Source organism: Massilia sp. CFBP9026, from assembly GCF_034045165.1.
GTDB classification, from domain to species: domain Bacteria; phylum Pseudomonadota; class Gammaproteobacteria; order Burkholderiales; family Burkholderiaceae_D; genus Telluria; species Telluria arenae.
Window position 1 is genome coordinate 112821 of the sequence record NZ_JAXCWH010000011.1, and the last position, 57058, is coordinate 169878.

At 65.0% G+C, this 57058-nt stretch carries 49 protein-coding genes, 1 tRNA gene and 2 rRNA genes (2 of these 52 only partly in view); 33 read left to right on the plus strand and 19 right to left on the minus strand.

Translation table 11 applies throughout. The features are described from left to right. Positions 1-350, plus strand: the 3' portion of a protein-coding gene (locus tag SOM28_RS23040; protein WP_123071425.1) for a thiol:disulfide interchange protein DsbA/DsbL. 313 nt of this gene lie to the left of the window's left edge; 350 of the gene's 663 nt are visible here — the last part of the coding sequence; the start codon falls outside the window, past its left edge; it ends in the stop codon at positions 348-350. Then, the gene (locus SOM28_RS23045; RefSeq protein WP_123071424.1) at positions 347-691 is read left to right on the plus strand and encodes a hypothetical protein; all 345 of its coding nucleotides are present in this window, start codon (positions 347-349) and stop codon (positions 689-691) included. The genes SOM28_RS23040 and SOM28_RS23045 overlap by 4 nt, the downstream gene beginning before the upstream one ends. Before the next feature lie 48 nt (positions 692-739). On the opposite strand, the gene SOM28_RS23050 is transcribed toward SOM28_RS23045, so the two are convergent. Together SOM28_RS23050 and SOM28_RS23055 are read right to left on the minus strand one after the other, a co-directional pair. After that, positions 740-1951, minus strand: coding sequence for an MFS transporter (locus SOM28_RS23050; protein WP_123071423.1), 1212 nt, complete (start codon positions 1949-1951; stop codon positions 740-742). Then, a complete protein-coding gene (locus SOM28_RS23055; protein WP_123071422.1) occupies positions 1948-3249 on the minus strand; it encodes an ATP-binding protein in 1302 nt (433 codons plus the stop codon). The genes SOM28_RS23050 and SOM28_RS23055 overlap by 4 nt, the downstream gene beginning before the upstream one ends. A 516-nt stretch (positions 3250-3765) precedes the next feature. Here SOM28_RS23055 and SOM28_RS23060 point away from each other — a divergent pair. Next, positions 3766-4599, plus strand: coding sequence for a MipA/OmpV family protein (locus SOM28_RS23060; protein WP_123071421.1), 834 nt, complete (start codon positions 3766-3768; stop codon positions 4597-4599). Next, on the plus strand, positions 4599-5294 hold the full coding sequence (locus SOM28_RS23065) for a hypothetical protein (protein WP_320469571.1): 696 nt from the start codon (positions 4599-4601) through the stop codon (positions 5292-5294). The genes SOM28_RS23060 and SOM28_RS23065 overlap by 1 nt, the downstream gene beginning before the upstream one ends. 61 nt (positions 5295-5355) lie before the next feature. Here the strand turns inward: SOM28_RS23065 and SOM28_RS23070 are convergent, their stop codons facing one another. Further along, entirely contained in the window at positions 5356-6042 is a 687-nt protein-coding gene (locus SOM28_RS23070; RefSeq protein ID WP_123071419.1) for a response regulator, read from the minus strand. A 290-nt stretch (positions 6043-6332) separates the two neighbouring features. On the opposite strand from SOM28_RS23070, the gene SOM28_RS23075 reads away from it, so the two are divergent. From SOM28_RS23075 to frc (SOM28_RS23085), 3 genes are all read left to right on the plus strand, one after another. Continuing rightward, positions 6333-7541: a phophatidylserine decarboxylase associated domain-containing protein gene (locus SOM28_RS23075; RefSeq protein ID WP_320469572.1), complete on the plus strand. Its 1209-nt coding sequence runs from the start codon at positions 6333-6335 to the stop codon at positions 7539-7541. Between the two features lie 915 nt (positions 7542-8456). Next, positions 8457-9779, plus strand: a complete 1323-nt coding sequence (gene oxlT, locus SOM28_RS23080) for an oxalate/formate MFS antiporter (protein WP_123071418.1) — start codon at positions 8457-8459, stop codon at positions 9777-9779. 252 nt (positions 9780-10031) lie between these two features. Continuing rightward, entirely contained in the window at positions 10032-11279 is a 1248-nt protein-coding gene (gene frc, locus SOM28_RS23085; protein ID WP_123071417.1) for a formyl-CoA transferase, read from the plus strand. Here frc (SOM28_RS23085) and SOM28_RS23090 read toward each other — a convergent pair. Continuing rightward, complete coding sequence (locus tag SOM28_RS23090) at positions 11276-12199, minus strand: LysR family transcriptional regulator (protein WP_123071416.1); 924 nt, start codon at positions 12197-12199, stop codon at positions 11276-11278. The two genes, frc (SOM28_RS23085) and SOM28_RS23090, sit on opposite strands and share 4 nt — an antisense overlap. A gap of 121 nt (positions 12200-12320) precedes the next feature. On the opposite strand from SOM28_RS23090, the gene gcl reads away from it, so the two are divergent. From gcl to SOM28_RS23110, 4 genes are read left to right on the plus strand one after another with little or no spacing between them, the layout of a single operon-like run. Beyond that, positions 12321-14063 (plus strand): glyoxylate carboligase, encoded by a 1743-nt coding sequence (gene gcl, locus SOM28_RS23095; RefSeq protein WP_320469573.1) that lies wholly within the window; start codon positions 12321-12323, stop codon positions 14061-14063. A gap of 20 nt (positions 14064-14083) precedes the next feature. Beyond that, positions 14084-14863 carry a hydroxypyruvate isomerase gene (gene hyi, locus SOM28_RS23100; RefSeq protein ID WP_320469574.1) on the plus strand — a complete coding sequence of 260 codons (780 nt, stop codon included), beginning with the start codon at positions 14084-14086 and terminating at the stop codon, positions 14861-14863. Between the two features lie 46 nt (positions 14864-14909). After that, complete coding sequence (locus tag SOM28_RS23105) at positions 14910-15797, plus strand: 2-hydroxy-3-oxopropionate reductase (protein WP_320469575.1); 888 nt, start codon at positions 14910-14912, stop codon at positions 15795-15797. A gap of 1 nt (position 15798) precedes the next feature. Then, the gene (locus SOM28_RS23110; RefSeq protein WP_123071412.1) at positions 15799-16731 is read left to right on the plus strand and encodes a histone deacetylase family protein; all 933 of its coding nucleotides are present in this window, start codon (positions 15799-15801) and stop codon (positions 16729-16731) included. 98 nt (positions 16732-16829) lie between these two features. Here SOM28_RS23110 and SOM28_RS23115 read toward each other — a convergent pair whose 3' ends face one another. Further along, entirely contained in the window at positions 16830-16985 is a 156-nt protein-coding gene (locus tag SOM28_RS23115; protein ID WP_183407529.1) for a hypothetical protein, read from the minus strand. 184 nt (positions 16986-17169) lie between these two features. Next, positions 17170-18102 (minus strand): LysR family transcriptional regulator, encoded by a 933-nt coding sequence (locus SOM28_RS23120; protein ID WP_320469576.1) that lies wholly within the window; start codon positions 18100-18102, stop codon positions 17170-17172. Between the two features lie 128 nt (positions 18103-18230). On the opposite strand from SOM28_RS23120, the gene SOM28_RS23125 reads away from it, so the two are divergent. The 3 genes from SOM28_RS23125 (at position 18231) to SOM28_RS23135 (ending at position 20473) form a co-directional block, all read left to right on the plus strand. After that, positions 18231-18548 carry an HAD family hydrolase gene (locus tag SOM28_RS23125; protein WP_229415066.1) on the plus strand — a complete coding sequence of 106 codons (318 nt, stop codon included), beginning with the start codon at positions 18231-18233 and terminating at the stop codon, positions 18546-18548. 108 nt (positions 18549-18656) lie between these two features. Beyond that, a complete protein-coding gene (locus tag SOM28_RS23130; protein ID WP_123071409.1) occupies positions 18657-19424 on the plus strand; it encodes a fumarylacetoacetate hydrolase family protein in 768 nt (255 codons plus the stop codon). Positions 19425-19444: 20 nt separating this feature from the next. Further along, positions 19445-20473, plus strand: coding sequence for a 2-dehydropantoate 2-reductase (locus SOM28_RS23135; RefSeq protein WP_123071408.1), 1029 nt, complete (start codon positions 19445-19447; stop codon positions 20471-20473). 134 nt (positions 20474-20607) lie between these two features. Here SOM28_RS23135 and SOM28_RS23140 read toward each other — a convergent pair whose 3' ends face one another. Then, positions 20608-21216, minus strand: a complete 609-nt coding sequence (locus tag SOM28_RS23140; RefSeq protein ID WP_123071882.1) for a Crp/Fnr family transcriptional regulator — start codon at positions 21214-21216, stop codon at positions 20608-20610. A 143-nt stretch (positions 21217-21359) separates the two neighbouring features. Here SOM28_RS23140 and oxc point away from each other — a divergent pair, with 143 nt between their 5' ends. From oxc to SOM28_RS23155, 3 genes are all read left to right on the plus strand, one after another. Beyond that, positions 21360-23066 (plus strand): oxalyl-CoA decarboxylase, encoded by a 1707-nt coding sequence (gene oxc / locus SOM28_RS23145; RefSeq protein ID WP_123071883.1) that lies wholly within the window; start codon positions 21360-21362, stop codon positions 23064-23066. 98 nt (positions 23067-23164) lie between these two features. Further along, positions 23165-24415, plus strand: a complete 1251-nt coding sequence (gene frc / locus SOM28_RS23150; protein WP_147933861.1) for a formyl-CoA transferase — start codon at positions 23165-23167, stop codon at positions 24413-24415. 85 nt (positions 24416-24500) lie between these two features. Beyond that, on the plus strand, positions 24501-24929 hold the full coding sequence (locus tag SOM28_RS23155; protein WP_320469594.1) for a PAS domain-containing protein: 429 nt from the start codon (positions 24501-24503) through the stop codon (positions 24927-24929). Positions 24930-25108: 179 nt separating this feature from the next. Here the strand turns inward: SOM28_RS23155 and SOM28_RS23160 are convergent, their stop codons facing one another. The 5 genes from SOM28_RS23160 to SOM28_RS23180 are packed head-to-tail and all read right to left on the minus strand — an operon-like array spanning position 25109 to position 31144. After that, positions 25109-25363: a formate dehydrogenase subunit delta gene (locus tag SOM28_RS23160; protein ID WP_147933859.1), complete on the minus strand. Its 255-nt coding sequence runs from the start codon at positions 25361-25363 to the stop codon at positions 25109-25111. Next, positions 25360-26217: a formate dehydrogenase accessory sulfurtransferase FdhD gene (fdhD, locus tag SOM28_RS23165; RefSeq protein ID WP_320469577.1), complete on the minus strand. Its 858-nt coding sequence runs from the start codon at positions 26215-26217 to the stop codon at positions 25360-25362. The genes SOM28_RS23160 and fdhD overlap by 4 nt, the downstream gene beginning before the upstream one ends. Then, positions 26214-29063: a formate dehydrogenase subunit alpha gene (fdhF, locus tag SOM28_RS23170; protein WP_320469578.1), complete on the minus strand. Its 2850-nt coding sequence runs from the start codon at positions 29061-29063 to the stop codon at positions 26214-26216. The genes fdhD and fdhF overlap by 4 nt, the downstream gene beginning before the upstream one ends. A gap of 21 nt (positions 29064-29084) precedes the next feature. Beyond that, positions 29085-30644 (minus strand): formate dehydrogenase beta subunit, encoded by a 1560-nt coding sequence (locus SOM28_RS23175; protein WP_320469579.1) that lies wholly within the window; start codon positions 30642-30644, stop codon positions 29085-29087. Then, positions 30641-31144, minus strand: coding sequence for a formate dehydrogenase subunit gamma (locus tag SOM28_RS23180; RefSeq protein WP_414675203.1), 504 nt, complete (start codon positions 31142-31144; stop codon positions 30641-30643). The genes SOM28_RS23175 and SOM28_RS23180 overlap by 4 nt, the downstream gene beginning before the upstream one ends. A gap of 117 nt (positions 31145-31261) precedes the next feature. On the opposite strand from SOM28_RS23180, the gene SOM28_RS23185 reads away from it, so the two are divergent. Both SOM28_RS23185 and SOM28_RS23190 read left to right on the plus strand, forming a co-directional pair. After that, positions 31262-32332, plus strand: a complete 1071-nt coding sequence (locus SOM28_RS23185) for a substrate-binding domain-containing protein (protein ID WP_320469580.1) — start codon at positions 31262-31264, stop codon at positions 32330-32332. 49 nt (positions 32333-32381) lie between these two features. Continuing rightward, the gene (locus SOM28_RS23190; protein ID WP_320469581.1) at positions 32382-33122 is read left to right on the plus strand and encodes a UCP032817 domain-containing protein; all 741 of its coding nucleotides are present in this window, start codon (positions 32382-32384) and stop codon (positions 33120-33122) included. Positions 33123-33209: 87 nt separating this feature from the next. Here the strand turns inward: SOM28_RS23190 and SOM28_RS23195 are convergent, their stop codons facing one another. After that, complete coding sequence (locus SOM28_RS23195; protein WP_123070843.1) at positions 33210-33788, minus strand: superoxide dismutase; 579 nt, start codon at positions 33786-33788, stop codon at positions 33210-33212. Positions 33789-33904: 116 nt separating this feature from the next. After that, positions 33905-35266, minus strand: coding sequence for an exodeoxyribonuclease VII large subunit (gene xseA, locus SOM28_RS23200; protein ID WP_320469582.1), 1362 nt, complete (start codon positions 35264-35266; stop codon positions 33905-33907). Positions 35267-36319: 1053 nt separating this feature from the next. Between xseA and SOM28_RS23205 the strand changes: the two genes are divergently transcribed. The 6 genes from SOM28_RS23205 to adk all read left to right on the plus strand — a co-directional run bounded on the left by SOM28_RS23205 (position 36320) and on the right by adk (position 40194). Beyond that, on the plus strand, positions 36320-36928 hold the full coding sequence (locus SOM28_RS23205; RefSeq protein WP_123070845.1) for a MotA/TolQ/ExbB proton channel family protein: 609 nt from the start codon (positions 36320-36322) through the stop codon (positions 36926-36928). Next, positions 36928-37365: an ExbD/TolR family protein gene (locus SOM28_RS23210; protein ID WP_183407500.1), complete on the plus strand. Its 438-nt coding sequence runs from the start codon at positions 36928-36930 to the stop codon at positions 37363-37365. Before SOM28_RS23205 ends, SOM28_RS23210 begins: the two co-directional genes overlap by 1 nt. 40 nt (positions 37366-37405) lie before the next feature. Next, entirely contained in the window at positions 37406-38431 is a 1026-nt protein-coding gene (gene lpxK / locus SOM28_RS23215; RefSeq protein ID WP_320469583.1) for a tetraacyldisaccharide 4'-kinase, read from the plus strand. After that, complete coding sequence (locus SOM28_RS23220; RefSeq protein WP_005669111.1) at positions 38412-38582, plus strand: Trm112 family protein; 171 nt, start codon at positions 38412-38414, stop codon at positions 38580-38582. The genes lpxK and SOM28_RS23220 overlap by 20 nt, the downstream gene beginning before the upstream one ends. Positions 38583-38601: 19 nt before the next feature. Next, on the plus strand, positions 38602-39354 hold the full coding sequence (gene kdsB / locus SOM28_RS23225) for a 3-deoxy-manno-octulosonate cytidylyltransferase (RefSeq protein ID WP_123070848.1): 753 nt from the start codon (positions 38602-38604) through the stop codon (positions 39352-39354). A 183-nt stretch (positions 39355-39537) separates the two neighbouring features. Next, positions 39538-40194, plus strand: a complete 657-nt coding sequence (adk, locus tag SOM28_RS23230; RefSeq protein ID WP_147933848.1) for an adenylate kinase — start codon at positions 39538-39540, stop codon at positions 40192-40194. A gap of 139 nt (positions 40195-40333) precedes the next feature. Here adk and SOM28_RS23235 read toward each other — a convergent pair whose 3' ends face one another. Then, on the minus strand, positions 40334-43354 hold the full coding sequence (locus SOM28_RS23235; protein WP_320469584.1) for a hypothetical protein: 3021 nt from the start codon (positions 43352-43354) through the stop codon (positions 40334-40336). A gap of 230 nt (positions 43355-43584) precedes the next feature. Between SOM28_RS23235 and SOM28_RS23240 the strand changes: the two genes are divergently transcribed. From SOM28_RS23240 to SOM28_RS23275, 8 genes are all read left to right on the plus strand, one after another. After that, the gene (locus tag SOM28_RS23240) at positions 43585-44100 is read left to right on the plus strand and encodes a hypothetical protein (RefSeq protein WP_320469585.1); all 516 of its coding nucleotides are present in this window, start codon (positions 43585-43587) and stop codon (positions 44098-44100) included. A gap of 110 nt (positions 44101-44210) precedes the next feature. Then, positions 44211-44969 carry a 3-hydroxyacyl-CoA dehydrogenase gene (locus SOM28_RS23245; RefSeq protein ID WP_320469586.1) on the plus strand — a complete coding sequence of 253 codons (759 nt, stop codon included), beginning with the start codon at positions 44211-44213 and terminating at the stop codon, positions 44967-44969. A 49-nt stretch (positions 44970-45018) separates the two neighbouring features. Next, positions 45019-46854 (plus strand): gamma-glutamyltransferase, encoded by a 1836-nt coding sequence (ggt, locus tag SOM28_RS23250; RefSeq protein WP_320469587.1) that lies wholly within the window; start codon positions 45019-45021, stop codon positions 46852-46854. Positions 46855-47029: 175 nt separating this feature from the next. After that, complete coding sequence (locus SOM28_RS23255; protein WP_320469588.1) at positions 47030-51319, plus strand: hybrid sensor histidine kinase/response regulator; 4290 nt, start codon at positions 47030-47032, stop codon at positions 51317-51319. A 40-nt stretch (positions 51320-51359) separates the two neighbouring features. Beyond that, positions 51360-52052 (plus strand): response regulator, encoded by a 693-nt coding sequence (locus SOM28_RS23260; protein ID WP_320469589.1) that lies wholly within the window; start codon positions 51360-51362, stop codon positions 52050-52052. Between the two features lie 144 nt (positions 52053-52196). Continuing rightward, entirely contained in the window at positions 52197-53825 is a 1629-nt protein-coding gene (locus SOM28_RS23265; RefSeq protein WP_320469590.1) for an AMP-binding protein, read from the plus strand. Between the two features lie 8 nt (positions 53826-53833). Next, the gene (locus SOM28_RS23270; RefSeq protein ID WP_123070856.1) at positions 53834-54352 is read left to right on the plus strand and encodes a MarR family winged helix-turn-helix transcriptional regulator; all 519 of its coding nucleotides are present in this window, start codon (positions 53834-53836) and stop codon (positions 54350-54352) included. Between the two features lie 61 nt (positions 54353-54413). Next, positions 54414-54488: transfer RNA gene (locus SOM28_RS23275), tRNA-Arg, on the plus strand. Between the two features lie 88 nt (positions 54489-54576). Here the strand turns inward: SOM28_RS23275 and SOM28_RS23280 are convergent. The 4 genes from SOM28_RS23280 to SOM28_RS23295 form a co-directional block, all read right to left on the minus strand. After that, the gene (locus tag SOM28_RS23280) at positions 54577-55716 is read right to left on the minus strand and encodes an RNA-guided endonuclease InsQ/TnpB family protein (protein WP_320469591.1); all 1140 of its coding nucleotides are present in this window, start codon (positions 55714-55716) and stop codon (positions 54577-54579) included. Next, positions 55707-56117 (minus strand): recombinase family protein, encoded by a 411-nt coding sequence (locus tag SOM28_RS23285; protein WP_414675204.1) that lies wholly within the window; start codon positions 56115-56117, stop codon positions 55707-55709. Before SOM28_RS23285 ends, SOM28_RS23280 begins: the two co-directional genes overlap by 10 nt. A gap of 362 nt (positions 56118-56479) precedes the next feature. Beyond that, positions 56480-56592 (minus strand): 5S ribosomal RNA (gene rrf / locus SOM28_RS23290). Positions 56593-56744: 152 nt separating this feature from the next. After that, a 23S ribosomal RNA gene (locus SOM28_RS23295) occupies positions 56745-57058 on the minus strand (it continues 2560 nt past the right edge of the window).

A 57058-nucleotide genomic window follows, 5' to 3' on the forward strand; every position in this document is an offset into this window, starting at 1 on the left:
GCAAGCTGGAGGAGTACCATCATCGCGTGTTCCGCGCCGTGCACGTCGAGCGCAAGCGCCTGATGAAGGACGACGACATCATCGCCTGGGCCACTTCGAACGGCCTGGACAAAGCCAAGTTCCTCGAAGCGTGGAACTCGTTCGGCGTGCAGACCAAGCTCAAGCGCCTGCCGCAGATCGCCGAAGCGTATAAGGCCAGTAGCACCCCGACCGTCGTCATCGACGGTAAATACGTCGTGTCGCCGGCAACGGTGGCGCAATCGAACAAGATCCAGGACATGGGCCAGCTGATGACGGCGACCGGCCAGGTCCTCGATGCACTGGTGGCGAAGGCAGCCAAGGAAAAATGAGCGATAAAGTCGAAGGCGAGATCCTCAAGATTTACGAAGGGTCCCGGCCCAAAGAGGAAAACTTGTTCGAGACGAGTAACGTGAATCACGTCGCGTGGGCGCTCGCGCTCATCTTCGTCCTGACGACCGTCTGGTTCGGCATTGCGCTCGTCAATGCCGAAAACCAGCGCCATGCGATGGCGTCGAACCTCTGCCCCGATCAAGTGTTCAAACAGGGGTTCGACAAGAAATGCATGTTGACCGTGCGTTCGCGCGATCATTGGTGGGAGCATCTGTGGTATGGCGTGACCCATGTGCGTTCGCATCCCGACCACGACGGGCGCATCGATACCCGGAAGTAAGACAGAACGGCGTCCCCAGCGGACGCCGTTTTCATGTCCGGATACGCATCAGGTACTTTCCAGATGTGGGCGGGGACTGCGGGCGCTCCAGCGCCGCAGGGCCACCGAGGCCCAGGCCGTCAGCAGCCCGCCAACCACCAGCACCAGCCGGGTATCGATCAGCGTGAGCACGGCGCCGGCCAGCGCCATCAGGATATTCGCCAAGCAAAAGATCGTGGACAGCAGGGCCATGACCGAACCCTGGCCGTGCTGCGCGAATTCGTCGGCCGACCAGGTTTGCAGGGCGGTGTTGTAGAAGGCGTGGGGCGCGCCGAACAGGACGATGCCGGCGATGCCGACCCACAGATTACCGAAGCCCACGCACAGCACCGCGGCGGCGGCAATGGCCGCGTACCAGCCGGCGCGCAGGCGGCCTTCGACCCGGCTGGCATGGCCGGCGAACAGGGCGGCCGTGGTCATCAGCGCGCACATGCCCATATTGACGAGGGCGATCTGGCGCGCATCATAGCCGCCCACATCCACCAGCCACAGCGGGAAGAATTCATACAGCGCGGCGACGCCGCAGCAATACGCCAGGTGCACCGTGAACAGGGTGCGCAGCGGCGCATGGCGCAGCAGGGTGAGCGCATGGCGGTCGCGCGCCACCGCCCACCAGCAGTGCGCGTGCGGTGGCGCCGGCGTGGGCGGGATCGACACCAGCACGCCCACCGTCCCCAGCAGCAGGGCGCCGGCAGCGATATAGAAAGGCAACTCGGGGCCGAAGGCCATGGTGAAGCCGGCCAGCAGCGGGCCGACCAGCCAGCCGAGGTTGAACGAGCCGTTCAGCCACGACAGCGCATGGTTGCGCAGCGTGCCCTTGATGCGCTCGATGACCAGGGCCCGCATCACCGCGCCATTGCCCTCCAGCAGACCGGTGAAGAACCGCGCGGCCAGGAACAGCAGATACGATTCCATCACCATCGCCACGGCCGTGAGCAGGTGGCCTACTGCCGCCCCGACGGTGGTCAGGAGCAGGGCGCGGCGCCGGCCGAAGCCGTCCGACAGCGGTCCCAGCACGGCGCTGCCGATCAGCAGGCCGATCGGATTGATCATCAGTGCGATCCCCAGCAGCAGCTTGGGCGGCAGGCCGAGGAAGCTGTTCAGGCCGTTGACGCCGCCGTCGGCGAACAGCGGCGCCAGCATCGGATAGGGCAGGGAGGCGCCGACGGTGGACAGCAGTCCCAGGCCGCACAGCGTCGCGATCAGCAGGCGTTCGTTCATGCCGGAAGCCTGATGACAAAGCGGGCGCCGCCCAATGGCGAGCTTTCCACGTGCAAGCTCCCGCCGTGCAGCACCACGGCCTTCTGCGCGATCGACAGGCCGAGCCCGAAGCCGCCGGTGGAGCGGTCGCGGCTGCGGTCGAGGCGGTAGAACGGGTCGAAGATCCGGTCGCGTTCTTCGGCCGGGATGCCGGGGCCGTCGTCGTCGACCGAGATATCGACGCCATCCGGCGTGCGCCGCGCCGACAGCACGATCCGTCCCTGCGCATACTTCTGGGCGTTACGCAGCAGATTGCCGACCGCACGCGCGATCAGGCGGGCATCGAGCTCCATCGTGCCGAGCCCGGCCGCCAGCTCGCAGGCTACTTCTTGCAGCGACGGCGGCAGGGTGGCGCAGCAGTCGCGCAGCAGGGCGTCGAGCTCGACCGGGGCGCCTTGCAGGGTGCGCGCGCTGTCGAGCTTGCTCATATCGAGCAGTTCCTTGACCAGGTTGTTCAGCTCGGACAGGTCGCCTTCCATGGCGGCGATGCGGCGGCTCAGCTCGGGATCCCTGGCCTTGGCGTCGAGCAGTTCGAGCGCGAATTCCAGGCGTGCGATCGGCGTGCGCAGTTCGTGCGACACCGAGTGCAGCAGGCTGCGCTGCGACTCCATCAAGTCCTCGATGCGGCCGGCCATGTGGTTGATCCGTTCCGCCAGCGGATAGACGGCGTCGGACGGCTTCAACTGCGCGCGCACCGACAGCTTGCCGGCCCCGAACTCATCCGCCATGCGCGACAGCGACTGCAAGCCCTGCCAGTGCGAGCGCGACCATAGCGCGATCGGCAGCAGCAGGGCGATGGCGACGATCACATAGCGCAGCAACTCCATCTTGAGCGCCTGCCCGATATCGATCGGCAAGTCCTGGGCGTGCAAGACCTCGTCCTGGCTGCCGATATAGCGGTCGCCGTCCAGGTCGACCCGCCGGTAAAAGGATTTGCCGGCCACGTCGATCACGATGTCTCCCCGTTCGAGCTCGGCGCGCTGGCCGGCGCCGAGGGCGTCCAGCGCCTGGGACAGCGGCATCAGGTCGTAGCGCACGTCAGACACTTCGCGCACATTGTTCAGGCGGGTCAGCCATTCGTCGCCGGGCGCCTGGTCGACATAGCCTTCGAGCAGGAAGATCTGGGCCGCAGCCTGGCGCCGCGCAATGTCGTCCAGCGGGTCGCCGAACAGGCGCGCGAACGCGAAATAGATGACGAAGGTGGCAGCGGTGATCGACAGCATGACGAGCACGAAGAAGCGGAAGAATATCCGGTTCACGGGTGCGTCCTGGGTAACTGTCGGTCTGGCGGTGGTGCCGGCTGCATGGTTTCTCCTCGGGCACGAATTGTACAGGCGCAATGGTGGTGCAGGTAATCCAAAGGAGGGAGCGAAGGCGCGACTTACAAATTGACGACAATTGGCCGACATCTGGAGGGTGCACGACGGGAGGCCGAACGATTACCATCTTTCCCATCATCAGGTTTTCCGTTTGCCCACCTGATGCGCCAGCAATGGAATATCGGTGGGTTTTTTTATTCAAGTAGGAAGCGACCCGGTTCGGGCCGCGCCTCGACCATAAGGATGTGCTTATGAGCATGGTGCGCGCGAGCAACACCGTCGAGCCCGGCGCCGCGCCGGTCGGTTCCGAAGCGCCAGCGCGGCGCACAGCACGGTTCCATGAGCTGACCACGGACGCGATCCCACCGGGAATGCGGCGCTTGTCATAATGGGATGGGAGAGCGAAGCTTGCTCGACGTAAAATATCGACAAACGAACTCTCCGAGTAATTTCACGATGAAACCATTCTTCGCCCTGGCCCTGGCGGCTGCGAGCACCGCAGCAAGTGCACAGACGCCGGCCACCAACCCGATGCCCGACGGCAGCCGCGACATGTACGCAGGGCTGGGCGCCGTCTCGCGGCCGCGTTATGAAGGGGCGGACAGCCAAAAGGTTTCAGCCTTGCCGGTGCTCCAGGTTCAATGGAGCAACGGCCTTTTTATTTCCGGCATGAGTGCAGGGATGCATCTGTCCAACCGTCCGACGGTCGAGTACGGTCCGCTGGTGTCGGTCCACCCCAACCGTGACGAATCCGGCTCGGGCCGCATCGTCGACGGGGTCGGCGTATCGACTTCGCCGCTGCACTACGCACGGACCGGGAACCGCCTGGACGGCATGCAGGACGTCAGCACCCGGATCGAAGGCGGGTTCTTCTTCAACTATTACCTGGCGCCGGAATGGCGGCTGACCAGCAGCGTGCTCTACGGCGCGGGCAATGACCGCGACGGTGCACGCATGGAACTGGGCGTACAGCGCCTGGCCGTGCAGCTGGCGCCGCAGCATACGATTTCGTTCAATGCCGGCGCCACGATCGTCAACGCCGACTACAGCCGCGCCTATTTCGGCGTCACCGGCCAGGAATCCTGGCAAAGCGGCAATCCGCCCTATCGTCCGGGCGGCGGCCTCAAGGATGTCCGCGCCGGCGTGCGCTGGAACTGGGCGCTGACGCCGTCCTGGATGCTGGTCACCAATGTCCAGGCCACGCGCCTGGTTGGCAGCGTCCGCAATAGCCCGCTCGTCGAGCGGCCCACCAACGTGACGGTTTCGGCCGCCTTCGCCTACCGGTTTTGATGATGCGACGCGCACACCTCACCGCCTGCGTGACCTTGCTGCTGACGGCCGGAATGGCCGTGGCGCAGCCGCGCGCCGGGGAATGGGTGAACTATCGTGACGCCTACCGCGCGATGGTGCTGTTTGACAAGTACGGTGGCCCCAAGAATCTGCTGAACAACCAATTGCAGGTACTGCCGCGCGACAAGGGCGTGCTGGAGCCGGGCGTGCAACTGCTCATGAAGGGCAAGACCGTCCAGACCAGCCTGGCGCTGGATCCGCTCGGCCGCGCCGTGCTGCCGCTGCTCAAGGCGGCCTATGAAGAGAACGCGGTGTTGACGCCAAACCGGCCGCTGGGCGGCTTCACGGTCAAGCCGCGGGTGTCGCTGGCGCTGCGCGCCGACGGTTCGTACGAGGTGGCCGACCTGCGCGCGGCCTGCGAGCAGGCCCTCGGCTTCGCCCGCTATGCCGACAATTCGGCGCGCGGCCGCCAGTGCGTCGGCGTGCGCCTGGTATTCCCCAAGAACGGCGAGGCGGCGGGCGTGCGTGTCCGCACGGGCGGCGCCGAACAGGCGCTGGCGCCTTCGCGCGGGGCCGCCTTCGCGGGCGACGCAGCCGACGACTTCCCGATCGTGACCTACCGTTTCGGCGCACAGCCGGCGGGCCAGGTCGTCACTTACAACGTCCCGCTGGCGATCGTGCCGCTGTTCGAATAAGCGCCTGGGCAGGCGCCAGGCGTAAAAAAACCTGCGCAGGGCAGGTTTCATGGGCAGGTCTTCAATTCCAGGCCGACGGCGAGAACAGATAGCCTTCGCCCCACACCGTCTTGATCTTTTCGGATTCCGCATCGTCGAATTTGCGGCGCAGCTTCGAGATGCAGTTGTCGATGCTGCGGTCCAGGCCGTCAAACTCGATCCCGCGCATCTTCTTGAGCAGGGCGTCGCGCGACAGCACGCGGCCGGCCGCCTCGGCCAGCACCAGCAACAGCTTGTACTCGGTATTCGACAGCACGCAGGGCTGGCCGCGCCAGACCACGCTGCGGTCGGAGGTGACGATGCGCAGGGCGCCAAACTGCAGCACGCGCGCATCGACGCCCGACTTGGCCTGGGTGCGGCGCATCAGTGCGCGCAGGCGCGCCAGCAGGACGCGCGGTTGGACCGGCTTGTTGACGAAGTCGTCGGCCCCTTGCTCGAGACCGGATACTTCGTCATAGGAGTCTTCGCGCGCGGTGAGGATGAGGATCGGCACGTCGGACTGGTCGCGAATCTGGCGGCAGACGACCATGCCGTCCAGGCCCGGCAGCATCAGGTCGAGGATCACGACGTCGGGCGTCAGTTCCTTGAAACGCTCGAGCGCAACATCGCCGCGCGTGACCAGTTCGACCGCGAATTCATAGCCGGACAGGTATTCGGTGACGAGCTCGGCCAGGCGCGCATCGTCTTCCACCAACATCACTCGGTACATACAATTTCTCCTTGGTCTCGCATTGTATAAGACCAAGTGTCCAATTAACACATCCTCCAGACATAGAAGACAGTTAATTACAGTTTGACGACAATTGGAAGGGCTTGCAGCTTGTCGGGACAATCACGAGCGTGGCCATCGTGCCAACTTGCGGCGGGAGGTGACATTGTAGATGTCTGGCTCTATCCATCCGGGATGTCCTAAAAACGGACTGATCGATGTCAAACGGGCGCGATCGAACGGCGGTTAAAAAGGTGATCTTTCTATTTTGATCACCCGAAGGATTCGCCGTGACGACCGCACCGCTTGACGCGCAATTCGACCTCCATCCCGGTCCGGGCGATCCGCACGGCGGCTGGCTGCCCCGCTACGGCAGCGCCGGTATGCGGACGTACGTCGGGCGCGTACTGGGCGCCGAAAGAACGGCGCTGGCGCCGTCGGTTCAGGCGCTGGCCACCTATATCGAGGATAACGAGGTCGTCCGCCGCCTGGCCAACAATGCCTGTGCCGAATGCCTGGCCATCGTCGATATGCATTCGCCGCGCATCGGCGACGTTGACGCCTTGCTGCACGGTTTCAACACGATCCTCACCCATGCGCCGGGCTTCATCGATGGCGAATTGATCGGCCTGCCGTTTCCCGCCTTGATGGCGGATATCGGCCGGACCGCGAGTGGCGCGGCCCTGTTCAGGCAGCCGACCGTCAATCTGCTCATGTCGAACATCCTGAACGACTGGCATGCCTTCCTGGACAGCCCGGCCTCGAACGTGGGTTTCCGTGTCGATGGCGAACAGTGGCTGTCAGCGACGGCGAAGGAGCGATACCGCTTTCCCCTGTGGAGCAAGGATGCCGGCACGCCGCCTTACTGGAAAAGCTGGAATGCCTTCCTGACCCGTACCTTCCAACATCCCGCGCAAGCACGTCCCGTCGCCGATCCGGAATCGAACCGGACCGTCGTTTGCCCGACCGATGGCGCACCGGTGCGCGACGACGTATTCCGCTTAGGGAGCAGACATTGCACGCTGGCCGATCTCCTCGCAACGAGCGTGCCGCAGCAGCAGGCGCTGGTCGACTATTACCGGCTGGTCGACCTGTTCGAGGGCGGCCGGGTCTTCCAGACGACGCTGGGGCCCTATGACTACCAGCACTGGTGGGCGCCAGTCCATGGCGAAGTGCTGTTCGACCCGTTCACCATTCCCGGCCGCTTCGCCAGCGGGGTGATCGTGATCAGGACCGCCGACCACGGCCATGTGTGCTGCATCCCGCTGGGCATGGGTGCGGCGTCCAGCATCGTGTTCGATCCGGCCATGCGGCGTGGCGCGCGGGTGCACAAGGGCCAGGAGATGGGAATGTTCAACGGCGGTGGCGCGTCGTTCGCGCTCTTTTTCGAAAAGCTGCCCGGCAAGGAGCTGCTTTTCCTGAATGCCGACGGCGTGCGGTGTTCGCGGCATTCGCTCTCGATCGGTGCGCAGATCGGCGCCTGGTACGTCAGGAAATAGAACTGGGAGCGTCACTAATATTGCCATAAAACAATGAAAGCCCCTGCAATATATCGCGATCGGATGTTGCTAAAAAATAATTGTCTATACAAAAAAATATCTGTAATAATCGAATCACTTTCTGCCGATAACTGAAGGTTTCGAACAGAAAAATGGATGCCGAACCGGCGCAGCTGCCGGTAGCGCATCTCTTGCTCCTGCCTACAACACACTGCTTGGCGGCCAAATGATCATCCGACACCTTCCAACTACCCGGAACGGATCAGCGGCAGGCTGCCAGTCATCCATCTTTTCTCCGTCAACGACCTCGTGCACCTTGCACGGCCCATGCGACGCCACGCTGCGCGGCTTGTCCTGCGTCAGTCCCGCGGGTGCACAGCATGCCAAGCCTTCGACTGCCGGTTCTCAAAAATCTCAAAACATAACCGCGGTCAATGATTCTCGAAATCGGCTCCAGCAACATCATCTCACTTTCACTGTTTTGATTAACCCCGATGCAACGGCGCCTCCCAGGCGCTGAAGTGAAAGCAGGGAACGCAATACCTTTGCGGTCGTCCAGGGCAGCAATCTTGCAGAAAGAGGAGAGCGGCTATAGCGCACATTCAAAGTCTGGTGAGCACTGTTGGAGAACTGTATCAAGCGGCTGTCTCGCCTGGTGGGCAGTTCGGCCGCCAGGAGCATGCCGACGTCCTTTTTGATAGCAGGGTGCTGTAGCTATTCAATGAGCTTAATTTAATTAGAAAAGGCGTAGGGGTTGGCGCGCGAGTCCCGGACTCGACGTGGAGCATGCACATCACACCAAAAAAAGTGGAGACATGAAAATGCTGGAAACCATAACCAGGCAGGTGCCCCCGGCGCCCGCACATTCGTCTGCAGGTCTGAAAGAAGAACCCCTCACCGGTCAAGGAGCGCCAAATGCATAATTCATCGGCAGCCGCGCTTCAGCCCGGTCAACCAGTCTCCAACAACGCGCGCTGGTTCCAGCTCGCCGTTGGCGTCGTCTGCATGATCGCCACCGCGAACATCCAGTATGCGTGGACGCTGTTCGTTCCCGAGATCCAGGAAACCTATGGCTGGTCGCGCGCCAGCATCCAGGTCGCCTTCACGCTGTTCGTCATCGTCCAGACCTGGCTCGCGCCGCTCGAAGGCTACTTCATCGACAAATTCGGTCCCCGCATGATGGTCGCCTTCGGCGCCATCTTCATCGGACTGGCCTGGATCATCAATTCGCAAGCCACGACCCTGGCCGGGTTCTACGTCGGTGCGGCCGTCGGTGGTATCGGCGTGGGCTCGATCTATGCCACTTGCATCAATAACGCGATCAAGTGGTTCCCGGATCGCCGCGGCCTGGCCGTCGGCCTCACCGCGGGTGGCTACGGCGCCGGTTCGGCCGCCACGATCCTGCCGATCGCGGCCATGATCGAGTCCTCGGGCTTCCAGCAGACCTTCCTGTTCTTCGGCATCCTGCAAGGCACGCTGGCCTTCATCGCCGCCTGGTTCCTGCGCTCGCCGACAACGGCCGAGGTCAGGAAGTCGAGCAAGCTGGTGCAGTCGACGCACGACTACACGCTCAAGGAAGCGCTGAACACCAAGCTGTTCTGGCTGATGCTGGTGATGTTCGTGCTGGTGGTCACCGGCGGCATGATGGCGGTGGCGCAGCTCGGCGTGATCGCGCAGGATCTGGGCGTGAAGGAATTCCAGGTCGACCTGCACTTCTTCGTGATGGCGGCCTTGCCGCTGGCCCTGATGCTCGACCGCATCATGAACGGCATCTCGCGACCGCTGTTCGGCTGGATCTCGGACCATATCGGCCGCGAGAAGACCATGGTCATCGCGTTCACGCTCGAAGGCTGCGGCATCATCGCGCTGGGCTACTTCGGCCACAATCCGTATGCCTTCCTGATCCTGTCCGGCATCGTGTTCCTGGCCTGGGGCGAAGTGTACTCGCTGTTCTCGGCCCTGGCCGGCGATGCCTTCGGCACCAAGCACATCGGCAAGATCTACGGGGTGCTGTACACCGCGAAGGGTATCGGCGCGCTGTTCGTCCCGGTCGGTAACCTGATGATGGAGGCGACCGGCACCTGGTCGACCGTCCTCTACACCGTCGCCACCATGGACCTGATCGCGGCGCTGCTGGCGATCACGGTGCTGCGACCGGTGCTGCGTAACCACGTCAGCTACTCCAGGAGTCGCTACGCGGAAGAAAACGCGGTCGGGAAGGGGCCCTTGCCTGCCTGACGCCCTCGTCACGGGTGCGTCCTGATGCAAAAACGGGCTTCTTCGGAAGCCCGTTTTTCTTGCCCGGGCTGGCCGCGTTTCGATGTCAAACTTTCATTTCACGGATCTTGACGGCGGTCATTGAGCTCGGCCGGTGCGCGCCACTAAGATCGGCCGACACGCTGGTAATAATGTTTGCACTAAGGCTTGCACGGAAGCATTGCTAAGCGCAAAATTCAAATAAGCTAGGTTAAATCTTCGGAGGAAACTGGTATGGGCAAGGCACTGGAAGGCGTTCGCATTCTCGATTTCACCCATGTCCAGTCCGGACCGACCTGCACGCAGCTGCTGGCCTGGTTCGGGGCCGACGTCATCAAGGTCGAGCGCGCCGGCGAGGGCGATGCGACACGCAACCAGTTGCGCGATATCGCGGGCGTGGACAGCCTGTATTTCACCATGCTCAACCATAACAAGCGCTCCATGACGCTCGACGCCAAGCGGCCGGCCGGCAAGGAAGTGCTGGAAACGCTCATCAAGCACTGCGACGTGCTGGTCGAGAACTTCGCGCCCGGCGCGCTGGACCGGATGGGTTTTACCTGGGAGCGTATCCAGGAACTCAATCCGCGCATGATCGTGGCCTCGGTCAAGGGCTTCGGCCCTGGCCCCTACGAGCACTGCAAGGTCTATGAAAACGTGGCCCAGTGCACCGGCGGCGCAGCGGCCACCACGGGTTTCGACGATGGCCCGCCAATGGTCAGCGGCGCCCAGATCGGCGACAGCGGCAGCGGCCTGCACCTGGCGCTGGGCATCGTGACCGCGCTCTACCAGCGCAACAGCACGGGCCGCGGCCAGAAGGTGCTCACTTCGATGCAGGACGCGGTGCTGAACCTGTGCCGGGTCAAGCTGCGCGACCAGCAGCGCCTCGAGCGCAACGGCGTGATGGAAGAATATCCGCAGTTCGCCGACGGCCAGTTCGGCGAGTCGGTCCCGCGCGCGGGCAATGCCTCGGGCGGCGGGCAACCCGGCTGGATCCTCAAGTGCAAGGGCTGGGAGAGCGATCCGAACGCGTATATCTACTTCATTGCGCAGGCCCAGGTCTGGCCCGCGGTCTGCAAGCTGATTGGACGCGAGGAGTGGATCACCGACCCCGAATACGCGACGCCGAAGGCGCGCCTGCCGCGCCTGATGTCGATCTTCGCCACGGTCGAGGAGTGGAGCACCACGCTCACCAAGTTCGAGGCGATGGATATCCTGAACAAATACGATATTCCCTGCGGACCGATCCTGTCGATGAAGGAGATCGCCCAGGAACCGTCGCTGCGCGCCACCGGCACGATCGTCGAGGTCGATCATCCCGAGCGCGGCCCCTACCTCAGCGTGGGCAATCCGATCAAGCTGTCCGACAGCCCCACCGAGGTGCGGCGTTCGCCGCTGCTGGGCGAACATACCGATGAAGTGCTGGCCGACCTGGGGTATTCGCGCGAGCAGATCGCGCTGCTGCGCGACGAGCGGGTGATCTAGGGCCGTGCCGCTGGCGGTCGCGTCCAGTATCCCGGCTGGGCGTAGACCGCCTTGAGAGTATCGATGAAGCTGCGCACCCGCGCCGGCAGGTGGCGCTGCTGCATATAGACCGCCATGATGTCGTAGTCGGGCAGGGCGTACTCGTCGAGCACCGTCACCAGTTCGCCGCTGGCCAGCTGCGCCTGGATCTCCCAGGTGGAGCGCCAGGCCAGGCCGAGTCCTTCGCTGGCCCAGCGGTGCAGCAATTCGCCGTCGTTGCAATCGAGGTTGCCGTTCACCTTGATGGTCACCGGCTTGCCATCCTTCTGGAAGTACCAGCCGCGCTGCTGCCCGCCCTGCAGGTTGAAGGCCAGGCAGTTATGCTGCGCCAGCTCCTCCAGCGTGCGCGGCACGCCGCAGCGCGCAAGATAGTCTGGCGTCCCGCACACCACGCGCCGGTTGGTTGCCAGCCGCACCGCGACGAAACTCGGATCGAGCACGCCGCCGATCCTGATCCCCAGCTCATAGCCTTCGCGCACCAGGTCGACCACGTGGTCGGTGAGGTTGAACGAGATCTGCACGTTCGGATTGGCCGCCAGGTAGGCCGGGGCGTGCGGCGCCACGTGCAGCCGCCCGAACGCCGCCGGCGCCGAGACGATCAGGTGTCCGCTGGCCTGGTCGCGGCCTTCGGACACGATGGTCTCGGCCAGGTCGATGTCCGCCAGCAGCCTGCGGCAATGCTCGAGGAAGACCGATCCCGATTCGGTGAGTGTGAGGTGGCGCGTGGTCCGGTGCAGCAGCTTGACGCCCAGGCGGCGTTCGAGCGCGTCGATGCGGCGCCCCAGCATGACCGGCGTGATGTCCTGCCCCAGCGCGGCGCGCGCCAGGCTGCCCTTGTCGACCGCGTCGACGAAGGCCCACATCTGTTTGACCTTGTCCATGCCTCCAGTATTCCATACTCCAGAGATCGAATACACCTACTTTTTGTGTTCTTATCAGCAGCGCTACTACGCTCTAGCATACGTTCATCGCAATCGTGCGTTCATGAGCCTGGAGGTCGGAATGGCAAGGATGACAGCAGCAGAGGCAGCGGTGCTGGTGATGGAAAAAGAAGGCATCGAGGTCGCCTTCGGCGTCCCCGGCGCCGCGATCAATCCCTTCTACGCAGCGCTGCGCAAGCGCGACAGCATCCGCCACTACCTGGCGCGCCACGTCGAAGGCGCCTCGCACATGGCCGAGGGCTATACCCGCGCCAAGGCCGGCAACCTGGGCGTGTGCATCGGCACGTCCGGGCCGGCCGGCACCGACATGATCACCGGCCTGTATTCGGCGCAGGCCGATTCGATACCTATTCTTTGCATTACCGGCCAGGCGCCGCGCGCCCGCCTGTACAAGGAAGACTTCCAGGCGGTCGACATCGAATCGATCGCCAAGCCGGTGACCAAGTGGGCCGTCACGGTGCGCGAGCCGGCCCTGGTGCCGCGCGTATTCCAGCAGGCCTTCCACCTGATGCGTTCCGGCCGGCCCGGCCCGGTGCTGATCGACCTGCCGATCGACGTGCAGATGGCGCAGATCGAGTTCGACGGCGACACCTATGCGCCGCTGGCGCTGCACAAGCCGCGCGCGAACCGCGCCCAGGTCGAGAAGGCTCTCGACATGCTGAACGCGGCAAAGCGTCCCCTGATCACCGCCGGCGGCGGCATCATCAATGCCGACGCGTCGGCGCTGCTGGTGGAGTTCGCGGAAATCACGGGCGTGCCCGTCATCCCGACCCTGATGGGGTGGGGCGCGATTCCCGACGACCACCCACAGATGGCGGGCATGGCCGGCCTGCAGACCAGCCACCGCTACGGCAATGCCACCGTGCTGGCCTCCGACTTCGTGATGGGCATCGGCAACCGCTGGGCCAACCGCCATACCGGCGGCATCGAGGTCTTCACCAAGGATCGCACTTTCGTGCACATCGATATCGAGCCGACCCAGATCGGGCGCGTGTTCGGTCCGGATCTGGGCATCGTGTCCGATGCGAAGGCCGCGCTCGAACTGCTGGTCGAGGTGGCGCGCGAGTGGCGCGCGAGCGGCCGCCTGCAAGACCGCAGCACATGGCTGGAAGAATGCCAGGAGCGCAAGCGCACCATGCTGCGCAAGAGCGATTTCGATACCGTGCCGGTCAATCCGCTGCGCGTCTACCACGAGATGAACGCGTATTTCGGCCGCGACGTGCGCTACGTGGCCAGCATCGGCCTGTCGCAGATCGCCGCCGCCCAGTTCCTGCACGTGAACCACCCGCGCCACTGGATCAACTGCGGCCAGGCCGGCCCGCTGGGCTGGACCATCCCGGCGGCCCTCGGCGTGCGCGTGGCCGACCCCGATGCCGACATCGTCGCCATCTCGGGCGACTACGATTTCCAGTTCCTGATCGAGGAGCTGGCGGTCGCGGCGCAGTTCAAGCTGCCGTACATCCACGTCCTGGTCAACAACGCCTACCTGGGCCTGATCCGCCAGGCCCAACGCGGCTTCGAAATGGACTACTGCGTCCAGCTGGCGTTCGAGAACGTCAACGCGCCCGAGCTGGAAGGGTATGGCGTCGATCACGTCGCCGTGGTCGAGGGCCTGGGCTGCAAGGCGCTCAGGGTGTTCCGGCCGGACGACATCATTCCCGCCTTCGAGCGTGCGCGTGCGCTGATGCAGCAGTACAGCGTGCCGGTGGTGGTCGAGATCATCCTCGAACGCGTCACCAATATCGCGATGGGCACGGAGATCGACGCGCTCAACGAGTTCAATGAAGTCCTCGATATTGAATAACGCCAGCACAGGAGACCGAGATGACCAGACTTGCCGCCAACCTGACCATGCTGTTCAACGAAGTCGACTTCCTCGACCGCTTCGAGCACGCCGCCAAGGCGGGCTTTCGCGGCGTCGAATTCCTCTTCCCCTACGCCTACCGGCTCGATGACATCGCCGCCCGGCTCGATGCAAACCGCCTCGAACTCGTGCTGCACAACCTGCCGGCCGGGGATTGGGCGGCGGGCGAGCGCGGCATCGCCTGCCATCCGGGGCGCAAGGCGGAGTTCGAGGACGGCGTCGGCGCGGCGATCGACTATGCCAGGGGGCTGGGCGTCAAGCAGCTCAACTGCCTGGCGGGCATCGTGCCGCCCGGCGTCGCGCTGGAAGACGCCTACCTCACGCTGGCATCGAACCTCGAGTTCGCTGCCGGCAAGCTCAAAGGCGAAGGGATTCGCCTGCTGATCGAACCGATCAACACCTTCGACATTCCGGGATTCTTCCTGCACGGGACGCGCCAGGCGCTGGACCTGATCCGCGCGACTGGCTCCGACAATCTGTTCCTGCAGTACGACATCTATCACATGCAGCGCATGGAGGGCGAAATCGCGGCGACGATCAAGGCCAACCTCGGCCTGATCCGCCACATCCAGCTGGCCGACAATCCAGGCCGCTTCGAGCCGGGCACGGGCGAGATCAATTACCGCTACCTGCTCGGCATGCTCGACGAGATCGGCTATGACGGCTGGGTGGGCTGCGAATACAAGCCCAAGGCCGGCACCGCGCAGGGCCTGCACTGGATCGGCGACCACGGCCTGTAGCACGGCGAGTGGCGCGCTTCGCACGACAACACACCTGGAGACCATCATGACGAAAGTAGGATTCATCGGCCTTGGCATCATGGGCGGACCCATGGCCACCAAGCTGCAGGAGGGCGGCTGCAAGCTGTTCCTGCATGACCTCAAAAACCCGCCGCTGGCCCTGATCGAGGGCGGCGCCACCGTCTGCACCAACGCCACCGAAGTGGCCAAGCGCGCCGACATCATCATCGTGATGGTGCCCGATACCCCGCACGTCGAGGAAGTGCTGTTCGGCGCCGAGGGTGTGGCCCTGGGGCTCACGCCGGGCAAGATCGTGATCGACATGAGTTCGATCTCGCCGATGGCGACCAAGGAGTTTGCGAAAAAGATCAACAAGCGCCAGTGCGACTACCTCGACGCGCCGGTGTCGGGCGGCGAAGTGGGGGCGCGCGCCGCCACGCTCACCATCATGGTCGGCGGTGGGCAGGAGGCGTTCGACCGGGCCAGGCCGCTGTTCGAGCTGATGGGAAAGAACATCACGCTGGTAGGGGGCAACGGCGATGGCCAGACCACCAAGGTGGCGAACCAGATCATCGTCGCGCTGAACATCCAGGCCGTGGCCGAGGCGCTGCTGTTCGCCTCGAAGGCGGGCGCCGACCCGGCCAGGGTGAGGCAGGCGCTGATGGGGGGCTTCGCCGCCTCGCGCATCCTGGAAGTGCACGGCGAGCGCATGGTCAAGCGCACTTTCGCGCCGGGCTTCCGTATCGAGCTGCACCAGAAGGACCTCAACCTGGCGCTGCAGGGGGCCAAGAGCCTCGGTCTCGCGCTGCCGAATACCGCCAGCGCCCAGGAACTGATGAATTCCTGCGCCGCCCACGGCATGGCCCAACTCGACCATTCGGCGCTGTGCCAGGCGATCGAGCGGATGTCGAACCACGCCATCGCCGCGGCCTGACATGCATACCCTGGTATTCCATCACCAGGCCTGCTTCGGGCACGAGCCGGGGCCTGGCCATCCGGAATCGCCATGGCGCCTGCATGCGGTGCTGACGGCGCTGCGCCAGCCCGAATTCGCGCAGCTGGCCTGGCGCGAGGCGCCGCCCGGCACGCGCGAACAGCTATTGCTGGTGCACGACGCCGACTACATCGACGCGATCGTCGACGCAGCCCCGCTGGGCGGCCTGGTGGCGCTCGACGGCGGCGACACCCTGATGTCGCCCGGCTCGCTGGAAGCGGTGATGCGCTGCGTCGGCGCCGCCTGCGCCGGCGTGGATGCCGTGATGACGGGCGAGGCCGCCAATGTGTTTTGCGCGACCCGGCCTTGCGGACACCATGCCGAGCCTGGCCGGGCGATGGGCTTTTGCCTGTTCAACCAGGCCGCCATCGCCGCCGTCCACGCCCTCGAGGCGCACGGCCTGCAGCGCGTCGCGGTGATCGACTTCGACGTCCACCATGGAAATGGCACGCAGGCCGCGTTCTTCGACCGGCGCGAACTGTTCTATGGGTCGAGCCACCAGTCGCCGCTGTATCCGGGGACCGGGGCGGCAAGCGAGACTGGCGTGAGCGGCAATATCGTCAATGTGCCATTGCCGTCGGGATGCAGTCCGGATCTGTTCTGTGCGCGGACGGCCGGCGTCCTGCTGCCGGCGCTGCGCGAGTTTGCGCCGCAATTAATCGTCATCTCGGCCGGCTTCGACGCCCATCGGCTCGATCCTTTGGCCAATATGAACCTGGAAAACGAGGATTTCGCGTGGATTACGCGCGAAGTCATGGAAATTGCGAGGGATGTGTGCCAGGGACGGATCGTGTCGATCCTGGAGGGCGGCTACAGCGCCCAGGGGCTTGCCGGGGGCTGCGCGGCGCACGTGCGTGCGCTGATGCAGGGGTAATTATGTGAAGCGCGGTGCCGCGCACGGGATATCGCATCCGGTGCGGGCGCCTCGGTATGACGTCGTATCGGATATTCCGATGACGACAGGACCGGAAATTACAGGCCGCAACCGTAGTAGGCTGGGTCCGAATCCTTGCCGGTGTAGCCTGGTTCGAGCTTCTCGCGCAGATTCAGCGTGAGGAAGGCGACGATGAGCGACAGCAGCGAGTGCGACGGGGCTGCGAAAGTGGTTTCGGCTGGTGCGTTGATCATGACTGGCTCCTGAAAGTTGGTTTGTGCGATGCAGTAAATATAGGGACTACTGACCTGCGCTTCCAATTTCGAGTGCTGATACCAGTTATGCTGTATGTGAATGTTGCGCTATAAAAACCGGCACTTTTGCGAGATCTCTGCCGTGGCCCGCGTATTTACCAGGTGTGGCTGGGTCGCCACAGGATCAGGGGCCCGGTGAGGGAATCAGCGCCGCGATCCGCGCCTTGCCTTCGTCCAGCAGGAACTGGCGGAACGCCCGCGCCACCGGAGGGAGACGTTTCTCTCTCCGGTGCACGACATACCAATTGAGCATCAAGGGAAATCCGTCGACCTCCAGCACCACCAGGCTGCCCACGGCGACTTCGCGGCCGATCGTGTGAAACGACAGGAAGCCCAGTCCCATGCCGGCGATCACCGCCTGCTTGATCGTCTCGGTGCTTTTGATCTCCATCGCGACGGTCAGTTCGGCCAGGTGGGAGCCGAACGCATCCTGCATCGAGAACCAGGTATCGGAGCCCGGTTCGCGGATCACGAACGGGTGACGGATCAGTTCGCTCATCGGAATGCGCCCATGCCTGGCCGCAGCCAGCGGATGGTCGGGCGCAGCCACGATCACATAGGGATGGGGAGCAAAGGCATCGTTTTGCGTGTCGAGTTCGGCAGGTGGCCGCACCATCACGGCCAGGTCAGTGCGATTGGCCGCCAGCTTGTCCAGCAGCTCCTCGCGATTGTGCACCGTCAGGTTCAGCTGCACGCCCGGATGCTGGCGCGCGAAGGCGACCATCAGCTGCGGAAAGAAATAGTCGCCGGCACTGATCACCGCCACGTTCAGCTTGCCGCCAGCGATTCCCTTCAGTTGCGCCATCGCATCTTCCGCTTCATCGAACTGCTGGATGATGGCGCGGCAGAAGTGCAGCAACTCGTCGCCCGCCTGGGTGAGATAGATCTTCTTTCCCAGCTGTTCGAACAAGGGCATGCCGACGTGGCCTTCGAGCGTGCGGACCTGGGTCGATACGGCCGGCTGGGTCAGGTGCAGTTCCTCGGCGGCGCGCGAAAAGCTGAGGCGGCGCGCGACCGTCTCGAAGACTTTCAGTTGACGCAATGTCGCGTTCTTCATCGGTTCTCCCACCCATGTATACGCAGTCGTTAATGATTATCCCTAAAAACTTTCACTATTGCTCATCATTTTGTTGGACTACGATGGTTTTGAGACAGCTCGACCGCAACCACCACCTGGAGAGTGCCATGACGACGACTTGCTGCAACAACGTTGATGCCGAGTGCAACGCCTATAACGCGGCGTTCCATGAATTGGGATTGAGCTGGGTCTGGGATACCGGCCTCTATGCGAACGCGGTCGCCGGCGCCGACGACCGTACCGGCTTGCGCAACTACCTGGCGCGGCACCAGTCTCACCTGTTGAGCGCGCATGACGCCGATTTCCTGGTCGAGGCGATCCTGGCCGCCAAGGAACGCTGCCAGGCTCAGCTGAGCGCCGCCGGCTGCAATCCAGCGGCCTTCATCGACTGGTCCGCGCTCCAGCAGCGGCAAATCGGGGCGTAAATCCCACGGCTGGGCTGAGATTTTCGAATCTTAACCGTGGTCAAGGATATGCAGAATTGCTTCTTCCACAATCTGACTATCCCTGACCCGACGTACGAGAGAGCTCCCATGATCCGACACTGGATTCGTTTTCAACACCTCGACACCATACGTTTTGGCACGCTCGAGGGCGACAAGATCCGGATCTTCAAGGGCGATATGTTCGACAGCCCGCGACGGACCGACATGGCGGTGAACCTGAACGAGGTCGAGGTGCTCACGCCGAGCGTTCCGGGCAAGGTCCTGGCGATGTGGAACAACTTTCACGCGCTCGGCCAGAAGCTGGGCCTGGCGCCGCCAGCCGAGCCGCTCTATCTGATGAAGCCATCGACCTCCTACCTGGCGCCGGGCGGCACGATCCGCAAGCCGCTGTGCGAGGGCAAGGTGGCGTTCGAGGGCGAGCTGGCGATCGTGATCGGCCGCCGCTGCACTGCCGTCCCGGTCGAGGAGGCGCAAGACTACGTGTTCGGCTACACCTGTGCCAACGACGTCACCGTAGGCGAGATTATCGGGCGCGATCCGACCTTTCCCCAGTGGGTGCGCGCCAAGGGCTTCGATACCTTCTGCCCGTTCGGCCCCGTGATTGCCACCGGGCTCAACCCGGCAATGCTGGTCGTGCGCACGACCCTGAACGGCGAGGTGCGCCAGGATTATCCGATCAACGACATGGTGTTTTCGGTGGCCGAGCTGGTCAGCCGAATCTCCCAGGACATGACACTGGAGCCGGGCGACCTCCTGCTGTGCGGGACGTCGGTCGGCGTCGGCTCGATGCGTCCGGGCAGCACGATCGAGGTAGAGATCGACGGCATCGGAAAGCTCATCAATCGGTTCGAGTAAACGACGACAAGGGGTGGGTCATGAAGATCGCAGTAATTGGAGCGGGGGCAATTGGCGGCCTCGTTGGCGCCAGGTTGGCGCTGGCGGGCGAGGAGGTGACATTCATCGTGCGGGGCGCCAATCTGGCGGCGATTCGCACGAACGGCATCAAGCTCATCGAGATGGACGGGGAGGAGAGGGTCGCCTCGCAAGTGCGCGCGACGGACGACTATGATGCGGCCGGCGAGCAGGACCTGGTGATCCTGGCGCTCAAGGCGCACCAGGTCGATGGCGTATCGGCCCAGATCGGCAAGCTGTTCGGTCCGCGCACCGTGGTGGTGACGATGCAGAACGGCATACCGTTCTGGTATTTCCACCGCCACGGCGGCGAGTTCGACGGGCGCACCGTGCACAGCGTCGATGCCGGCGGCGAACTGGCGCGCCGGATTCCACCGGAGCGGGTGCTGGGTTGCGTGGTCTATCCGGCCGCCGAACTGGTGGCGCCGGGCGTCATCCGGCACATCGAAGGCGTGCGCTTCCCGCTGGGGGAACTGGACGGCACCACGAGCGAGCGGGTGGAGGCGGTATCGGCCTGCTTCCAGAACGCCGGCTTCAAGTCGCCGGTGCTGGACAATATCCGCGCCGAGATCTGGCTCAAGCTATGGGGCAACGTCAGCTTCAACCCGATCAGCGCGCTGGCGCATTCGACCCTGGTCGACATCTGCCAATACCCGCTGACACGCGAGCTGGCGGCGGAGATGATGCGCGAGGCGGAAGCGGTGGCGACCAAATTGGGCATCACCTTCCGCGTGACCCTGGACCGGCGCATCGAGGGCGCGGCGCAGATCGGCAAGCACAAGACCTCGATGCTGCAAGACGTGGAAGCGGGCCGGGGGCCGGAAATCGATGCCCTGGTCGGATCGGTGATCGAACTGGCGCGCATGACCGGCACGCCGACGCCGCATATCGATTCGGCGTATGCGCTGGTGAAGCTCTTGGAGCAGACCATGACCGAGGAGGGTGGTGGGGTCAAGTTGCAGAGGGCGGGTACGCCGGTACCGACAGTTTAGCCGCAGTATGCACGTCGCCCCCGCGAAGGCGGGGGCCTAAGTTTGCACGCGTTTCGGTAACGCTGAACTTAGGCCCCCGCCTTCGCGGGGGCGACGGTTTTGCGCCAACACACGCATCAACTTCGCCAACACTTTCAGATCTTCCCCCGATTTTTCAACCGGCTCAAGGTCTCCGGCGACAGGTTCAAATACGCCGCCAGTTCCTTCTTGGGCAGGCGTTCGAACAGGTCGGGATGCTTGCGCATGAAGCGATGAACCCGGCCCGGCGCATCGAGCAGATGCAGCGTGATGGTGTGCGCCATGATCGCGCTCATCAAATTCATGACCTCGTACTCAAAGGCCTGCTTCACGGTGCTGTGACTGCGCATGTAGTCGACCCATTGCGGCAGCGGCATGCGCGCCACCCGCACCTTGGTAACGCAAGCGATGGAAAATGGCGTCGGCATCTTGAGGCACCAGGCGGCGTAGCTGGTTTCGATATCCCGTTCCGCCGAGAAGCGCAGAATCATCTCCTTGGCCTCCTGGTTGGAGACCTGGCGCTTGAGAATGCCGTCCAGGATGAAGTACTGCGACATCTCCTGCACGCCCTGGTTCATGAGCAGGTCGCCCTTCTGGTGGTTCTCGATCGTCAGATACGGTTCGAGCGCCGCCATTTCACTGTCGCGCAATTCCTTGAGTACCACATTCTGCTTTAACTGCAGACGAATGATGTTCCGTTCCGAGTGATTTGCAATAGTCGTCATGAACGCGGCCGTTTAGCGAGATTCTTGCATCATGCGGCCAAAATTGACCATGGTCAATGAGACAAATCAGGCGTGCTGGCTATGATGGTTTGCGGGCGATACACACCGCGTTCTGCCCGGATCGACAATAACTGGAGACAGCAATGACTAACCACGTATCGGTAGACGTGACCGACGGCTTCCACCTGGTAATCGATGCCCTGAAACACAACGACATCGATACGATCTTCGGCCTGGTCGGCATTCCGATTACCGACCTGGCGCGCCTGGCGCAGGCCGAAGGGATGCGTTTCATCGGCTTCCGTCATGAACAGAACGCCGGCAATGCCGCGGCAATCGCCGGGTACATGACCCAGAAGCCGGGTATCTGCCTGACGGTCTCGGCGCCGGGCTTCCTCAACGGCCTGACGGCGCTGGCCAACGCCACCACCAACTGCTTCCCGATGATCCTGATCTCGGGCTCGAGCGAACGCGAAATCGTCGACCTGCAACAGGGCGACTATGAAGAAATGGACCAGCTGAACGCGGCCAAGCCCTACGCCAAGGCGTCCTACCGCATCAACAAGGCCGAGGACATCGGCGTTGGCGTCGCGCGGGCGATTCGCGCCGCCGTCTCGGGCCGCCCGGGCGGCGTCTATCTCGACCTGCCGGCCCAGCTGCTGGCGCAGACGATCGAGGCCGGCCATGCCAAGCGTTCCCTGATCAAGGTGGTCGATCCGGTGCCGCGCCAGCTGCCGGCCCCGGACTCGGTGCAGCGCGCGCTGGCGCTGCTCAAGGGCGCGAAGAAGCCGCTGATCCTGCTTGGCAAGGGCGCCGCCTACGCGCAGGCCGACGACGACATCCGCGCGCTGGTCGAGCGCACCGGCATTCCCTACCTGCCGATGTCGATGGCCAAGGGCCTGCTGCCGGATACGCATGCCCAGTCGGCGTCGGCAGCCCGCTCCTACGTGCTGGCCGAGGCCGACGTGGTGGTGCTGATCGGCGCGCGCCTCAACTGGCTGCTGGCCCACGGCAAGGGCAAGACCTGGGGCAAGCCCAAGCAGTTCGTCCAGATCGACATCTCGCCGACCGAGATCGACAGCAACGTGGCGATCGCCGCGCCACTGATCGGCGACATCGGCTCCTGCGTGGCGGCCCTGCTCGACGGGCTGGACGGCGCCGGCATCGCCAAGCCGGACGCGGAGTGGCTGGGCCCGATCGCCGAGCGCAAGGAGCAGAACACGGCCAAGATGGCGGCGCTGCTCAACCGCGATGTGGCGCCGATGAACTTCCACACCGCCCTGCGCGCCATCCGCGACGTGCTCAAGCAGCATCCGGACATCAACCTGGTCAACGAAGGCGCCAACACGCTCGATTACGCGCGCAGCATCGTCGATCAGTACCAGCCGCGCAAGCGTTTCGACTCCGGTACCTGGGGCATCATGGGCATCGGCATGGGCTACGCGATCGGCGCGGCCGTCGTCAGCGGCAAGCCGGTGGTCGCGATCGAGGGCGACAGCGCCTTCGGTTTCAGCGGCATGGAGCTCGAGACCATCTGCCGCTACGAGCTGCCGGTGACGACCATCATCTTCAACAACAACGGCGTGTACCGCGGCACCGACGTCAACCCGACCGGCGGCAAGGACGTCGCCCCGACCGTGTTCGTCAAGAATGCGCGCTACGACAAGATGATCGAGGCCTTCGGCGGCATCGGCTACCACGTGACCAGCCCGGAAGAACTGACCCGCGCGCTGAGCGAGGCAATCGCCGCCGGCAAGCCCGCCCTGATCAATGCCGTGATCGACGAGACCGCCGGCACCGAGAGCGGCCGACTGACCAATCTGAATCCGCAAAGCAACGCGAAAAAGTGACCGATCAGTAGTACAGCGAAGCGACACGCACGACCGCCGGCGCCCACAAGGCCGCCGGTGGTGCCCGCACTATCGACTGAATAAAGGAGACTGACATCATGAGCAAACCACTCGAAGGCATCAAGATCATCGACTTCACCCACGTCCAGGCCGGCCCCGCCTGCACCCAGCTGCTGGCCTGGTTCGGCGCCGACGTAATCAAGGTCGAGCGTCCCGGCGCGGGCGACGTCACGCGCTCGCAGCTGCGTGACATCCCAGGCGTCGACGCCCTGTATTTCACCATGCTGAACAGCAACAAGCGTTCGCTGACGCTCGACACCAAGAAGCCAGAAGGGAAGGAAATCCTGACCAAGCTGATCAAGGAGTCGGACGTGCTGGTCGAGAACTTCGGCCCGGGCGCGCTGGATCGCATGGGCTTTACCTGGGAGCACATCAAGGAACTGAACCCGGGCATGATCGTGGCATCGGTCAAGGGTTTCAGCGACGGCCACCACTACGAAGACCTGAAAGTCTATGAAAACGTGGCGCAGTGCGCCGGCGGCGCGGCCTCGACCACCGGCTTCGACGACGGCCCACCGACCGTCAGCGCCGCCGCCCTGGGCGACAGCAATACCGGCATGCACCTGGCGATCGGCATCCTGACCGCCCTGCGTGCGCGCGACACCACGGGCAAGGGCCAGAAAGTGGCGGTATCGATGCAGGACAGCGTGCTCAACCTGTGCCGCGTGAAGCTGCGCGACCAGCAGCGCCTGGACCGGGTAGGCTACCTGGAAGAGTATCCGCAGTACCCGCATGGCACGTTCTCCGACGTCGTCCCGCGCGGCGGCAATGCCGGCGGCGGCGGCCAGCCGGGCTGGGTGCTCAAGTGCAAGGGCTGGGAAACCGACCCCAACGCCTACATCTACTTCACCATCCAGGGTCATGCCTGGGCGCCGATCTGCAAGGCGCTCGGCAAGGAAGAGTGGATCGACGACCCGGCCTACATGACCGCCGGCGCGCGCCAGGACAAGATCTTCGCCATCTTCGGGACGATCGAGGACTGGCTGAAGGACAAGACCAAGTTCGAGGCGGTCGACATCCTGCGCAAGTTCGACATTCCCTGCTCGCCAGTGCTGTCGATGAAGGAAATCGCCGCCGATCCATCGCTGCGCGCCAGCGGCACGATCGCCGAGGTCGAGCATAAGGAACGCGGCACCTACCTGACCGTGGGCAGCCCCATCAAGTTCTCGGACATGAAGGTCGACATCAAGGGCTCGCCACTGTTGGGCGAACACACCGACGAGGTGCTGGAAGGCCTTGGCTATAGCCAGAAGGACATCGCGGCGCTGCACGAGAAGCAGGTGGTGTGACCACGGGCCCGGCTGGATAAAACGTAGGTACGGTGCGCGTCGGCGGTTTGCGACGCGCATCTTTTTTTTATGGGGAGGTATGAATATGCAAGCCGACATCGATTTTCAACAACTGCTGCACGCGCTGGGCGACGGCGTCGTCGTCTGCGACGCGAAAGGCGACATCACGTTCTGGAACGCCGCCGCCACGCGCATCTTCGGCTTTACCGAGAGCGAGGCCATCGGGCAGTCGCTGGACCTGATCATCCCCGAGCGTCAACGCCAGCGGCACTGGGACGGTTATCACAAGACCATGGACACGGGCGAGACACGCTACGGCAGCGACATCCTGCGCGTGCCGGCACTGCACAAGGAAGGCAAGCCCTTGTCGATCGCGTTCACCGTGGCGCTGCTGCACGGGCCTGGTGGGGAGGTGTCGGCGATCGTCGCCCTGGTGCGCGACGAGACAGAACGTTGGGGGGAGGAACGCAAGCTGCGCGCGCGGTTGGCGCAGCTCGAGACGGCGCAGGCGTAAGCGCGTGCCTGCAATCCTGCATCACGCTAGTCCCGTGACGTACGAACGTCATTCCCGCGAAGGCGGGAATCCAAGTCTTAAGCGTTGCCACTACGGTTTAACGCAGTGGCTGCGCAACGTACTTGGATTCCCGCCTGCGCGGGAATGACGTATTTGGGCCGCAGGACTGGCGTGAGAGATCAACCCGCATCGCCACCCGGCGGCGGAGGCGGCATATGGTCGCGCCGGTGCTCCAGCAAGGCCTCGATCACCATCGGCTTGAGTCCTTCGCCCTCGGTTTCGTCGAGATGCGAAAACAGCCGGCTACGCATGCGCGGCGCCCAGAAGCGCTGCAGGTGGTTGGCGATCTCGGTGCGGCCTTCCTGAGGATCCGGGTAGGACTCGAAGAAGGTCCCGATCTGGTTGGCCATCGTGACCAGGTTGTCGATGTTCATGCGGACTCCATTGCGATATTGGCGCCGTGGGCGTAGGCGACGAAGTCGTCGCCGCGGGCGAAGGCGACCAGGGTCAGGCCGCAACCGAGTGCGGTACGAACGGCGAGGGCGGTAGGCGCCGAGATGGCGACCATGGCGGCGATGCCGACGGTGGCGGCTTTCTGCACCATCTCGACGCTGGCGCGACTGGTGATCAGACAAAAACCGTCGGCCGGGTCGGCCCCGGCCAGGTGCAGGCCGCCGATCAGCTTGTCGAGCGCGTTGTGGCGGCCGACGTCTTCAAAAGCCGCGCGCGGCCTGCCGTCGCGGCCACACCATATGGCCGCATGGGTGGCGCCGGTAATGCGATTGAGCGGCTGCTGGGCCCGGGCATCAAGCAGGGCGCGCCGGATCGCCGGGCCGGACAGCGCCCGCGTCGGCGCCAGCCAGGGCAGGGGCCGCACCACCTGGGCCAGGCTATCGACGCCGCACAGGCCGCAGCCGGTACGGCCCGCCAGGCTGCGCCGCCGCTCCTTGAGACGCATGAAGGCGCCGGCGGCAAGGTCGATGTGGGCCGTGATGCCGTTTGCAGCGTGTTCGATCTCCACGCCATAGAATTCGGCGGGCGAGGCGACGATGCCTTCGCTCAGCGAAAAGCCGAGCGCAAACTCCTCCAGGTCGGCGGGCGTCGCCAGCATTACCGCGTGCGAGACGCCGTTGTACTCGAGCGCAACCGGTACTTCCTCGGCCAGCTCGTCCTGCGTGCTGCGCAATTGGCCGCCGTTCGTGCGCGTTACGGTCATGCAGGCGCTCGGAAAGTGCTGGACGGGCCCTTGCACCTTGGCATGCGCATCCATGTCGAGCGCGGCCATCATGCGACCGGCTCCGCCAGGCCCAGCTGCATCTGGTTGAAGCGGGCATATTCGAGCTGCCAGTCCGACTGCTGCTGGACCGGCATCACCTGTACCGCCGTCACCTTGTACTCGGGGCAGTTGGTGGCCCAGTCGGAATTCTCGGTCGTGATGACGTTGGCGCCGGATTCCGGGAAGTGGAAGGTGGTGTAGACCACGCCCGGCTGCATGCGTTCGGTGACCATCGCCCGCAGTACGGTCTCGCCCGCGCGGCTATGGATGCCGACCCACTGGCCCTCTTCGATGCCGCGCTCCTGCGCATCGTGCGGGTGGATCTCGAGCCGGTCTTCGGCATGCCAGCGCACGTTCTCGGTGCGGCGCGTCTGCGCGCCGACGTTGTACTGCGACAGGATGCGGCCGGTGGTCAGGATCAGTGGATACTTGCGCGTCACCTTCTCGTCGGTGGCGACGTACTGGGTGATGATGAAGCGGCCCTTGCCGCGCACGAAGCCGTCGACGTGCATGGTCGGCGTGCCTTCCGGCGCCTCGTCGTTGCACGGCCACTGGATGCTGCCCAGTTCATCGAGGCGGCGGTAGCTCACGCCGCTGAAGGTCGGCGTCAGGCGCGCGATCTCGTCCATGATCTCGGACGGGTGGCGATAGTTCATCGGATACCCCAGCCGGTTCGACAGCGCCACCGTGACTTCCCAGTCGGCATAGCCGGCCCGTGGCGGCATCACCTTGCGCACGCGCGAGATGCGGCGTTCGGCATTGGTGAACGTGCCGTCCTTTTCCAGGAACGAGGAACCGGGTAGCAGCACGTGGGCATACTTGGCCGTCTCGTTCAGGAAGATATCCTGCACCACGATGCACTCCATGGATTCGAGCGCCGCGGTGACGTGCTGGGTGTTCGGGTCGGACTGGACGATGTCCTCGCCCTGGCAATACAGGCCCATGAAACTGCCGTCGAGGGCCGCCTCGAACATGTTCGGGATGCGCAGGCCCGGCTCGGCCTGCAGCGGCACGCCCCAGGCCTGTTCGAACAGGGTGCGCACGGTGGTGTCCGAGACGTGGCGATAACCCGGCAGCTCGTGCGGGAAGGAGCCGATGTCGCAGGAGCCCTGCACGTTGTTCTGTCCACGCAGCGGATTGACGCCCACCCCGGCGCGGCCGACGTTACCGGTGACCATGGCCAGGTTGGCGATGCCCATGACGGTGGTCGAGCCCTGCGCGTGCTCGGTCACGCCCAGGCCGTAGAAGATCGCGCCGTTGCCGCCCAGCGCATACATGCGGGCGGCGTCGCGCACCTGCTGGGCCGGTACGCCAGTGATCGCTTCCGTCGCTTCCGGCGAGTTTTCGGGCTGGGCGACGAAGGCGCGCCACTGCGCGAAGGCGCGCATATCGCAACGCTCGGTGATGAAATCGTTGGCCATCAGGCCTTCGGTGACGATGACGTGGGCCAGCGCGCTGACCATCGCGACGTTGGTCCCGGGCCGCAGTTGCAGGTGGTAGTCGGCGCGGATGTGCGGCGACTTGACCAGGTCGATGCGGCGCGGATCGATGACGATCAGGCGCGCGCCCTGGCGCAGGCGCTTCTTCATGCGCGAGGCGAACACCGGGTGGCCGTCGGTCGGATTGGCGCCGATGACCAGGATCACGTCCGACTTCTCGACCGACTTGAAAGTCTGGGTGCCGGCCGATTCGCCGAGCGTCGTCTTTAGCCCGTAGCCGGTCGGGGAGTGGCATACGCGGGCGCAAGTATCGACGTTGTTATTGCCGAAGGCGGCGCGCACCAGCTTTTGCACCAGATAACCTTCTTCGTTGGTGCAACGCGACGAGACGATGCCGCCGATCGAATCCTGACCGTGTTTGGCCTGGATGCGCTTGAATTCGGACGCTGCATAGTCGAGGGCTTCGTCCCACGAGACTTCCTTCCACGGATCGGTGATCTTGGCGCGGATCATGGGTTTGAGGATGCGGTCCTTGTGGGTGGCATAGCCCCAGGCGAAGCGGCCCTTGACGCAGGCATGGCCCTCGTTGGCCTTGCCGTCCCTGGCCGGCACCATGCGCACCACCTCGTTGCCTTTCATCTCCGCCTTGAGCGAGCAACCGACGCCGCAATAGGCGCAGGTGGTGGTGATGCTGTGTTCGGCCTGGCCGAGCCAGATGACCGATTTCTCGGTGAGGGTGGCGGTGGGGCAGGCTTCGACGCAGGCGCCGCACGACACGCACTCGGATTCCATGAACGCTTCGCTTTGGCCGGCGGCGACGCGGGAATCGAACCCGCGTCCGGAGATGGTCAGCGCGAAGGTACCTTGCGTCTCTTCGCAGGCGCGCACGCAGCGGTTGCACACGATGCACTTAGACGAATCGAAGGTGAAATAGGGATTGCTCTCGTCCTTCTTGAGCTTGAGGTGGTTGGCGCCCTCGTAGCCGTAGCGCACCTCGCGCAGGCCGGTGACGCCGGCCATGTCCTGCAGCTCGCAGTTGCCGTTGGCGGGGCAGGTGAGGCAGTCGAGCGGGTGGTCGGAGATGTACAGCTCCATCACGCCCTTGCGCACTTCCTGCAGCTTGGGCGTCTGGGTGCGCACGACCATGCCCGCTTCGGCCGGCGTGGTGCAGGAAGCGGGATAACCGCGGCGGCCTTCGATCTCGACCAGGCACAGGCGGCAGGAACCGAACGGCTCCAGGCTGTCGGTGGCGCACAGCTTGGGGATGTTGATGCTGTTCTCGGCCGCTGCGCGCATCAGCGAGGTGCCGGCCGGGACGGTCACCTGGACGCCGTCGATGGTCAGGGTGATCATCTCGGTGGCGAGGTTGATTTCTTTCGCCGGCGTGCCGAAATCGCGGGTGAGGATGGTTTCGATCATCGTGTTCTCCTGGGCTGCCGCTCAGGCGGCCAGTTCGTCGCCGGCCACCTGGCCGAAGTCTTGCGGGAAGTGGTTCAGCGCCGACAGCACCGGGTAGGGCGTCATGCCGCCCATCGCGCACAGCGAACCATTGAGCATCGTGTCGCACAGGCTGCGCAGCAGGATGACTTGTTGCGGGCGCTCGGTGCCGGCGCGGATCTTGTCGATCACCTCCACTCCGCGGGTGGAACCGATGCGGCACGGTGTGCATTTGCCGCACGATTCGACGGCGCAGAACTCCATCGCATAGCGCGCCAGCTTCGCCATGTCGGCGCTGTCGTCGTGGACCACGATGCCGCCATGGCCCAGCACCGCCCACAGGGCGGCGAAGGCTTCGTAGTCGAGCGGGGTGTCCCACTGCGACTGCGGCAGGTAGGCGCCCAGCGGGCCGCCCACCTGCACCGCCTTGATCGGACGGCCGCTGGCGCTGCCGCCGCCGTAGTCATACATGATCTCGCGCAGCGTGACGCCGAACGCCAGTTCGATCAGACCGCCGTTCTTGATATTGCCGGCCAGTTGCACCGGAAGCGTGCCGCGCGAGCGGCCCATGCCGAAGTCCTGGTAGAACTGGGCGCCCTTTTCGAGGATGACGGGCACCGAGGCCAGCGACAGCACATTGTTGATGACGGTCGGCTGGCCGAATAGGCCGGCCAGCGCGGGAAGCGGTGGCTTGGCGCGCACCACACCGCGCTTGCCCTCGATGCTCTCCAGCAGGGCGGTCTCTTCGCCGCAGATATAGGCGCCGGCGCCCTTGCGTACCTCCAGCTCGAAGGCGCGGCCGCTGCCGGCGACGTTCGCTCCGAGCAGGCCAGCGCGGGTGGCTGTCTGGATCGCGTGATTGAGCGCGGCGATCGCATGCGGATACTCGCTGCGCACATAAATGAAACCGCGGGTGGCGCCGACCGCGAGGCCGGCGATCGTCATGCCCTCGATCAGGACGAAGGGATCGCTTTCCATGACGATGCGGTCGGCGAAGGTGCCGGAATCGCCTTCGTCGGCATTGCAGACGATGTATTTTTGGAAGCCAGGTGCGCGCAGCACCGTGTTCCACTTGATCCCGGTGGGGAAGGCGGCGCCGCCGCGTCCGCGCAGGCCCGAGGCGGTGACGGCGGCGACGATGTCGGCGCCCGTCATGGTCACGGCCTGGCGCAGTCCGCGGTAGCCGCCGTGGGCCTCGTAGTCGCTGAGCGACAGCGGATCGGTGATGCCGCAGCGGGCGAAGGTCAGGCGGGTCTGGCGGGCGAGATACGGAATCTGTTCGACCAGGCCGAGCGCCAGGCGATGCGTGGAGTGGCCGTCGTGGAAGCCGGCATCGAACAGGGCGGCCACGTCGCTTTCGTCGACGTTGCCGAAGCCGATGCGCCCGTCCGGAGTATCGACTTCGACCAGCGGTTCGAGGTAGAGCAGGCCGCGGGTGCCGTTGCGCACCAAGTCGATGGCGATGCCGCGCCGTGCGGCCTCGCTGCGGATCGCGCTGGCGACATCGTCGGCGCCCAGGGCCAGTGCGGCCGAATCGGCCGGGACATAAATGCGCACGCTCATGCGACCTCCTCAGCTTTGGGGGACAGCTTCGCGACCAGTTTGTCGAAACGCTGCGGCGTCACGCGGGCGTGGACGGCATCGTTGATCATGATGGCCGGCGCGGTGGCGCACTGGCCCAGGCAGTACACGGGTTCCAGGGCGAAGCCGCCGTCGGCGGTATGCGCGTGCAGGTCGCAACCGAGTGCCTGCTGGACGTGGGACAGCAGGGCGTCGCCGCCCATACTCTGGCAGGCCTCGGCGCGGCAGACCTGCACCGTGCAGCGCGCCGGCGGCGTGGTCTTGTAGTAGTGGTAGAAGGTGATCACGCCATGGACCTCGGCGCGCGACAGGTTGAAGCTTTGCGCGAGCCCCTCGACCGCATCGGGCGGGATGAAGCCGAGCCGGTCCTGGATCGCGTGCAGCACCGGCAGCAGCATGTCCTGGCCGAGCAGGCCATTGTGCGCATGAAGTGCGAGGATGTCGCCGATGACGCGGCGCGCTTCGGTTGTATCGGGTTTCATGGTTGTCTCCATCTCTGCCTTGCATATGTTCGGGGGAACATATATAACGGCTTTTATGCACTGCTTGGTCCAGAGTAGCACCCGATTCAATGGTGTTCAATATGAAGGATTTTGCATATGATCAGAGTGGAGATACGGCCGGACTGGATCGTGCGCGATGCCTCCGGCGAACCGACCGCGCTGCCGGCGCTGCTCGGGCTGCTGCTGGCGGTGAGCCAGCTGGGTTCGATCAGCAAGGCCGCCACGGCGCGCGGCATGTCCTACCGCCATGCCTGGGGAATGCTGCAGCAGTTCTCGGCACAATTCGGCGTGGAGCTGGTGCACAAGGTGCGCGGGAAGGGCACGGTGCTGTCGCCGCTCGCCGAAAAACTGATGTGGGCCGACCGCCGCATCCACGCCCGCCTGACTCCCACGCTCGATAGTCTCGCCTCGGAACTGCAGCAGGAACTGGCGCGGGTATTGATCGGCGACGCCCAGGTGCTGCGCCTGACCGCCTCGCACGGTTTCGCGGTGGCGGCCCTGGTGACGCAGCTGAACGAGCATGGCGTCACGGTCGACATCAATTATCGGGGCAGCAGCGATGCGGTGGCGGCGCTGGCGCGCGGCGAGTGCGACCTGGCGGGCTTTCATTTGCCGGTCGGCGAACTGGAAGGGGCGGCGGCCGCCAAGTACCGGCCCTGGCTCGATCCCGAGCGCCACGCGCTGCTGCACCTGGCATATCGCATGCAGGGGATCTTCGTTGCCAAGGGCAATCCGAAGGGCGTCACCGGCCTGGCCGACCTGGCGCGCCACGATCTTCGCTTCGTCAACCGCCAGAAGGGGTCCGGCACGCGGGTGCTGCTCGAACTGCTGCTGGCCGACCGTGACGTCGACGCCGCCGTGATCAACCGTTCCGGCACCGCCGAATTCACGCATGCGGCAGTGGCGGCCTATGTCGCCAGCGGCATGGCCGACGTGGGCTTTGGCGTCGAAACGGCGGCGCGCCGCTTCGATCTCGATTTCATCCCGGTCATACGCGAGCGGTATTTCCTGGCCTGCCACGCGAGCGTCCTGGATACGCCGCTCCTGAGGTCGGCGCAGGCGGCGATGGCGAGCGGCGCGTTCAGGGAAGTGCTGTCCGCGCTACCTGGCTACGATGGCGCCCTGAGCGGCGACCGGCTCGATCTGCACTTCCTGTTCCAGGAGTAAAAGCGGGCGCGGTATGATGCAGCCATGTCAACCGGGATCGAGGCGGCAGATGAACTGGATCGATGACTGGCGCGTGCGCCGCGAGCGGCAGCGGTCACGCTATCGTGAACAGCTGGTGCAGCTTGCGCCGGCCTTGCATGCCTACTGGCAGCGTGTCGGACCGGAAGAATTTCCGGGCATGCCTACTGGACGCCTGTTCTTCCATCGGGCCGCTGTCGGACTGATGGCATTTTTCGACGCATCCACACGGCGCGGCAAGCCGTGTGCACTGCCGTCGCTGGCCGCGGACTCGGTCTGGCATGCGTGGATGCGCTGGGACGCCGACGATCTCGCGCGCTTTTGCCGGCGCCACTTCGGCAGCACGATCGCGCACCTGCCGCAGTCCGCCCTCGATCGCACAGCCCTGGCGCAGACACTTGTCGGTTGCCGCGCACTGGAAGGGCGGCCTTCCCACGGCCCCGGCCTGCCGCCGCTCTTCGCTCTCGACGCCCGCCTGCACATGCCGAACGGCCACGGTTACTGGATCGAGCGTGGCGACATCGTGTACCGGCGCCTCGATGCTGCAGGAAGCAAGCCGGGGCCGGCGCACGTGCATCCCGATCTCGCGCTGCCGGCGCTGTTCGGTGCGGGCCTGGTCAGCGAAATGACTTACCTGGCGCTGCTGAGGAAACCAGGGCCGGAGGCGCAAAGCGGCGACGGCGGCATTGCCATCGTCGATTCCGGCGGTGACAGCGATGGTTGCGGCGATGGTGGAGGCGGGAGTGGCTGCGGCGGCGGTGGCGGCGACTAAATTCCGGCGCCGGCGAAAAAAAGGCCCGCGCGAGCGGGCCCTGGTCGTCGACGCATCATGCCGTCGCCGGCATGACGGTCAGCGCATTCAGACGAAATTCTTGTTCACGAATTCCCAGTTGGCGACGTTCCAGAACGCTTCCAGGAACTTGGCGCGCGCATTGCGGTAGTCGATGTAGTAGGCGTGTTCCCAGACGTCGGCGGTCAGCAGCGGCACGTCAGTGGTCGTCAGCGGGGTGCCGGCGCCGGTGGTGTTGACGATGTCGACGCTGCCGTCGGCCTTTTGCACCAGCCAGGTCCAGCCCGAGCCGAAGTTGCCCAGTGCCGACTTGTTGAACTCTTCCTTGAACTTGTCGAACGAACCCCATTTGGCGTTGATCGCGTCCAGCGCCTTGCCGGTCGGTGCGCCGCCGCCGTTCGGGCTCAGGCAGTTCCAGAAGAAGGTGTGGTTCCAGATCTGGGCCGAGTTGTTGAACACGCCGCCGGTCGACTTCTTGATGATCTCTTCCAGGGACAGGTTCTCGAACTCGGTGCCCTTGATGATGTTGTTCAGGTTGGTCACATAGGTCTGGTGGTGCTTGCCGTGGTGGTATTCCAGCGTCTCGGCCGAGATGTGCGGTTGCAGGGCGTCCTTGGCATACGGCAGTGGCGGCAGGGTGTGTTCCATGTGTGCGTTCCTTAGTGGTTGGGAAAGGTTGCTGTTCTTATAGCGCCGTTATTCTACGCAATATGGAGCAACGTTGCAGGCTTGCATTTTTTGCAGCCCCGGCAACCGATCCGGATTCATTCCAGGACACTCTGGACCTGGGCTACGCCGACCTCGGCGCTGCCATTGGCCAGTCGCACCGTCAGCGTATCGCGCGCGTGGATCTGGGCTGGATCGCGCACGATCTGGCCCTTGCCGTCGCGCACGATGGCATAGCCGCGCTCCAGCGTGCGCTGCGGGTTGAGCAGCTCCAGCTGGGCGGCCAGGGCATTGAGCGCTTCGCGCCGCGCCCTGAGCTGGCTGCACAGGCTCGCGTTCAGGTGGCGGCTGTCCGACGCCAGCCGGGCGCGCAGGGCGCGCATGTCGGGACGGTGGCGTGACCAGCGCTGCTGCAGCTGGGCCAGCGCCAGGCCGTGGCGGTTGAACGGCAGCTTGACCGCGTGGGTCATCGCCGTGGCCAGCGACAGCAGTTTGAGGCGCTGGTGGCCGATCTGGGCCGATGGGCTCAACAAGCGGCGGCTCAGGTTATCGAGGCCCTGGCCGGCGTCGTGCAGGCGGCGCTCCATGGCGCGTTGCAGGTCGAGGGCGTCGCCTTCGAGCGAGGCGAGCCAGTCGGCGCGTGGCGTGGCGGCCAGTTCGGCGGCGGCCGTCGGCGTCGCCGCGCGCACGTCGGCGGCGAAGTCGGCGATGGTGACGTCGGTTTCATGGCCGACGCCCGAGATCACGGGAATCGCGCAGGCGTCGATGGCGCGCGCCACGCACTCCTCGTTAAAGCTCCACAAATCCTCGATCGAGCCGCCGCCGCGGCAGACCAGCAGCACGTCCACCTCGGCGCGGCGCGAGGCGGTCATGATGGCTTCGGCAATCTTGTCGGCGGCGAACTGGCCCTGGACCGGGGCAGGGTAGAGCACGATGCGCACGTGTGGGGCGCGCCGGCGCAGGGCGGTCAGCACGTCGCGCAGGGCGGCGGCCTGCGGGCTGGTCACGATGCCGATGCTGCGCGCGAACAGCGGCAGCGCGCGCTTGCGGTCGGCGTCGAACAGGCCTTGCGCGGCCAGCTTTTCCTTCAGGCGCAGGAAGGCTTCGTAGAGCTGGCCCACGCCGGCGCGGCGGATCGCCTCGACATTAATCTGATAGTCGCCGCGCGCGCCGTACAGGGTCACCAGCGCGCGCACCTCGACCTTGTCGCCTTCGCGCGGGGTAAAACCGGCCGACTGCGCGCGGCTGCGGAACATCACGGCGCGCACCTGGGCCGCATCGTCCTTCAGCGTGAAATACCAGTGACCGGAGGCGGCGCGGGTGAAGTTGGAGATCTCGCCGCCAATCCACACCAGCGGGAACGAACGCTCCAGCAGGCGCGCCACCTGCTGGTTCAGGGCGGTGACGCTCAGGACGGCAGGGGCGGTGAAGGCTGGATCGGCGTCGTTCGGTGCTTGCATGGCGGGCTGGCGAGAATGGCGAAAGCGAACATTATCCCCCATCGGCAAGCGGCAAGTGGTTTTACAGCCCAGGGCCCGGGAGCGGGCAATGTTGCTGCTTTTCAATGCAATCTATTGAAAACCTTTTTGAATCAATGGCTTATGGGTGGGGTAATGTCGTTTGAGAGCGGTTTATCCACAAAAACTGTGGGGAACTCATCCCATCTGAGGGGGAGTGCGTACCGTTTGGGCAGGATAAGTAGAATTGTTACGAATCAATGACTTAAGTCTCTAGCCGGAAGCTTGATCACAAAGTTGTCCACAGAATCTGTGCAAACCTTTTATGAGCAGAACTGGGCCGCAAAGCGGCCGATTGGTGCTTTGGCGGACTGGACATGGCGCATTCGACGCTGCCCGCTTTTGAGGCAAGTCGAGCTATTCTCAATAAAATCAATTACTTAGGTAGTAAAGTTCAAGCTTCCTCACATTCTTATCCACAAAAATTGTGCACATGGCGAATAATGTATGCACCGCTGCTTCGCGGGCCAAACAATCGAGGCAGAAACCGCCATCCAGTCACTTTTTGTTGGCAAAAAATGCCGTATGCTAATATTTTGGGCAGTGATATTTTATTGAGGTAAATCAAAGGCTTACTGTCATAAAGTGCTCATTGCTCACACTTTTGTCCACAAAAAGTGTGCGGAACCTGAGGCAATCGCAGGCGAAGTACAGCTGGGTTTTGCTGCTCGCAATTTAGGCTTAGCAATTAAATCGTCTGGAATCAGTTACTTAGCTCAGTCCGGCTACCCTTGCGCACAATTTTGTCCACAGAATTTGTTCGCAACTACATCGTGCTAGTGAGCAACTTATTAAGCCGGAGCCCGGTTGAGCCAAGTCATGAGACTGCCATTTTCTTGCGCAGGCGCAGAAAGCCCTTACAAATCAAGGTACTTGTCCCACCTCGCGGTCATTGCACACAATTTTATCCACAGAAGTTGTGAAGAACTCTACTTGCCGCTTCGCTGCCAACTTGCTACATTGCCGAATTGACCTTTTTCCTCTCAGGAGTATCTCTTGCTCGCCATTTTTCAAGCCGCAGGCTGGCCTATCTGGTTCCTGCTGGTCGCGTCGATCGTTGCCGTCGCCCTCATCGTCGAACGCCTGATCACCCTGCGCCGCGAGAAGATCCTGCCCCGCAACCTGCTCGATGAAGTCATCCGTGTCTACCGCAGCGGCAAGGTGACGCCCGATGTGGTGGACAAGCTGGAACAGAATTCGCCTCTCGGCACGGTGCTGGCCGCGGCGCTGCGCAACGTCGACGCCCCGCGCGACGTGATGAAGGAGTCGATCGAGGAGGCCGGCCGCGGCGTGGCCCAGAACCTGGAACGCTTCCTCACCACGCTCGGCACCATCGCCTCGCTGGCGCCGCTGATGGGCCTGTTCGGCACGGTGGTCGGCATGATCGAGATCTTCGGCGCCTCGAGCCCGACCGGCGGCAATAACCCGGCCCAGCTGGCGCACGGCATCTCGGTGGCGCTGTACAACACCGGCTTCGGTCTGGCGATCGCGATGCCGGCCCTGGTCTTCTACCGCCACTTCCGCAACCTGGTCGACACCTATATCGTCGAGATGGAACTGCAGGCGGTGAAACTGGTCGACGTCGTCCACGGTGCCCGCAAATGATGGACTTTCGCCGCGGCCGCAAGCGCGAAGAGCCGGAGATCAACCTGATCCCGTTCATCGACGTGCTGCTGGTGGTCCTGATCTTCCTGATGGTCTCGACCACCTACAGCAAGTTCACCGAGCTGCAGATCACGCTGCCGACCGCCGAGGCCGAGAAGCAGGCGGAAAAGCCGTTCGAGATCAATGTGACGGTCGACGCCAAGGGCAACTACACGGTCAATAACACGCCGGTGGCCTTCACCAGCGTGGCCGGCCTGGCCCAGGACATGAAGAACGCCGCGCGCACGCCAGAGGGCCAGGTCGTGGCCAGCCCGGTGATCATCGTCAACGCCGACCAGTTCGCGATGCACCAGATGGTGATCAATGTGCTGGAAGCGGCGCGCGTGGCCGGCTACGACAAGCTGACCTTCGCGGCCCAGACCGGCGCCGCCAAATAATCCATACGGCGCGCACGCTGCGCGCCGCTTTTCTTCCCGCATGGCTTCCCAACTCGAATCGACCCTGACCCGCGCCTGGCTCCGGCGCGGGCTGCTTGCCTGGGCGTTGCTGCCGCTGGCGCTGCTGTTTCGCCTGCTCGCCGGCGTGCGCCGGCTGCTGTTCCGCACCGGCGTCAAGCGCGCCGAGCGCCTGCCGGTGCCGGTGATCGTGGTTGGCAATATCTTCATCGGCGGCACCGGCAAGACGCCGCTGACGATCTGGCTGGCCGAGAGCCTGCGCGCGGCCGGCTTCAATCCCGGTGTGATCTCGCGTGGTCACGGCGGCCAGGAAGGCGCCGCGCTCGAAGTCACCCCACAGTCCGATCCGCGCGCCGTGGGCGACGAGCCGCTCTTGATCGCGGCCCGCGCCGGGTGCCCGGTCGTGGTCGGCCGCCGCCGCGTGCAAGCAGGACGAGCGCTGCTGCAGGCGCATCCCGAGGTAGATGTTCTGATCGCCGACGACGGCCTGCAGCACTATGCGCTGGCGCGCGACGTCGAGATCGTCCTGTTCGACGGCCGCGGCGTCGGCAATGGCTGGCTGCTGCCGGCCGGTCCCTTGCGCGAACCGCCGTCGCGCCGGCGCGATTTCACGGTGGTGAACGCGCCCGAGATCACCCCTGGCCTGGCCCAGGCGGTCGGTGGGCAACCGTGGCGTATGCACCTGGCCGGTGAATTTGCCGAGCCGCTGCGGGGCGGCGAGCGGGTGCCGCTGGCGCAATTAAGCGATAAACGCATCGTGGCGGCCGCCGGCATCGGCAATCCGGGCCGCTTCTTCGCCATGCTGCGCGCGGCCGGCCTGACGGTCGGCGAGCTGCCTTTGCCCGACCACCACGACTTTCTCGACGACCCGTTTGCCGGGGTCGATGCCGATGTCATCCTGATCACCGAGAAGGATGCAGTAAAATGTCGGCAAATTGATCATCTGAAGAACGATCCACGCCTGTGGGTCGTGCCGGTCACGGCGCAGCTCGACTTGCGCCTGGCCGAACAAATCGTGGAGAAATGTCGTGGACGCTCGCTTGCTTGATATCCTGGTCTGCCCGTTGTGCAAGGGTCCGCTTGAACTCGACAAAAAGGCGCAGGAACTGACCTGCCGCGCCGACCGCCTTGCGTACCCGATCCGCGACGGCATCCCGATCATGTGGGCCGACCAGGCGCGCAAGATCGAACCCGCCTGAGCAGGACGGGCTGAACGACATGAGCTTTACCGTCATCATCCCGGCGCGGCTGGCGTCGACCCGCCTGCCGAACAAGCCGCTGGCCGACCTGGGCGGTAAACCCATGGTAGTGCGCGTGGCCGAACGCGCGCGCGAATCCGGCGCGGCCCGCATCATCGTCGCCACCGACCATGAAGACATCGCCACCGCCTGCGCCGCCCACGGCGTCTCCGCCGTGCTCACCCGCGCCGACCACCCGTCCGGCACCGACCGCATCGCCGAAGTGGCGCAGGTGCTGGGCCTGGGCGCGCACGAAGTCGTGGTCAACCTGCAGGGCGACGAGCCGCTGATCGATCCGGCGCTGCTCGCGGCCTGCGCCGCCCGCATCGACGCCAATACGCCGATGGCCACCTGCGCGCATCCGATCCTGGACCCCGCCGAGGTCTTCAATCCAAACATCGTCAAGGTGGTGCTCGACAAGCTCGGCCGCGCGCTGTACTTCTCGCGCGCCACCATCCCATGGCACCGCGACGCCTTCGCGGCCACCCAGGACTCGCTGCCGCTGGGCTATGCGCCGCTGCGCCACGTCGGCCTCTACGCCTATAGCAACGCCTTCCTGCAAGCCTATCCGAAGCTGGACGTATCGCCGCTCGAGTCGATCGAGGCGCTCGAACAGCTGCGCGTGCTGTGGCATGGCTATCCGATCGCCGTGCATGTCACGCAAGATGCGCCACCCGGCGGCGTGGATACGCCGGACGACCTGGCGAGGGTACGCCTGCATTACCCGTCTTGATGTAAGCGCGGAAGAGTGATGGGGCCGTCTGCGCGGGATCAATAATCCTGGCCGCTGGGCCCCAAAACTGGCTTGAAAGCCAACTTTTGTGGTAACTTCCGTGTCAAGAAGGCTTGGCAACATCAAACATAATTTATACAATCCACAGCAATTTTCATTATTTTCTAGAATCTCAGGAAACTCATGCGTCTCATTCTGTTAGGAGCACCCGGTGCCGGTAAGGGCACCCAGGCAAATTTCATCAAGGAAAAGTTCAACATCCCGCAAATCTCGACCGGCGACATGCTGCGCGCCGCGATCAAGGCGGGCACTGAACTCGGCCTGGCTGCGAAAAAGGTGATGGATGCCGGCCAACTGGTGTCGGACGACATCATCATCGGCCTGGTCAAGGAGCGCCTGAAGGATGCGGACTGCGCCAACGGCTATCTGTTCGACGGCTTCCCGCGCACCATCGCCCAGGCCGAGGCGATGAAGGACAGCGGCGTCACCATCGACTACGTGCTCGAAATCGACGTGCCTGACGAAATGATCCTCGACCGCATGACCGGCCGCCGCTCGCACCCAGCCTCGGGCCGCGTGTACCACGTCAAGTTCAACCCGCCGAAGGTCGAAGGCGTCGACGACGTCAGCGGCGAGCCGCTGATCCAGCGCGACGACGACAAGGCCGAGACCGTGTCGAAGCGCCTGGAGGTCTACCACAACCAGACCGAAGTGCTGCTGGGCTACTACGGCAAGTGGGCCGAATCGGGCCTGCCGGGCGCGCCGAAATACCGCAAGATCTCGGGCGTCGGCCCGGTCGAGCAGGTGCGTGACAACGCCTTTGCGGCGCTGTCCGAATAATCGATCCAATCAGCTTCACCCCGTCGTTCCCGCGCAGGCGGGAACCCAAGTTTTCAAGCGTCATCGATACGCTCGCAAACTTAGGTTCCCGCCTCCGCGGGAACGACGGTTTTTGGGCCGACGTAAAGCGTCTGCGCCATCACGGCGCCGGCATCCCCACCAGCTGGATGTCTCCCGTGAACGGCGCGCCGCCATTGAAGGTGGCAATGAAGGTAATCTCGTCGGCGTCGATGACGCCATTGTCGTCCTCCGCGCGGTAGTAGAGCAGGGCGGCGCTGCCGGTGTGCCCGGCGTGCCTGGCCAGGATCAGGATGTCGTCTCCGCGCGCCAGCTGGCTGACGTCGAGCGCGCCGTTGAGCGTGCCCAGCGTCTGCTGCAGCAGCGACGGCGCGCTCGAGACGACGGCAGCGGGACCGTTCAGCGTCACCTCCACCGCTTCCACGCCGGCGCCCACCACCAGTTGCCCGCCGCTGCCGCCCATCCAGTCGAGACCGTTGCCGTCGTCGTCAACCGCGGCGCGCAGGTCGCCGGCGAGCCCGATATGATCCTTGCTTGGGTCGAAATCCAGGATCAGGTCTTCGGCGCCGGCATCGATGCCGGCGTAGACGACCGTCAGCGCCCCGCCCTTGCTCAGCACGACGTCGTTGCCGCTTCCCGTGGCGAGGCGCGCCGTGCCGGAGGCGTGGCCGAAAATGGCCCACGGGACCGCGTCGGTGAGGGTCGTGTTGCCGGACATCGTGCGCATGGCGACGACCGCGAAACCGTCGTTGTCGAAGCCGTTATTATGGCCGCCTGCAAAAAAGACCTGGCCGGTCGCGAGGTAGCCCGCCGTGGTGTCGAAGGTGTCGTTGGTCCAGAACATCGAGTACAGGTTCGAGGCGAGCGGCCCGTTGAGCGAGAGGACATTGTCGCGCAGGCCGAATCCGGGAACGGCGACGTGGCCCGGGTCGGTCGGCAGCGGGGCAAATTCCCGGTAGTTCAACAAGGAGAAACCGTTGGGGTTGGCCAGGCCGGTCTCGCTGCCGGGGGTGTGCGTGACCGGGTCGGGCAAGGATTCGAAGGTCGCTGTGATGACGTCCCCGAGCAGCGATGAATACGAGATCGAGCTTACCAGTGACATTGCGGGCGTTGGCGCGACCAGGGTCAGGATCCCGGCAGCGCGATCGATGGTGAAATTGACCCGGCTGCCGACGTCGCGCAGGATCGTGCTGCCCACCACGCCGTTGGTACTCCATTGCAGCATGAAGTCGTCGTCCGCGGCGCTATCGCCCTGCACGAAGCGCCCGCCGCTCGCCGAGCCGCGCACCAGCGCATATTCATTGTCATCCAGGCCGCTCAGATAGGTGTCGCGCGATATCGGCGCCCCGCCGAACGGGCGGCCCAGGTCGATGATGTCGCCGACGCCGAGATGGTCGACCTTGTCGATGTGGGCGATCGTGTCGCCGTCCTGGAAGCGGGGCCGGCCGGCGTCGAACTCGTCGGCGCCATAGACCAGGCGGTCGACGTCGTTGTCCGCGCCCAGGTCGATGGTGTCGCCACCGCGCCCGCCATACACGACGTCGGCCCCGGCGCCGGCCCGGATCGTGTCGTTGCCGTCGCCGCCGAACAGCCTGTCGGCGCCGGCCGTGCCGTCGATGACGTCGTCGCCGCCATGCCCCCAGACGTACTGGCCGACCAGGTCCTGGCCGACGCCCGAGCCGATCGCGACCACGATGCCGTTCGGATCGCTGCCGACGTTCCCGCTTGGCGAACGCACGAGCACGGTGCCCGTCACGCCGCCCTCGGACAGCGGTCCGATCACGGTGTCGACCGGGTCGGCGCCGTTGCCCGCATGGACCAGGAAGGGAGTGCCGTTCTCATCCTCGATCAGCACGTCGCCGGGTCTGGTGGCGGTGACGCGCAAGCCATCCACGCCGGCCGAGATCGAGACGGTGGTCTGGACGCCGTCGACGATCACCACGCCGGCCGGATCGATGCCATCGAGGCTGGCTGCGGGCAGGGCCAGGCCGTCGGCATCGACGATGCCGCCAACCAGCGCGCCGCTGGCGGCCAGCGCCAGGTCGCCGATGCTCTCACCCGCCTGCACCACGTAGCGGAAGACGAGGGTATTGCTGCCGTTGCCGCCCTGGTAGCTGGCGCTGCCGAAGTTGTTCAGCGCCAGATTGGTGCCGGGGATGGCGCTCACGTTCTTGTCGAACACCAGGTTGAAGGTGATCGCCTCCCCGATGGCCAGGTGGCCGTCGTTCGTGCCGTAGGTGACGGCGGTCAGGGTGGGTGGTTCGGGTTCAGGCTCAGGTTCAGGCTCCGGCTCCGGGACGGGAGGAAGCGGTGGCGCCGGGGGCGGGAAGGCCAGCCTGACCAGGCTGGCCAGGCCGTCGGTCTTGACCATGTCGATCAGCGCCTGCAGGCCGAAGCCGGCCGTTAGTTCGTCCAGCAATTCGGCCATGCCGCCTTCGCGCAGCAGCTTGCGCATGGCGGCCGGCTCGTGGGCCGCCGCCTGGGCGACGGCGCCCAGGGCTTCGGCCATCAGCGCCGGGTCGGCAGCGCCCCGGCCGCCGTCGAACAGCGCGAGCACGGGATCCTTCGGCGCCAGCGCCTCCATCACGGCCGGATGGTCGCTGACCACGTCGGCGAAGGCCAGCGCCGACGCCACCAGCGCAGCCAGGTCGTCCGCGTCGGCGCCCGGGGTGACGGCGCGCAGCATCACCCGTCCGGCCTCGATCGCGGCGAAACCCTGGTAATCGCTGCCGGTGGCCTCGACCCGCGCCGTGAATAGCGTTGCCGCCTCCAGGCGCAGCGTGGCCAGGGCCAGGTCGCTGCCCTGGGCGCCCTGCAGGATGGCGATCGAGACGTCGGCCAGCGAAGCGTGTCCCTGGCCGACGACGTCGATCCAGTACTGCAGCCCATCCGCATCCGGCGCCCGGCTGAACATGGCCTGGTAGATGTCGGCGATGCGCGCAGCAAGCGGCGCCTCGCCGAAGCGGACCAGGGCTTCCTCGGAGCGCGCGAAAGCGGCGGTGACGTCGACCAGTCGCCCGCCCGCGGCCTCGACCTGCTGCGACCAGAACGCAAGGCCGGCAGGATCGGCGGGGCGGCCATAGAAGGCCAGGTAGAAGGACTGGACGGTCGCATCATGCGTGCTGGCGGCGGACGTGTTCATCGTTGGCTCGGGTCGGAAGTGGAGGGGAGTGCTATTCGGCAATATTGACACCATGCAATGAGCCTTGTCGATAGATTGACCGCGATCGGGCAAGCAAATTTTTTCAACCTGTTCGCGTGTATCGATTGGTTTCAATGCATTGTGTGAGAAATTGTTTCTCGCGTGCCGTGCGCAGGGTTATCAAGACGATAATAGGTCATCGATCGATTAAAAACGGAGAGAGGTCTATCATGTACAAGTCGAAAGCCATTCTTGCCGTCCTGCTCGCAGCCACTGCGATCGGCGCCGGCGCCCAGACCACCGGCACCACCCAGGGCCAACCGGCCACCGGCGCGACCTATCGACCATCGCTCGATGGTCAGCAGACCTCGACCCCGGCGCCGACGATCGACATGCGTCCCATGACCGAGGCTGAGAAATCGACCGGGCGCCAGGAACCATCGCGCCTGAAGGACATCGATCCCGCCACCCACCCGGAGCCGCAGAACGTGCGTCCGCAGCCGTCGCCGATGCCGCGTCCGCAGGACAGCCAGGCGGTGCCGCCGAGCGCGCGCATCACGCCGACACCGACATCGACCGTTGTGCCGGCCCCGGTCGGCCCGACCTCGCGTCCGGTCAGCGCCTGCACCGGCGCCACCTGCACCGACTCCAGCGGCGCCACCACGGCCGGCCAGGTCGGCAATGCCAGCGTCAACAGCGAAGGCCGCCTGTGCAACCGCACCGGCAACACGATGCAATGCTTCTGAAAGCCTGAGCGGCGACATGGTGGTTTCGTATAAAAGTTCGCTACAATACTGATTGACGTTAACGTAAACGTTAATAGGCAGCACCAGAACTTTTACAAAGGGACATCACCATGCACATCCAGAACAACGTCTTCATCGTCACCGGCGGCGCCTCGGGCCTGGGCGCGGCCACCGCGCGCATGCTGGCGGAGGGCGGCGCGAAAGTCGTGATCGCCGACGTCCAGGAAGAGGCCGGCCGCGCGCTGGCGGCTGAACTTGGCGGCCAGTTCGTCCGCTGCGACGTCACCCAGGAAGCGGACGGCAAGGCCGCCGTCGACGCCGCCGTGGCGCTGGGTACCCTGCGCGGCCTGGTCAACTGCGCCGGCGTGGCGCCGGCCGTCAAGACCGTCGGCAAGGACGGTCCGCACCCGCTGGACGTGTTCCAGCGCGCCGTGAACATCAACCTGGTGGGCACCTTCAATATGGCGCGCCTGGCGGCCGAGGCCATGGGCAAGACCGAAGAAGCCGAACACGGCGAGCGCGGCATCATCATCAACACCGCCTCGGTCGCGGCCTACGACGGCCAGATGGGGCAAGCCGCTTATGGCTCATCGAAGGCGGCCGTGGCCGGCCTGACCCTGCCGATGGCGCGCGACCTGGCGCGCAACGGCATCCGCGTGATGACCATCGCGCCGGGCATCTTCGAGACCCCGATGCTGATGAATATGCCGCAAGAGGTGCGCGATTCGCTGGGCAAGATGGTGCCGTTCCCGCCGCGCCTGGGCATGCCGAAGGAATATGCCCACCTGGCCAAGGCCATCATCGAGAACGTGATGCTCAACGGCGAGACGATCCGCCTGGACGGCGCGATTCGCATGCAGCCGAAGTAAAATTCTTGTCCTGAAAGCAAGCCGGCGTGACATGAGGTAGCATGTCCCGATGTCGGGCGCGTTGCCGCTGTCGTGCGGCGGCGCGCCCGTTTGCTTTTGGGAGAATCGTTTGAAACAACTTAGCACGCTTGCACTCGGCCTGGTCCTGGCCGGAGTCCTTACCCATCCCGTCCTGGCCCAGGATTCACTGCAGGCCGCGCCCGAAGCGGCCAGCGGCTATGCCGAAAAAACCGGCTGGCCGGCGCAGAAATACATGGTGGCCGCGGCCAATCCGCTGGCGGTGGACGCCGGCTACCAGATCCTGCGCCGCGGCGGCAGCGCGATCGACGCGGCGATCGCCACCCAGCTGGTGCTGACCCTGGTCGAGCCGCAATCGTCGGGCATCGGCGGCGGCGCCTTCATGGTCCACTACGACGGCAAGACTACCCAGGCCTTCGACGGCCGCGAGACCGCGCCGTCCAGGGCCGACGAGCACCTGTTCGAACGCCCGGACGGCACGCCGCTGTCGCGCACCGAAGGCGTGGTCGGCGGCCGCTCGGTCGGCGCCCCGGGCGTGCTGCGCATGCTCGAACTGGCCCACCGCCAGCATGGCAAGCTGCCCTGGAAGGCCTTGTTCGAGCCGGCGATCCGGCTGTCGGAGCAGGGCTTCGCGGTCAGCCCGCGCATGCACAAGATGCTGGCCGGAGAGACCCACCTGCGCAAGGATCCGGTGGCCGTGGCTTACTTCTACGACAAGAATGGCCAGGCGTGGCCGGTAGGCCATGTGCTGAAGAACCCGGCGCTGGCCAGGACGCTGCGCGAGATCGCCGACGGCGGCGCCGACGTGTTCTATACCGGCCGCATCGCGCGCGACATCGCGGAAAAAGTCGCGCGGCACCCGACCAATCCCGGCCTGTTGACGGCCAAGGACATCGCCGACTACCGGCCCAAGGTGCGCACGCCCGTGTGCAGCGATTATCGCCAGTACACCGTGTGCGGCATGCCGCCGCCGTCGTCGGGCGGGATCGCCGTGGCCCAGATGCTGGGCATGTTCGAGACCTTCGACATGAAGGCGCTGACGCCAAAAGACGGCGTGCCGGGAGCCGAAGCCGTGCACGTGTTCTCCGAAGTGGGACGCCTGGCCTACGCCGACCGCAACCGCTACGCGGCCGACGCCGACTTCGTGCCGCTGCCGGGCCGCGGCATCCCGAGCCTGATCGATAAGGGCTACCTGAAACAGCGCGCCGGCCTGGTTGGCGCCCGTTCGATGGGCGAGGCCAGGGCCGGCACGCCGCCGGGCATGGGAGTCGCCTGGGGCACGGACAATGCCATCGAGACCCCGTCGACCTCGCACCTGTCGGTGGTCGACGCCGAGGGCCGCGGCCTGGCGATGACGACCACCATCGAAGACGCCTTCGGTTCGCGCCAGATGGTCGACGGCTTCATGCTCAACAACCAGCTGACCGATTTTTCGTTCAGCGCGCGTGACGCCGACGGCCCGGTGGCGAACCGGGTCGAAGCCAATAAACGGCCGCGCAGCGCCATGTCGCCGACCATCGTGTTCGAGAAGGATAGCGGCAAGCTGGTGCTCACCGTCGGCTCGCCGGGCGGCCCGGCGATCATCAACTATGTGGCCAAGGTGCTGGTCGGGACGCTGGACTGGGGCCTGAACGTGCAGCAGGCGATCGCGCTGCCCAATTTCGGCAGCCGCAACGGTCCTACCGAGCTGGAACGTGGACGCTTCCCGCAAGCCACGCAAGACCTGCTGCGCGCGCGCGGCCATGCGATCCGGGTAAGCGACCAGACCTCTGGCCTGCACGGCATCGAGCGGATCCGGGTGCATGGGGTGCCGATGTGGTTCGGCGGCGCCGACCCGCGCCGCGAAGGTATTGCCAAAGGAGACTGAAGTGGGACGGGGAAGCGACAAATCAAGACAATTTGTCGCGATTCCCGCCCCATATTTGCCTCAAGACAATCAGAGTTTGCTACTCTGTCGCCGTGGATAGCAAACAGAAAACCGGATCGATCCTGACGGGGGCGGGAAGGCGCGTCGCCGATGCGCGCGCCGGAGTTCGCACCTCATGACCATGCTGCGCCGGTTCTTCTTCGTCTCCCTGACGGCACTCTTTTCGCTGCTCATGCTGGCGGCAGCGGCGCCGCTGCGCGCGGCCGCGCCCGAGCCGACCCTGCGCTTCGAGCACCTGTCGGTGCAACAGGGCCTGGCCCAGGAATCGGTCCTGTCGATCGTCCAGGACCGCGACGGCTTCATGTGGTTCGGCACCCAGTCCGGCCTGTCGCGCTACGACGGCAACCGCTTCGTGCACTACCGCAGCGAGGTCGGCAACCCGCGCAGCCTGTCCAGCAACTGGGTGCGGGTGCTGCACCTGGACCGCCACGGCCGCATGTGGCTGGGCACCGACGGCGGACTGAATCGCTACGATCCGGCCACCCGCAGCTTTACCCTGTACGCGCCGCACGAGCCGACCCGGCGCGGCACCGGCAATCGCCAGATCAAGGCCATGATCGGCGACGGCCAGGACGGGCTGTGGATCGGCACCGCCGACGGCCTGCAGCATTTCGATCTCGAGACCGGCAAGTTCACGGTCTGGCACCACGTGTCCAACGACGAGCGCACGCTACGCGACGACGGTATCCTGGCGCTGGCGCTCGACGCCGACAAGCGGCTGTGGATCGGCACCTCGGCCGGCCTGGACAGCCTGGCCCCCGACCGCCGGACGATCGAGCACCACCCGTCGACGCTGGACCAGCGTTCGCGGCCGGTGCACGCGCTGCTGGTCGATGCCGGCCAGCGGCTCTGGATCGGCCGCTTCGGCGGGCTGGAGCGGCGCGAGCTGCGCGGTCCGGAGGCAGGGAAGCTGCGCCGCTTCGGGCCCGCCGACGGCATCGGAGAATCGTGGATCACCACGCTGTACCAGGATCCCGATGCCACCGTCTGGGTCGGCACCCACGACGACGGCCTGCTGCGCTGGCGCGCCGGGGGCGAGCGCTTCGACGCTTTCCGCAACGTCGTGACCGACCGCCACAGCCTGGTCGACAACTACGTCTCGGCCCTGTACCGCGACCGGGTCGGCACCTTCTGGGCCGGCACCTGGTATGGCGGCGTTTCGCGCGTGGACCTGGGCAGCGGCGGCTTCGCGCGCCTCAATGCGCGGCCGGGCGTGGAAAATTCACTGGCCGACAACAAGGTACGCGCGCTGCTGGAAGACGGGCAGCGGCTGTGGGTCGGCTCGGCCACCGCCTTGCATCACTTCGATCCGCGTACCGGCAAGGCCGAGGTATTCCGATACCGCAAGGACGACCCCAACAGCCTGATCGACGTGCCGGCGGCGGCCATCGTGCGCGATGGCGCCGGCCTGCTGTGGATCGGCAGCCGCTCCGGCATCACCTCCTTCGATCGGGCCACGCGCCGCTTCCAGCGCCAGGTGCTGCCGGGCGACGCCGACGCCAACAACGTGCGCTCGATGCTGCTCGACCGCGCCGGCGCCATCTGGATCACGACCCGCGGCGGCATGCACCGGCTCGACCCGGTCACGCGCGCCGTCACCAGCTACCGCCACGATCCATCGAAATTCACCAGCCTGTCGGACGACATCGCGCGGCCGATGCTCGAAGACCGGCACGGCCGCTTCTGGGTCGGCACCTTCGCCGGCCTCGACCTGCTCGACCGCGCCAGCGGCAGGTTCCGCCACTTCAGGCACGATCCCTACGACCCCAACAGCATCAGCCACGACGAGGTGCACCACCTGATGGAAGACAGCCGCGGCGACATCTGGATCGGCACCGCGGTGGGCCTGAACCGGATGGTGACGGGACGCGACGGCGCGCTCAGCTTCACCCGCTACACCACGCAAGACGGCCTGGTCGACGATTCGGTGGCGGCGATCGTGGAAGACCAGGATGGCCGCATCTGGGCCAGCACCTCGAGCGGCATCTCGAGCTTCGACCCGGCCAGCGGTCGCTGGCGCAGCTACACTGCGGCCGACGGCATCACCGAGGGCGCCTTCTTCGACGCCTCGGTGCTGCGCACCGCCGATGGGACCCTGTATTTCGGCGGCTTCAACGGCATCACCGCCTTCGACCCGCGCGCGATCCGCGACAACCGCATCGCGCCGCGCCCCGTGATCACCGGCCTGCAGATCTACAACCGGCCCGTCGAGCAGGCCTTCCCCGGCCTGTTGCCGGGACCGATCGAGAACGCCAGCGCCGTGACCCTGCCGGCCGACGCCGCCGTGCTGACCCTCGAATTCGCCGCGCTGCACTTCGCCGCACCCGAGCGCAACAAGTTCGCCTACCGGCTCGATGGCTTCGACAAGGGCTGGGTGAATGCCGGCGCCGACCAGCGCTTCGCCACCTACACCAACCTCGATCCCGGGACCTATGTGTTCCGGGTGCGCGCGGCCAACAAGGACGACGTCTGGAGCGAGGACGTGGCGGCGCTGGCGCTGACCATCGAGCCGCCGCCGTGGGGCACGCCGTGGGCCCGGATCGGCATGATCCTGGCGGTGTGCAGCGCCATCTACGTGGGCCTGCGCGTGCGGCTGTCCAGCCTGCGCCGCCACAAGGAGCGGCTGGAACACCAGGTGAGCGCGCGCACCGAGCAGGTGGAGCAGCAGAACCGCATGCTCGAGCAGCAGACGCAGGAATTGCGCGAGCAGGAGCGGCGCGGACGCCACCAGAGCAACGAACTGGCGCGCGCCTACCGCGCGCTGCAGGAGAACGAGGAAGTCCTGCGCCAGGCCAAGGAGCGCGCGGAGGACGCGACGCGCCAGAAGTCCGAGTTCCTGGCCAATATGAGCCACGAGATGCGCACCCCGCTGGCCGGCGTGATCGGCATGCTGGGCTTCGCGCTGCGCGACGCGGCGCTGAGGGACAACACCCGCGAGCAGATCCTGCGCGGCCAGGCCAATGCCGAGGCGCTGCTGGCGATCATCAACGACCTGCTCGACTTCTCGAAGATCGAGGCCGGCAAGCTGACCGTCGAGCGCATCGACTTCGACCTGCACGAGAAGATGAACAATGTGGCCAGCCTGTTCCAGGAGCAGGCCGCGGGCCACAGCCTGGATTTCTCGGTCCAGGTCGACGACGACGTGCCGCGCTTTTTGGTAGGCGACCCGACCCGCGTGCGCCAGGTGCTGGTGAACCTGATCGGGAATGCCTTCAAGTTCACCCGGTCGGGCAGCGTGACGGTGCAGGTCGAATGCCGGCCGGACGACCAGGACCGCCCGCCGGGCATGCACATGATCCGCTTCACGGTGCGCGACACCGGCATCGGCATCCCGGCCGATGCGCTGCCGCGCCTGTTCCAGAAGTTCGAGCAGGCCGACACCACCACCACGCGCCGCTACGGCGGCACCGGCCTGGGACTGGCGATTTGCCGCCAGCTGGTGGAGCTGATGGGGGGCACCATCGGCGTCAACAGCCAGGAAGGCAAGGGCAGCGTGTTCAGCGTGCTGCTGCCGCTGCCGGACGGCGTCGAGCCGGCCCGCGTGGAGCTCGCGCCGCGCGCGCCGCACAGCCATCGCCTGCGCATCCTGTGCGCCGAGGACTTCCCCACCAACCAGATCATCGCGCGCCTGATGGTCGAGGAGATGGGCCACGAGATCGACATCGTCGACAATGGCCTGGAAGCGGTGACTGCCTGCGCCCGCCGGCGCTACGACCTGGTGCTGATGGATGGCCGCATGCCCGAGATGGACGGCGCCAGCGCCACCCGCCTGATCCGCGCCGGCGGGCCGCAGGATGCGCCAGTGATCGATCCGCACCTGATGATCGTGGCGCTCACCGCCAACGCCACCGACGAGGACCGCACGCGCTACCTGGCCTGCGGCATGGACGCCTTCCTGACCAAGCCGATCGACGAGGCGGCGCTGCACGCCCAGCTGGCGCGCGCGATCGAGCGCCAGCTGCAGCGCGGCGTGGCGCTCGACCCGATGCCGGCGCAAGGGACGCAGGACAGCCGTGCGCAGGCGATGGCGGCGCTGGACGCGATGTTCGAGGTGACCTTCGACGAACCGGCGGCCGTGCGCAAGGCGGAAGCGGCGGCGCCTGCTGAACCGGCGGCGGCCGCGCATGGGCATGGGGAGGCGCTGGCGGTGCGCCTGCGCGCCGCCTTCTGCGCCGACCTGCCGCGCCGCCGCCGCGAGCTGTCGGCGGCCGTCGCATCGGACGACCTGGACGCCGCCGGGCGCATCCTGCACGGCCTGCGCGGCAGCGCCGGCCACCTGGCGGAGCCAGGCCTGGAGATGCTGTGCGGCGAACTGGAAGCGGCGGCCGACGCCGGCGACCATGCGCGCCTGCGCGCCGGCCTGCCGCAGCTGCATGCGCTGCTCGATGTCTTCGCGCCGCGCTGATGCCTATAATGCAGGTCTTGACCGATCAGGCGGAGAGCGAATGAAGGTGCTGGTAGTGGACGACGACATCGTGGCGCGCATGATGCTGATGCATCTGGTCGACAGCTGCGGCAACCATGCGATCCTGGAAGCGGAAGACGGCGCCGACGCCTGGCGCCAGCTGGAGGCCGGCCTGCGGCCCGACATTGTGTTCTGCGACCTGCGCATGCCGCACCTGTCGGGCCTGGAGCTGCTGCAGCGGCTGCGCGCGGATGCCGCGACGGCCGCGCTGCCCTTCGTGCTGGTCTCGGCCGCGTCCGACGCCGCGACGCTGGACGAAGCGGCGGCCCTGGGCGCCAGCGGCTACATCGTCAAGCCGTTCCGCCAGGAAGACGTGCGCAGCCAGTTCGAGCGCCTGTTTCCTGCAAAGAGCGAAGAAGTACCCCCTGACGAGGCGCCGCACGAGGTCGCGCGCCGGCTCGGCATCGATGGGGCGCGCCTGCGCCTGTATCTCGACGGACTGGCGCGCCAGCTGCAGGCGGCCATGCACGAGCCGCCACCCGGCGACGAGGGCATGGGGGCGCGCCTGAACCGCCTGCGCGAAGGCTGCAAGACGCTGGGCCTGTACGGCGCCGCCGCGGCGCTGGCGCAAGCGGCCGCAGCCCCGCAGTCGGCACCGCAGGAAGTGGCGGCGGCGCTGGCCAGCGCCAGCGCCGCGGTGGCGCGCCAGGCCGAGCGCGCGGCGCGTGGCTGAGCGGGTAGGGGCATTCCTTGCGAGCGGGCGCAAGCCGGCCTCACGAATCCGCTTGCCGATGGATTGCTTTAGATTTAAAGTATCCGTGGATTGTTGCCTGAGCGCTTATTCTCGTCGCCTTGTTTCACGCAGCCGGGACTCTTCATGAACGACGCCACCTTCGCAACCCTGTCCCCGTCCGGCCACACGGATGGCTTTGCCCGCGCCAGCCTGCCGCCGCCGCACGCCTGGCCCGAATTCCGCTTCGACCTGCCCGAACTGCATTACCCGCCGCGCCTGAACTGCGTCGCCGCACTGCTCGACGGCGCCGTCAAGCTCGGCTGGGGCGGGCGCACGGCGCTGATCGGCGCGCGCGAGCGCCTGAGCTATGCCGAGCTCCTGGCGCGGGTCGACCGCATCGCCCACGTGCTGCGCCACGACCTGGGCCTGGCCACCGGCAACCGGGTGCTGGTGCGCGGCGCCAACTGCCCGACGATGGCGGCCTGCATCCTGGGCGTGATCAAGGCCGGCTGCATCGCGGTGCCGACCATGCCGCTGCTGCGCGCGCGCGAACTGGACGCCATCGCCGACAAGGCGCGCATCAACGCGGTGCTGTGCGCCGGCGGCCTGGTGGGCGAGGTCGAGGCGCTGGGCCTGGCCGTGCCGGTGCTGGTGTTCGACGCCCCGGTCGCCGATTGCCTCGAACAGCGCATGGCGCGCCACGATGCGCCGTTCGCGGCGGCCGACACGGCGGCCGACGACGTCTGCCTGATCAGCTTCACCTCGGGCACCACCGGCGTGCCGAAAGGGACCATGCACTTCCACCGCGACGTGCTGGCGATCTGCGACTGCTTCCCGCGCCACGTCCTGCGCGCCCGCGCCGACGACGTCTTCATCGGCACGCCGCCGCTGGCCTTCACCTTCGGCCTGGGCGGGCTGCTGCTGTTCCCGCTGCGGGTGGGGGCGGCCGGGGTGCTGATCGAGAAGCTCTCGCCCGAAGCCCTGCTGGGCGCGATCGCGGAACACCGCGCCACGGTGTGCTTCACGGCGCCGACCTTTTACCGGCAGATGGCGGCGCAGGCAGGACGGTTCAGTCTCGATAGCCTGCGCGCCAGCGTGTCGGCCGGCGAGGCGCTGCCGGTGGCGACGCGCGAGGCCTGGCAGGCGGCGACCGGGCTGGCCATGATCGACGGCATTGGCGCGACCGAGCTGCTGCACATCTTCATCGCGAGCGCGGACGGCGACGTCCGCCCCGGCGCCACCGGCAAGCCGGTGCCGGGCTACCAGGCCTGCATCCTCGATGCCCAGGGCCGGCGCGTGGGGCCCGGCGTGATCGGCCGGCTGGCGGTGAAGGGGCCGACCGGCTGCCGCTACCTGGCCGACGAGCGCCAGCACGACTATGTCCAGGATGGCTGGAACCTGACCGGCGACGCCTACGAGATGGACGACGACGGCTATTTTTACTACCGTTCGCGTACCGACGACATGATCATCTCGGCCGGCTACAACATCGCCGGCGCCGAGGTGGAAGAAGCGCTGCTGCACCATCCGGCGGTGGCCGAATGCGCGGTGGTGGGGCGGAGCGACCCCGAGCGCGGGCAGGTGGTCGAGGCCCACGTCGTGTTGCGCGGCAGCCACGTGGGCACCGAAGAATTGGCGCACGAGCTGCAGGAATTCGTGAAGGGTCAGATTGCTCCGTATAAATACCCGCGCGCAATTCTATTCAAGGAACAACTGCCGCGCACCGAAACCGGTAAACTGCAGCGGTTTAAATTACGCACTGAAGCGGTTTGAGGAATTGCATGGATGACGACAGGCGCAAAGAGGTTGCCGACGATGGTACGGCCGACCTGGACCTGGAAAGCCGCCTGACGGACGAACATCACCAGTCGCTGCGGCTGTGGCTGCGCATGCTGTCGTGCACGACGCGGATCGAGAACGAGATCCGCAGCCGCCTGCGCACCACCTTCGGGATCACCTTGCCGCGCTTCGACCTGATGGCGCAGCTGGAGCGGCATCCGGACGGCCTGCGCATGGGCGAGCTGTCCCGGCGCATGATGGTCACCGGTGGCAATGTCACCGGGATTACCGACCAGCTGGAGCGCGAGGAACTGGTAATGCGGGTGCAGGATGCGAAGGATCGGCGGGCGTCGGCGGTCAAGCTGACGGAGGCGGGACGAAAGGCGTTTGCCGAGATGGCGGCGGTGCATGAACGCTGGATCGAGGAGATGCTGGCGGACGTGCCGGGAGAGGACAAGGCTCAGATGATTGCCTTGTTGTCGACCATGAAACGCAAGCTGCGGGTGGAGGACGGCGAATAGCTGACTGTTGCGTTGCCGAACTGACAGACCATGGCAACCGCTGGTACAATTCGCGTCGCGTGTCGCCATCGTACAATGGATAGTACGGGGTCCTCCTAAGACTCAAATGCAGGTTCGATTCCTGCTGGCGATACCATCCCTGTTCCTTCAAACTTGCGCAAAGTTCTTCATAGTTAACTTTGCTGTTGAATTCCTGCTTCACCGGGGCCGGTTTCACCTCGCACTTAACGCGCGAGGCCAGCGCCTGCCCCTCCACAGGCCGATGCGGTGGAACTCACCGCCATGTTTTTCAGGTTGATTGCCGCATTGACGTCCCTGTCGTGCAGTGAGCCACAGTCAGGACAACGCCAATGGCGCACCGTCAGTGGAAGCACATCGATCCGGTAGCCACAGCACGAGCATGTCTTGCTGCTCGGGTACCAGCGATCCACCACGATGACCTGACCGCCGCGTTGCGTCGCCTTGTATTGCAGCTGGCGGCGCAGCTCACCAAATCCCATGTCAGCGATCGCCCGGGCCAGGCAATGATTTGAGAGCATGCCCTTTACGTTCAGGTCTTCGATACCGATGGTGTGGAAATGGCGGGTGATATAGGTGCTCAACTGATGCAGGCCATTGCGCCTCAGATCGGCGATCCTGGCATATAGCCGGGCAAGCTTGGTTTTCGCCTTTGCACGATTGCGCGATCCTTTGACTTTGCGTGAAACCTCGCGCGCCAGGCGTTGCAGACGGGCGAGCCGTGTGCGCAACGCTTTCGGCCCGTTAAACACTTCACTGGTCGACAGTGTGGCCAGCGCCGAGACACCGAGGTCGACTCCGACCGCGCCTTGGGTTTCGGCTGGCGGTTGAAGCTGATCCTTGATGTCAACGGTGATGCTCGCATACCAGTGATCGGCAATCCGGCTGATCGAAGCCGAGACGATGCGCCCGAAGAAACGCAGGGATTCGTGCATGCGGACCCATCCCAGTATTGGAATGTGGATGCGCTTCTCCTCGACCCAGAACTGGTCATTGCTTAGTGTAAATCGATCGTCACGGCCCTTGCGGCGAAAGGTGGGATAGCGGGCACGCCCTTTGAAGAAATTCTCGAATGCTCGCCCCAACTGCATGATCGCCATCTGCGGTGCGTTCTTGGTCACTTCTAGCATCCAGGGGAATTGCTTGCGCTTGATCGCGTTGAGCTGGCGCCGCAATGCCGCCTCATTTGGCTTGTCCACCGCCGGGTCGACCTTGCTTGCCTCGTACTGCCGCCTCCACTCGACCAAAGCCCAGTTGTAGGCGAAACGTGCAGTGCCAGCGGCACGCGCCAGGTACGTCGCCTGGACGTTATTCGGATCGAGTCGGATGCGATGGGCTAGGTACATTGCGACTCCTTGACTGCTGCACGCACGCCATCGATCAGCTTCTGGTTGCGGCTTCCATAGAGACGGGCCGAGACGACGGTGATGATCTCGAGCACATCGCTGGCTAGCTCTTCTTCGAAATTGGTGTCTTCGCCCTGGTTGATGATGACTACTTCGACCTGTCTTGTCTGGCACAGGGCGAATATCAGCTCCGCGCCAAAACGCAGCAGTCGATCCTTGTGCGTCAAGACCAGGCGTCCCACCTCATCTTCGACAATCCCGTCGAGCAAACGTTTCAAGCCTTTCTTGCGATAGTTCATGCCCGACCCCCACCATTCCTGGAACGCGTCGCTGTGGTATGACGATGGCAAGTTATCGGCCAGGGTGGCGGTGCAGTTCGTGGCCGAGAAGTTCAGTTGCATATCGGGGTGTAATTCGACCGCTATCAACAATTATCCGGCGCAGGGGCTGACTACTGTTCGGAATCCGGTCTATGCGCCTGGGGCGCCCAGCTTCCGACTGGGGACGCGGTACATCGATGCGAAAATCGGGTATCGGGTCAATGAGAATATCGAATTGTTCCTCGAGGGGCGGAATCTTGGACGGATTCATACGGGGACGACGACCGGGGGATTTGCGCAGTTTGCGGATGGGACGCCGAATGTGTACACCGATGCGTATGCGGGGGCGACGTATATGGCGGGGGTGAATTTCAGGTTCGAGTAAGGCGCTGCAAAGCAAAAAACCCCACCAGGATCACCTGGTGGGGTTTTTCTTATAACTAGCCTGACGATAACCTACTTTCACACTGGTTGCAGCACTATCATCGGCGCAAAGTCGTTTCACGGTCCTGTTCGGGATGGGAAGGGGTGGGACCGACTTGCTATGGTCATCAGGCATGACTTGTACGAATGGCGTTGCTTGAACGCGTGGACGGGAAACCCGTCCACCCTACGAAGTAGGCACTCTGAATCTGGAAGAAGTAATGTTGGGTTGTAGCTTGTATTCAAGCGAGTTGTACTCGTCACAACCTTGACTACCAAGGTTATAGGGACAAGCCTTACGGGCAATTAGTATCAGTTAGCTTAATGCATTACTGCACTTCCACACCTGACCTATCAACGTCCTGGTCTCGAACGACCCTTCAAGGAGCTCAAGGCTCCGGGAAATCTCATCTCAAGGCAAGTTTCCCGCTTAGATGCTTTCAGCGGTTATCTCTTCCGAACTTAGCTACCCGGCAATGCCACTGGCGTGACAACCGGTACACCAGAGGTTCGTCCACTCCGGTCCTCTCGTACTAGGAGCAGCCCCCTTCAAATTTCCAACGCCCACGGCAGATAGGGACCAAACTGTCTCACGACGT

What these genes read in the sequence shown, in the direction of transcription:
- SOM28_RS23045 (WP_123071424.1), top strand. Translation starts at nt 347, where the DNA reads ATGAGCGATAAAGTCGAAGGCGAGATCCTCAAGATTTACGAAGGGTCC.
- SOM28_RS23050 (WP_123071423.1), bottom strand. Translation starts at nt 1,951, where the DNA reads ATGAACGAACGCCTGCTGATCGCGACGCTGTGCGGCCTGGGACTGCTG.
- SOM28_RS23060 (WP_123071421.1), top strand. Translation starts at nt 3,766, where the DNA reads ATGAAACCATTCTTCGCCCTGGCCCTGGCGGCTGCGAGCACCGCAGCA.
- SOM28_RS23065 (WP_320469571.1), top strand. Translation starts at nt 4,599, where the DNA reads ATGATGCGACGCGCACACCTCACCGCCTGCGTGACCTTGCTGCTGACG.
- SOM28_RS23070 (WP_123071419.1), bottom strand. Translation starts at nt 6,042, where the DNA reads ATGTACCGAGTGATGTTGGTGGAAGACGATGCGCGCCTGGCCGAGCTC.
- oxlT (WP_123071418.1), top strand. Translation starts at nt 8,457, where the DNA reads ATGCATAATTCATCGGCAGCCGCGCTTCAGCCCGGTCAACCAGTCTCC.
- frc (WP_123071417.1), top strand. Translation starts at nt 10,032, where the DNA reads ATGGGCAAGGCACTGGAAGGCGTTCGCATTCTCGATTTCACCCATGTC.
- SOM28_RS23090 (WP_123071416.1), bottom strand. Translation starts at nt 12,199, where the DNA reads ATGGACAAGGTCAAACAGATGTGGGCCTTCGTCGACGCGGTCGACAAG.
- gcl (WP_320469573.1), top strand. Translation starts at nt 12,321, where the DNA reads ATGGCAAGGATGACAGCAGCAGAGGCAGCGGTGCTGGTGATGGAAAAA.
- hyi (WP_320469574.1), top strand. Translation starts at nt 14,084, where the DNA reads ATGACCAGACTTGCCGCCAACCTGACCATGCTGTTCAACGAAGTCGAC.
- SOM28_RS23105 (WP_320469575.1), top strand. Translation starts at nt 14,910, where the DNA reads ATGACGAAAGTAGGATTCATCGGCCTTGGCATCATGGGCGGACCCATG.
- SOM28_RS23110 (WP_123071412.1), top strand. Translation starts at nt 15,799, where the DNA reads ATGCATACCCTGGTATTCCATCACCAGGCCTGCTTCGGGCACGAGCCG.
- SOM28_RS23115 (WP_183407529.1), bottom strand. Translation starts at nt 16,985, where the DNA reads ATGATCAACGCACCAGCCGAAACCACTTTCGCAGCCCCGTCGCACTCG.
- SOM28_RS23120 (WP_320469576.1), bottom strand. Translation starts at nt 18,102, where the DNA reads ATGAAGAACGCGACATTGCGTCAACTGAAAGTCTTCGAGACGGTCGCG.
- SOM28_RS23125 (WP_229415066.1), top strand. Translation starts at nt 18,231, where the DNA reads ATGACGACGACTTGCTGCAACAACGTTGATGCCGAGTGCAACGCCTAT.
- SOM28_RS23130 (WP_123071409.1), top strand. Translation starts at nt 18,657, where the DNA reads ATGATCCGACACTGGATTCGTTTTCAACACCTCGACACCATACGTTTT.
- SOM28_RS23135 (WP_123071408.1), top strand. Translation starts at nt 19,445, where the DNA reads ATGAAGATCGCAGTAATTGGAGCGGGGGCAATTGGCGGCCTCGTTGGC.
- SOM28_RS23140 (WP_123071882.1), bottom strand. Translation starts at nt 21,216, where the DNA reads ATGACGACTATTGCAAATCACTCGGAACGGAACATCATTCGTCTGCAG.
- oxc (WP_123071883.1), top strand. Translation starts at nt 21,360, where the DNA reads ATGACTAACCACGTATCGGTAGACGTGACCGACGGCTTCCACCTGGTA.
- frc (WP_147933861.1), top strand. Translation starts at nt 23,165, where the DNA reads ATGAGCAAACCACTCGAAGGCATCAAGATCATCGACTTCACCCACGTC.
- SOM28_RS23155 (WP_320469594.1), top strand. Translation starts at nt 24,501, where the DNA reads ATGCAAGCCGACATCGATTTTCAACAACTGCTGCACGCGCTGGGCGAC.
- SOM28_RS23160 (WP_147933859.1), bottom strand. Translation starts at nt 25,363, where the DNA reads ATGAACATCGACAACCTGGTCACGATGGCCAACCAGATCGGGACCTTC.
- fdhD (WP_320469577.1), bottom strand. Translation starts at nt 26,217, where the DNA reads ATGATGGCCGCGCTCGACATGGATGCGCATGCCAAGGTGCAAGGGCCC.
- fdhF (WP_320469578.1), bottom strand. Translation starts at nt 29,063, where the DNA reads ATGATCGAAACCATCCTCACCCGCGATTTCGGCACGCCGGCGAAAGAA.
- SOM28_RS23175 (WP_320469579.1), bottom strand. Translation starts at nt 30,644, where the DNA reads ATGAGCGTGCGCATTTATGTCCCGGCCGATTCGGCCGCACTGGCCCTG.
- SOM28_RS23180 (WP_414675203.1), bottom strand. Translation starts at nt 31,144, where the DNA reads ATGAAACCCGATACAACCGAAGCGCGCCGCGTCATCGGCGACATCCTC.
- SOM28_RS23185 (WP_320469580.1), top strand. Translation starts at nt 31,262, where the DNA reads ATGATCAGAGTGGAGATACGGCCGGACTGGATCGTGCGCGATGCCTCC.
- SOM28_RS23190 (WP_320469581.1), top strand. Translation starts at nt 32,382, where the DNA reads ATGAACTGGATCGATGACTGGCGCGTGCGCCGCGAGCGGCAGCGGTCA.
- SOM28_RS23195 (WP_123070843.1), bottom strand. Translation starts at nt 33,788, where the DNA reads ATGGAACACACCCTGCCGCCACTGCCGTATGCCAAGGACGCCCTGCAA.
- xseA (WP_320469582.1), bottom strand. Translation starts at nt 35,266, where the DNA reads ATGCAAGCACCGAACGACGCCGATCCAGCCTTCACCGCCCCTGCCGTC.
- SOM28_RS23210 (WP_183407500.1), top strand. Translation starts at nt 36,928, where the DNA reads ATGGACTTTCGCCGCGGCCGCAAGCGCGAAGAGCCGGAGATCAACCTG.
- lpxK (WP_320469583.1), top strand. Translation starts at nt 37,406, where the DNA reads ATGGCTTCCCAACTCGAATCGACCCTGACCCGCGCCTGGCTCCGGCGC.
- kdsB (WP_123070848.1), top strand. Translation starts at nt 38,602, where the DNA reads ATGAGCTTTACCGTCATCATCCCGGCGCGGCTGGCGTCGACCCGCCTG.
- adk (WP_147933848.1), top strand. Translation starts at nt 39,538, where the DNA reads ATGCGTCTCATTCTGTTAGGAGCACCCGGTGCCGGTAAGGGCACCCAG.
- SOM28_RS23235 (WP_320469584.1), bottom strand. Translation starts at nt 43,354, where the DNA reads ATGAACACGTCCGCCGCCAGCACGCATGATGCGACCGTCCAGTCCTTC.
- SOM28_RS23240 (WP_320469585.1), top strand. Translation starts at nt 43,585, where the DNA reads ATGTACAAGTCGAAAGCCATTCTTGCCGTCCTGCTCGCAGCCACTGCG.
- SOM28_RS23245 (WP_320469586.1), top strand. Translation starts at nt 44,211, where the DNA reads ATGCACATCCAGAACAACGTCTTCATCGTCACCGGCGGCGCCTCGGGC.
- ggt (WP_320469587.1), top strand. Translation starts at nt 45,019, where the DNA reads ATGTCGGGCGCGTTGCCGCTGTCGTGCGGCGGCGCGCCCGTTTGCTTT.
- SOM28_RS23255 (WP_320469588.1), top strand. Translation starts at nt 47,030, where the DNA reads ATGACCATGCTGCGCCGGTTCTTCTTCGTCTCCCTGACGGCACTCTTT.
- SOM28_RS23260 (WP_320469589.1), top strand. Translation starts at nt 51,360, where the DNA reads ATGAAGGTGCTGGTAGTGGACGACGACATCGTGGCGCGCATGATGCTG.
- SOM28_RS23265 (WP_320469590.1), top strand. Translation starts at nt 52,197, where the DNA reads ATGAACGACGCCACCTTCGCAACCCTGTCCCCGTCCGGCCACACGGAT.
- SOM28_RS23270 (WP_123070856.1), top strand. Translation starts at nt 53,834, where the DNA reads ATGGATGACGACAGGCGCAAAGAGGTTGCCGACGATGGTACGGCCGAC.
- SOM28_RS23280 (WP_320469591.1), bottom strand. Translation starts at nt 55,716, where the DNA reads ATGTACCTAGCCCATCGCATCCGACTCGATCCGAATAACGTCCAGGCG.
- SOM28_RS23285 (WP_414675204.1), bottom strand. Translation starts at nt 56,117, where the DNA reads ATGCAACTGAACTTCTCGGCCACGAACTGCACCGCCACCCTGGCCGAT.